This is a genomic window from Streptococcus parasanguinis, assembly GCF_901875555.1.
In the GTDB taxonomy this organism is placed as follows: Bacteria; Bacillota; Bacilli; order Lactobacillales; family Streptococcaceae; genus Streptococcus; species Streptococcus parasanguinis_H.
In genome coordinates this window covers 1-57,671 of sequence record NZ_CABFMD010000035.1, presented here as the reverse complement: position 1 = coordinate 57,671, position 57,671 = coordinate 1, and the positions used below count along the sequence as shown (strand labels likewise).

Annotated in this window: 48 protein-coding genes and 1 pseudogene (1 of these 49 running past the window's edge); 47 read left to right on the top strand and 2 right to left on the bottom strand. The window is 43.2% G+C overall.

Features of this window, described 5'->3' with window-relative positions; genetic code table 11:
* From JX304_RS09270 to glmS, 4 genes are all read left to right on the top strand, one after another.
* Positions 1–1,362, top strand: partial view of an ABC transporter permease/substrate-binding protein gene (locus JX304_RS09270; RefSeq protein ID WP_205012293.1) — the 3' portion only. Its footprint begins 159 nt before the window's first position; 1,362 of the gene's 1,521 nt are visible here — the last part of the coding sequence; the start codon falls outside the window, past its left edge; the stop codon is at positions 1,360–1,362.
* Positions 1,363–1,540: 178 nt separating this feature from the next.
* Positions 1,541–2,236 carry a gamma-glutamyl-gamma-aminobutyrate hydrolase family protein gene (locus JX304_RS09265; RefSeq protein ID WP_205012291.1) on the top strand — a complete coding sequence of 232 codons (696 nt, stop codon included), beginning with the start codon at positions 1,541–1,543 and terminating at the stop codon, positions 2,234–2,236.
* Positions 2,237–2,372: 136 nt separating this feature from the next.
* Positions 2,373–3,758 carry a glycoside hydrolase family 1 protein gene (locus JX304_RS09260; RefSeq protein ID WP_205012290.1) on the top strand — a complete coding sequence of 462 codons (1,386 nt, stop codon included), beginning with the start codon at positions 2,373–2,375 and terminating at the stop codon, positions 3,756–3,758.
* A gap of 330 nt (positions 3,759–4,088) precedes the next feature.
* Positions 4,089–5,897 (top strand): glutamine--fructose-6-phosphate transaminase (isomerizing), encoded by a 1,809-nt coding sequence (gene glmS / locus JX304_RS09255; protein ID WP_205012288.1) that lies wholly within the window; start codon positions 4,089–4,091, stop codon positions 5,895–5,897.
* Between the two features lie 57 nt (positions 5,898–5,954).
* Here the strand turns inward: glmS and JX304_RS09250 are convergent, their stop codons facing one another.
* On the bottom strand, positions 5,955–6,812 hold the full coding sequence (locus JX304_RS09250; protein WP_205012286.1) for a 5'-nucleotidase, lipoprotein e(P4) family: 858 nt from the start codon (positions 6,810–6,812) through the stop codon (positions 5,955–5,957).
* 443 nt (positions 6,813–7,255) lie between these two features.
* Between JX304_RS09250 and JX304_RS09245 the strand changes: the two genes are divergently transcribed.
* From JX304_RS09245 to JX304_RS09155, 19 genes are all read left to right on the top strand, one after another.
* Complete coding sequence (locus tag JX304_RS09245; RefSeq protein ID WP_205012285.1) at positions 7,256–8,257, top strand: uroporphyrinogen decarboxylase family protein; 1,002 nt, start codon at positions 7,256–7,258, stop codon at positions 8,255–8,257.
* Between the two features lie 17 nt (positions 8,258–8,274).
* Positions 8,275–8,475 (top strand): hypothetical protein, encoded by a 201-nt coding sequence (locus JX304_RS09240; RefSeq protein ID WP_200772915.1) that lies wholly within the window; start codon positions 8,275–8,277, stop codon positions 8,473–8,475.
* Positions 8,476–8,573: 98 nt separating this feature from the next.
* The gene (locus tag JX304_RS09235; RefSeq protein WP_205012283.1) at positions 8,574–9,575 is read left to right on the top strand and encodes a uroporphyrinogen decarboxylase family protein; all 1,002 of its coding nucleotides are present in this window, start codon (positions 8,574–8,576) and stop codon (positions 9,573–9,575) included.
* A 27-nt stretch (positions 9,576–9,602) separates the two neighbouring features.
* A complete protein-coding gene (locus tag JX304_RS09230; RefSeq protein WP_200772917.1) occupies positions 9,603–10,481 on the top strand; it encodes a transporter substrate-binding domain-containing protein in 879 nt (292 codons plus the stop codon).
* 66 nt (positions 10,482–10,547) lie between these two features.
* Positions 10,548–11,240 (top strand): amino acid ABC transporter permease, encoded by a 693-nt coding sequence (locus JX304_RS09225; protein ID WP_205012282.1) that lies wholly within the window; start codon positions 10,548–10,550, stop codon positions 11,238–11,240.
* A 3-nt stretch (positions 11,241–11,243) separates the two neighbouring features.
* On the top strand, positions 11,244–11,930 hold the full coding sequence (locus tag JX304_RS09220) for an amino acid ABC transporter permease (RefSeq protein WP_205012280.1): 687 nt from the start codon (positions 11,244–11,246) through the stop codon (positions 11,928–11,930).
* Between the two features lie 19 nt (positions 11,931–11,949).
* Positions 11,950–12,714, top strand: a complete 765-nt coding sequence (locus JX304_RS09215; RefSeq protein WP_205012278.1) for an amino acid ABC transporter ATP-binding protein — start codon at positions 11,950–11,952, stop codon at positions 12,712–12,714.
* Between the two features lie 108 nt (positions 12,715–12,822).
* Entirely contained in the window at positions 12,823–13,221 is a 399-nt protein-coding gene (locus JX304_RS09210) for a DUF1310 family protein (RefSeq protein WP_205012276.1), read from the top strand.
* Between the two features lie 167 nt (positions 13,222–13,388).
* Positions 13,389–13,784: a DUF1310 family protein gene (locus tag JX304_RS09205; RefSeq protein WP_205012274.1), complete on the top strand. Its 396-nt coding sequence runs from the start codon at positions 13,389–13,391 to the stop codon at positions 13,782–13,784.
* Positions 13,774–15,369, top strand: coding sequence for a hypothetical protein (locus tag JX304_RS09200; protein ID WP_205012272.1), 1,596 nt, complete (start codon positions 13,774–13,776; stop codon positions 15,367–15,369). The genes JX304_RS09205 and JX304_RS09200 overlap by 11 nt, the downstream gene beginning before the upstream one ends.
* On the top strand, positions 15,348–15,728 hold the full coding sequence (locus JX304_RS09195) for a type III secretion protein (RefSeq protein ID WP_205012270.1): 381 nt from the start codon (positions 15,348–15,350) through the stop codon (positions 15,726–15,728). The genes JX304_RS09200 and JX304_RS09195 overlap by 22 nt, the downstream gene beginning before the upstream one ends.
* An 18-nt stretch (positions 15,729–15,746) precedes the next feature.
* On the top strand, positions 15,747–16,046 hold the full coding sequence (locus tag JX304_RS09190) for a hypothetical protein (RefSeq protein ID WP_205012268.1): 300 nt from the start codon (positions 15,747–15,749) through the stop codon (positions 16,044–16,046).
* Between the two features lie 359 nt (positions 16,047–16,405).
* Complete coding sequence (locus JX304_RS09185) at positions 16,406–18,535, top strand: AAA family ATPase (RefSeq protein ID WP_205012266.1); 2,130 nt, start codon at positions 16,406–16,408, stop codon at positions 18,533–18,535.
* Between the two features lie 225 nt (positions 18,536–18,760).
* Positions 18,761–19,006 (top strand): hypothetical protein, encoded by a 246-nt coding sequence (locus JX304_RS09180; RefSeq protein ID WP_003009969.1) that lies wholly within the window; start codon positions 18,761–18,763, stop codon positions 19,004–19,006.
* A 156-nt stretch (positions 19,007–19,162) separates the two neighbouring features.
* On the top strand, positions 19,163–19,489 hold the full coding sequence (yajC, locus tag JX304_RS09175) for a preprotein translocase subunit YajC (protein ID WP_205012264.1): 327 nt from the start codon (positions 19,163–19,165) through the stop codon (positions 19,487–19,489).
* A 154-nt stretch (positions 19,490–19,643) separates the two neighbouring features.
* Complete coding sequence (locus JX304_RS09170; RefSeq protein ID WP_205012261.1) at positions 19,644–20,393, top strand: isoprenyl transferase; 750 nt, start codon at positions 19,644–19,646, stop codon at positions 20,391–20,393.
* Between the two features lie 9 nt (positions 20,394–20,402).
* Complete coding sequence (locus JX304_RS09165) at positions 20,403–21,206, top strand: phosphatidate cytidylyltransferase (RefSeq protein WP_205012259.1); 804 nt, start codon at positions 20,403–20,405, stop codon at positions 21,204–21,206.
* A gap of 36 nt (positions 21,207–21,242) precedes the next feature.
* Positions 21,243–22,502 carry an RIP metalloprotease RseP gene (rseP, locus tag JX304_RS09160; RefSeq protein ID WP_205012257.1) on the top strand — a complete coding sequence of 420 codons (1,260 nt, stop codon included), beginning with the start codon at positions 21,243–21,245 and terminating at the stop codon, positions 22,500–22,502.
* Between the two features lie 15 nt (positions 22,503–22,517).
* Positions 22,518–24,368 (top strand): proline--tRNA ligase, encoded by a 1,851-nt coding sequence (locus JX304_RS09155; RefSeq protein WP_205012256.1) that lies wholly within the window; start codon positions 22,518–22,520, stop codon positions 24,366–24,368.
* A gap of 54 nt (positions 24,369–24,422) precedes the next feature.
* Here the strand turns inward: JX304_RS09155 and JX304_RS09150 are convergent, their stop codons facing one another.
* Positions 24,423–24,974 carry a hypothetical protein gene (locus JX304_RS09150; protein WP_205012254.1) on the bottom strand — a complete coding sequence of 184 codons (552 nt, stop codon included), beginning with the start codon at positions 24,972–24,974 and terminating at the stop codon, positions 24,423–24,425.
* 477 nt (positions 24,975–25,451) lie between these two features.
* Between JX304_RS09150 and JX304_RS09145 the strand changes: the two genes are divergently transcribed.
* The 24 genes and pseudogenes from JX304_RS09145 (at position 25,452) to JX304_RS09030 (ending at position 57,599) form a co-directional block, all read left to right on the top strand.
* Positions 25,452–25,739: a WXG100 family type VII secretion target gene (locus JX304_RS09145; protein ID WP_003016069.1), complete on the top strand. Its 288-nt coding sequence runs from the start codon at positions 25,452–25,454 to the stop codon at positions 25,737–25,739.
* Between the two features lie 131 nt (positions 25,740–25,870).
* Positions 25,871–28,894 (top strand): type VII secretion protein EsaA, encoded by a 3,024-nt coding sequence (gene esaA / locus JX304_RS09140; protein WP_205012252.1) that lies wholly within the window; start codon positions 25,871–25,873, stop codon positions 28,892–28,894.
* A complete protein-coding gene (gene essA, locus JX304_RS09135; RefSeq protein ID WP_205012250.1) occupies positions 28,891–29,346 on the top strand; it encodes a type VII secretion protein EssA in 456 nt (151 codons plus the stop codon). Before esaA ends, essA begins: the two co-directional genes overlap by 4 nt.
* Complete coding sequence (locus JX304_RS09130) at positions 29,347–29,589, top strand: EsaB/YukD family protein (protein WP_205012248.1); 243 nt, start codon at positions 29,347–29,349, stop codon at positions 29,587–29,589.
* A 1-nt stretch (position 29,590) separates the two neighbouring features.
* Complete coding sequence (essB, locus tag JX304_RS09125; protein ID WP_205012245.1) at positions 29,591–30,892, top strand: type VII secretion protein EssB; 1,302 nt, start codon at positions 29,591–29,593, stop codon at positions 30,890–30,892.
* A 3-nt stretch (positions 30,893–30,895) separates the two neighbouring features.
* Positions 30,896–35,296 (top strand): type VII secretion protein EssC, encoded by a 4,401-nt coding sequence (essC, locus tag JX304_RS09120; RefSeq protein WP_205012243.1) that lies wholly within the window; start codon positions 30,896–30,898, stop codon positions 35,294–35,296.
* A 17-nt stretch (positions 35,297–35,313) separates the two neighbouring features.
* Positions 35,314–35,655 carry a hypothetical protein gene (locus tag JX304_RS09115; protein WP_205012241.1) on the top strand — a complete coding sequence of 114 codons (342 nt, stop codon included), beginning with the start codon at positions 35,314–35,316 and terminating at the stop codon, positions 35,653–35,655.
* A gap of 17 nt (positions 35,656–35,672) precedes the next feature.
* Positions 35,673–37,805, top strand: coding sequence for a hypothetical protein (locus JX304_RS09110; RefSeq protein WP_205012240.1), 2,133 nt, complete (start codon positions 35,673–35,675; stop codon positions 37,803–37,805).
* Positions 37,802–38,785 (top strand): hypothetical protein, encoded by a 984-nt coding sequence (locus JX304_RS09105; protein WP_205012238.1) that lies wholly within the window; start codon positions 37,802–37,804, stop codon positions 38,783–38,785. Before JX304_RS09110 ends, JX304_RS09105 begins: the two co-directional genes overlap by 4 nt.
* 18 nt (positions 38,786–38,803) lie before the next feature.
* Positions 38,804–39,202: a hypothetical protein gene (locus JX304_RS09100; protein ID WP_205012237.1), complete on the top strand. Its 399-nt coding sequence runs from the start codon at positions 38,804–38,806 to the stop codon at positions 39,200–39,202.
* A 129-nt stretch (positions 39,203–39,331) separates the two neighbouring features.
* Positions 39,332–42,040: pseudogene (essC, locus tag JX304_RS09095) on the top strand (type VII secretion protein EssC); the annotation flags it as partial.
* A 12-nt stretch (positions 42,041–42,052) separates the two neighbouring features.
* Positions 42,053–42,406, top strand: coding sequence for a TIGR04197 family type VII secretion effector (locus JX304_RS09090; protein ID WP_003004195.1), 354 nt, complete (start codon positions 42,053–42,055; stop codon positions 42,404–42,406).
* Positions 42,406–42,762: a DUF3958 family protein gene (locus JX304_RS09085; protein WP_003004384.1), complete on the top strand. Its 357-nt coding sequence runs from the start codon at positions 42,406–42,408 to the stop codon at positions 42,760–42,762. Before JX304_RS09090 ends, JX304_RS09085 begins: the two co-directional genes overlap by 1 nt.
* 1 nt (position 42,763) lies before the next feature.
* Positions 42,764–44,293, top strand: coding sequence for a hypothetical protein (locus tag JX304_RS10835; protein WP_239649431.1), 1,530 nt, complete (start codon positions 42,764–42,766; stop codon positions 44,291–44,293).
* Positions 44,294–44,318: 25 nt separating this feature from the next.
* The gene (locus JX304_RS09075; RefSeq protein ID WP_205012236.1) at positions 44,319–44,987 is read left to right on the top strand and encodes a DUF443 family protein; all 669 of its coding nucleotides are present in this window, start codon (positions 44,319–44,321) and stop codon (positions 44,985–44,987) included.
* 11 nt (positions 44,988–44,998) lie between these two features.
* Entirely contained in the window at positions 44,999–45,301 is a 303-nt protein-coding gene (locus tag JX304_RS09070; RefSeq protein ID WP_205012235.1) for a DUF4176 domain-containing protein, read from the top strand.
* A 612-nt stretch (positions 45,302–45,913) separates the two neighbouring features.
* Complete coding sequence (locus JX304_RS09065; RefSeq protein WP_205012233.1) at positions 45,914–46,453, top strand: DUF3592 domain-containing protein; 540 nt, start codon at positions 45,914–45,916, stop codon at positions 46,451–46,453.
* Positions 46,454–46,653: 200 nt separating this feature from the next.
* Positions 46,654–51,048 carry a PolC-type DNA polymerase III gene (locus tag JX304_RS09060; protein ID WP_205012231.1) on the top strand — a complete coding sequence of 1,465 codons (4,395 nt, stop codon included), beginning with the start codon at positions 46,654–46,656 and terminating at the stop codon, positions 51,046–51,048.
* A gap of 196 nt (positions 51,049–51,244) precedes the next feature.
* Positions 51,245–51,763 (top strand): hypothetical protein, encoded by a 519-nt coding sequence (locus JX304_RS09055; RefSeq protein WP_239649430.1) that lies wholly within the window; start codon positions 51,245–51,247, stop codon positions 51,761–51,763.
* Between the two features lie 14 nt (positions 51,764–51,777).
* Entirely contained in the window at positions 51,778–51,927 is a 150-nt protein-coding gene (locus tag JX304_RS09050; RefSeq protein ID WP_205012229.1) for a hypothetical protein, read from the top strand.
* 171 nt (positions 51,928–52,098) lie between these two features.
* Positions 52,099–54,951 (top strand): AAA family ATPase, encoded by a 2,853-nt coding sequence (locus JX304_RS09045; protein WP_205012227.1) that lies wholly within the window; start codon positions 52,099–52,101, stop codon positions 54,949–54,951.
* Between the two features lie 510 nt (positions 54,952–55,461).
* Complete coding sequence (locus JX304_RS09040; RefSeq protein ID WP_205012226.1) at positions 55,462–56,703, top strand: aminopeptidase; 1,242 nt, start codon at positions 55,462–55,464, stop codon at positions 56,701–56,703.
* Positions 56,704–56,712: 9 nt separating this feature from the next.
* The gene (locus JX304_RS09035) at positions 56,713–56,943 is read left to right on the top strand and encodes a GlsB/YeaQ/YmgE family stress response membrane protein (protein WP_003010011.1); all 231 of its coding nucleotides are present in this window, start codon (positions 56,713–56,715) and stop codon (positions 56,941–56,943) included.
* A 206-nt stretch (positions 56,944–57,149) separates the two neighbouring features.
* Positions 57,150–57,599, top strand: coding sequence for a DUF443 family protein (locus JX304_RS09030; RefSeq protein WP_205012225.1), 450 nt, complete (start codon positions 57,150–57,152; stop codon positions 57,597–57,599).
* Positions 57,600–57,671: the final 72 nt, after the last annotated feature.

The window sequence follows — 57,671 nt, the reverse complement described above, 5'->3', positions numbered from 1 at the left end:
GTCTTACAGATCGCAGGAATCTTTCAGACCATTCCTTCCTTGGCGCTTCTAGGACTGTTCATTCCCATCATGGGAATTGGAACGCTGCCTGCTTTAACCGCTCTGGTCATCTATGCATTATTCCCGATTTTACAAAATACCATTACCGGTTTACGTGGGGTTGATCCCAGTTTAGAAGAAGCGGGGGTCGCCTTTGGAATGACCAAGTGGGAGCGCCTCAAGAAGTTTGAGATTCATCTAGCCATGCCTGTCATCATGTCTGGAATTCGCACGGCAGCTGTGATGATTATAGGGACGGCTACCCTAGCTGCCTTGATTGGAGCTGGAGGACTTGGTTCCTTTATCCTTTTAGGGATTGACCGCAATAATGCCAGTTTGATTTTGATCGGTGCCCTGTCTTCTGCCTTCTTAGCCATCGCCTTTAACCTTCTTCTCAAATGGATGGAAAAGGCCAAATTGCGGACCATCTTTGCAGCCTTTGCTGTGATGGTTATTGGATTAGGAGCTTCTTATACACCAAGTCTTCTTCCCAAACCGAAAAAAGAAAACTTGGTCATTGCTGGGAAGTTGGGTCCTGAACCTGAAATTCTCGCCAATATGTATAAGATCTTGATCGAGAAAAATACGGATATGACAGTGACCGTCAAACCGAACTTTGGAAAGACTACCTTCCTCTATGAAGCTCTGAAAAAAGGGGATATTGCTATCTATCCAGAGTTTACAGGGACTGTGACCGAAAGTCTCCTCAAGCCGGCGCCACAAGTCGACCATGATCCAGAAGCAGTCTACAAAGCGGCCCGAGAGGGGATCAAGAAACAAGACAACCTTGCCTTGCTCAAACCCATGGCTTATCAAAATACTTATGCTGTCGCAGTGCCTAAGAAAATTGCCCAAGAATATGGACTCAAGACCATTTCAGATTTAAAAAAGGTAGAAGGGCAACTGAAGGCAGGCTTTACCTTGGAGTTTAACGATCGAGAGGACGGAAACAAAGGCTTGCAGAAGGTCTATGGTCTTCATCTACAAGTTTCCACTATGGAGCCCTCCCTTCGCTACCAGGCTATCCAGTCTGATGATGTCCAGATAACAGATGCCTACTCAACAGATGCTGAACTTGCTCGCTATGACCTGGTGGTCCTCAAAGATGACAAACAACTCTTCCCACCTTATCAAGGGGCGCCCCTCATGAAAGAAGCTCTTCTTAAGAAACACCCGGAATTAGAGGGCATTCTGAACAAGTTGGCGGGTAAAATTACGGAAGTCCAGATGAGCCAGATGAACTACCAAGTCGGAGTAAAAGGCAAGCCTGCTGCTCAAGTAGCGCGTGACTTTTTGGTAAAAGAAGGGTTGATGAAAAATTAATAAACCATTCTCAAGTCTTCGCACTTGAGAATTTTTTAATAGAAAGCAATTTTATATCCTTTCAGCATGCTTTTGGGTTAGAGGGGGAAATCTCCTCCTCAAAAATTCTCCATTGAGTCTGGCTTGAAATTGTGTTACAATAAGCCTTGAAAATGAATGAAAGTATATGGAAACAAGTATGAAAAAACAACCAGTGATTGGCATTACAGGAAATGAAAAACCCTTCCCAGATGATCCAGACGCGAACATGAGCTATGCGGCGACTGGTTTTGTCGAAGCGGTCAAAGAGGCAGGAGGAATTCCCTTGATCTTACCAATTGGAGATGCAGCCTTGGCTAAAGACTACATATCGATGATTGATAAGCTCATCATCACCGGTGGACAAAATGTCTTGCCCAAGTTTTACGGAGAAGAAATCACTATCGACAGTGATGATTACCTCTTGAAACGCGATCTCTTTGAGTTGGCCTTGATTGAAGAAGCGCGTGCTGCTAAAAAAGCTATCTTTACTGTCTGCCGCGGGACCCAGCTCTATAATGTCGCTCTAGGGGGAACTCTTCATCAAGACATTGAACACCACTGGCAGGACAATCCAGGTCAGTATACCAGCCAAGAGTTGGTGACCAAGGATCAGACGATCCTACAAGAAATCTATGGTGAAACCAGTCGCATCAATTCTTTCCATCATCAAAGTATTAAAGACTTGGCAGATGGCCTAGAAGTGATCGCTCGGGATCCTAAAGATGACATCATAGAAGCCGTTCAATCCACAGATGAGAGTCGTTTCCTCGGTGTTCAGTGGCATCCGGAATTGCTGTTTGACAAGAGCCCAGCAGATCGCAAGCTTTTTGAATATGTCGTGAATCAATTGTAAAGAGGACCAGCTCCCTTAGGAATTTTTCCTAAGGGGGGCTTTTTCTTTAATCTGCGTAAGAAAGACTGTAAATTGTGCCTAGGTTTTGAGGGAGGATTCGCTACAATAGAGCTAGTAGAATGAGGAGGATTAGGACATGTATCAATTTCCAAAGGAATTTTTATGGGGGAGTTCGACCTCGGGTCCTCAGACAGAAGGGCGTTTCGCTCAGGATGGAAAAGGAGACAATCTCTGGGATTACTGGTATAGGATCGAGCCCAACCGCTTTTATCAAGGCCAAGGACCGGAGAAAACATCGACTTTTTATGAACACTGGGAAGACGATCTGGACCTCTTGTTAGAAACTGGTCACACCGCCTTTCGGACCTCTATTCAGTGGTCCCGTATTTTCCCAGAAGGACGAGGGGAGATCAATCAAGCAGGCGTTGATTTCTACCGCTGTGTCTTTGAAAAGATTAAGGAAAAAGGGATTCACCTCTTGGTCAACCTCTATCATTTTGATTTACCGATGGCTCTTCAAGAGCAGGGCGATGGTTGGGAAAATAAAGAAACCGCCTATGCTTACCAAGAATATGCGCGTTTTTGTTTCAAGACCTATGGGGATCTGGTCGACCAGTGGATCACCTTTAATGAACCCATTGTCCCTGTGGAGTTTGGTTATTTTTATGATGCCCATTTTCCTCATAAGGTAGACGCAACAGCAGCAGTAAAAGTAGCCTACCACACCCAGCTAGCAAGCTCTCTAGCGGTCAAGGCCTGTCACGAGGTGGATCCTAACTATCGTATTGGGATTGTGCTCAATTTGACACCAGCCTATCCTCGTAGCCAGCATCCAGAAGATGTTAAAGCTGCGCGTATTGCCGAGCTCTTTCAAGCCAAATCCTTCCTGGATCCATCTGTTCTTGGTCATTATCCTCAAGAATTAGTAGAGATCCTGCGGGAGCGTGATCTCTTGCCGGATTATGAGCCCTTTGAGTTGCGCTTGATCGAGGAAAATACGGTGGATTACCTGGGTGTTAACTACTACCAACCGCTCCGTGTGGCAGCTCCTCGTTATGCTCCAAATCCAGTTTCTCCCCTACTCTTTGAACAATTTTATGAACCCTATGTCATGCCAGGCCGTAAGATCAATCCCCACCGTGGTTGGGAAATCTATGAGCAAGGCCTGTACGACATTGCCCAAAATATTAAGGAAAACTATGGAAATATCGAGTGGATCCTAACAGAAAATGGGATGGGGGTCGAAGGCGAGGAAAAATTCCGCAAGGATGGAGTGATCCAGGACGACTACCGGATTGACTTTGTCAAAGACCATCTTCGTGAACTCCACCGGGCTATTCAAGATGGTGCCAATTGTAAAGGCTATTTGATCTGGACCTTTATTGACTGCTGGTCATGGCTCAATGGCTACAAGAACCGCTATGGCTTGGTTGAATTGGATCTTGAGAGTCAAAAACGTACCATCAAAAAATCCGGCCATTGGTTCCGTGAGTTGAGCCAGCAGAATGGATTTGAGAAGTAGACAAACCGCTCTTTTATAAAAATAAAAAATGTTGTTCGTTAAAGTTATTCAACAGTGAGAAAAGTGTCTAAACTATCCAGTTTCAGGCACTTTTTTCACGGCAGAAAGTTTTTAAGATGATTTTTACTTCAATCTTAACTCTAACTTAACTAGACCAATTTTCTTGAATTTCCTAGTTGACAAACAGGAAGAAGCATTGTATACTGACTCCGCTGGTTATTTTTTAGGCAAATTAGACTAGACCAATTTTTAAAAAATAACTGAGAAATCGACCATGGGTCGTTTGACTAAGTAAAGGGGAAAGTATAGCAAGGCTATATCGTAAAAACTATGTGCGGAATCGTTGGTGTTGTAGGAAATACAAATGCTACTGATATTTTGATTCAAGGACTTGAAAAACTCGAATACCGAGGCTATGACTCTGCAGGTATTTTTCTGGCTAGTGAAGACCAGAGCCAATTGGTAAAGGCGGTTGGTCGCATTGCAGAATTGTCGTCTAAGGCAGCAGGTGTTGAAGGGACAGCCGGGATCGGACATACCCGCTGGGCAACTCACGGGAAACCAACTGAGGACAATGCTCACCCACACCGTTCTGAAACAGGTCGCTTTGTGTTGGTCCACAATGGGGTTATTGAAAACTACCTTGAAATCAAGGAAGAATACCTAGCAGGTCACCATTTCAAGGGGCAAACAGATACAGAAATCGCTGCCCACTTGATTGGAAAGTTTGCGGAAGAAGATGGCTTGTCTACGCTTGAAGCCTTCAAAAAAGCCCTCCACATCATCCGTGGAGCCTATGCCTTTGCTTTGATGGACGCGGAAGATCCAAGCACCATCTATGTGGCGAAAAATAAATCACCACTCTTGATTGGTCTTGGCGATGGTTACAATATGGTCTGCTCAGATGCCGTGGCCATGATCCGCGAAACCAACCAATACATGGAAATCCATGACCAAGAGTTGGTCATTGTCAAAGCTGATAGCGTTGAAGTCCAAGACTATGATGGACATGTCCATGAACGGGATAGCTACACGGCTGAACTCGACCTCTCGGATATTGGAAAAGGGACTTACCCTTACTACATGCTCAAGGAAATCGATGAGCAGCCAACTGTCATGCGTAAGTTGATCCAAGCCTATACAGATGAATCTGGTCAAGTAGTGGTAGATCCAGCTATTATCAAGGCAGTTCAAGAAGCAGACCGCATCTATATCCTTGCGGCCGGAACTTCTTATCATGCTGGATTTGCGTCTAAGAAGATGTTGGAAGAATTGACCGATACCCCAGTAGAGCTCGGTATTTCCTCTGAGTGGGGTTACGGTATGCCACTTCTCAGCAAAAAACCGCTCTTTATCTTTATCAGTCAATCTGGTGAAACAGCTGATAGCCGCCAAGTATTGGTCAAAGCAAATGAAATGGGCATTCCAAGCTTGACAGTGACCAATGTTCCAGGTTCCACTCTTTCACGGGAAGCGGACATGACTATGTTGCTCCATGCGGGTCCTGAAATTGCGGTTGCTTCCACTAAGGCTTATACAGCTCAAATCGCAGCCCTTGCCTTTCTTGCCAAAGCCGTTGGGGAAGCCAATGGCAATGAAAAAGCCAAAGCCTTTGATTTGGTGCACGAATTGTCGATCGTTGCCCAATCGATCGAATCCACTCTTTCAGAAAAAGAAGTGATCGATGAAAAGGTCCGTGGCTTGTTGGAAACAACCCGCAATGCTTTCTATATCGGACGTGGCCAAGATTACTATGTTGCCATGGAAGCCAGTCTGAAACTAAAAGAAATTTCTTACATCCAATGTGAAGGCTTCGCAGCGGGTGAGTTGAAACACGGGACCATTGCATTGATCGAAGACGGTACACCGGTCATCGCCCTCTTGTCTGATCCAGTCCTAGCCAGCCACACACGTGGGAACATCCAAGAAGTGGCAGCACGTGGGGCTCATGTCTTAACCATTGCTGAAGAAAATGTCGCGAAAGAGACAGATGATTTGGTCTTGACAGCAGTTCACCCTTACCTTTCTCCAATCTCAATGGTAGTGCCAACTCAATTGATTGCTTACTTTGCAACCCTTCATCGTGGACTCGATGTTGATAAACCACGGAACCTTGCTAAGTCTGTAACGGTTGAATAAACGTGTCTATATAGAAAAAACATCCTCGTTAGGTTTTTCCTAACGAGGATGTTTGCTTTATTTGTCAAAACCTTGCAAGGCTTTGAGACGTTCTTCTGTTTGTCCCTTGGCATCTAGTTTTTTACCTTGGTAAACAGCAGATTCCCATGATCCATACATTGGATTTGGGAAGATGATGAATTTTTCACCAAATTCTTTTTGCAATTCTTCTAATTTCTTGTCGCGATCAGCTTCAGAGGTCTTAGAGAAGTCTGCGAAGTCGACCAGGTTGTCCCCAAAGAGTAAGACAAGATTGGTTTTTTCTTGTACAGTTTGGCGACGGCCTTCTTTTGATTTGACCCCTTCTTCTAAGAACATGAGGTGGTCACGTCCTTGAACCGGAATGCCTTCTTTTTCAAGGTTCTTGATGGTATCATCTACTTGAGAGGTGGTACGGTCAGAAATGTAGTAGATTTGAACCCCATTTTGATCCGCATATTGAAGGAAATCTTTAGCACCTGGTACCGCTTTTGCGGCTGCTTTTTTCACCCAAACATCCCAATCTTTAGGATTGAAGGCCGTGCCATCTTTGACGTTTTGAACTTGGTAAGGGCTATTATCCAAGACAGTTTCGTCCAAGTCTAAAACGATCGAGTAAGGCTTATCAGAAGGCGTTTTTAGGATTTCCTTCAAACGGTCCGTAGCGACATTGTATCCTTGCAAATACAAGGCCTTTGTTTCAGCAGCCTTTTGGTACCAGAGAACAGACATGGTATTTTCTTGTGAGCGCTGTTGGTCATAGGTCAATGTGACCTGGTTTTTAGAGCTAGTTGAGCTCGCTTCTTTTGTTTTTGTTGTGTTGCTTCCACAACTGGTCAATAAAATGACAGAAGCAAGAGCAGAAACGATGGTAAAAGTGGTTTTTGTTGTTTTCATAAACCATAGACTCCTTAAAATGATTCTATAGAAATTATACTCCTTTCGATCTTGCATGACAAGAAAGAGACAGAGACAGTTTCCTCGATAATGAGGAGACTTGAGAACCAAAATGTGTTGATCTAAAAGGATTCGTTGCGCTAAAATACCTATTTATTTATACCAAAAGAAGGGGTATAGTTTTATATTATAACCGGATCAAGAAAACAGCAAAGCGATCCTTTTCTTCTAAAATGAAAAAATAGAAAACGGCACTCGCAAGCTCCTATTTTCAAGGCTTTGCGCGTTTTTGCTACTCGCTTCAATAAAGAAATTTTAAGGACTTGATAGGGAAAATATATTAGTCAGCAACCTTTCCAGGTGATATCATGGTTACAAATTTCAGAAGTGGCGAGGTAGAACAAAGGCGCTACTCGCCAAGAGTTGAAGGAGGTTGACACAGCATGAGTAAAAAAGAGTTGGTTCTTCGTGCCATTCGAGGTGAAAAAGTTGAGCGAATCCCTGTAGGATTTTGGCTCCATTATGTGACCCAAGAAGAAAAAGAGTTGGGTCTAGACAATCCGGCCGTAGTTGAAAAGAGTATTAAAGGACACCAAGAGTATGTTGAAAAAATATCCCCTGATTTTGTCAAGATTATGAGCGATGGCTTTTTCCGCTATCCGAGTGCTCTTTATTCGAGAGAGATCACATCGATCCAAGAATTGAAGGACATTCAACCGATTGGAGAGCACCATCCTTGGATCGAACAGCAGATTGAAGTCGTCAAGGAGATTCGTTCCCATTTTCATGAGGAGATTGCTTCTTTCTACAATATCTTCTCGCCTATTTCTTATTTGAAACGCTGGTTCCGTACGGATCAATCCCGTGGAGACCAAGTGATTGCGGACTTTCTCAAGGAAGATCCAGAAACCTTGGCCCATGTCCTTGACGTGATTGCAGGAGACATCGCCATTCTTAGTCGTCGCTTGATCCAAGAAGCAGGTGTGGAAGGGATTTACTTCTCCACCCAGCAGGTCCAAGATGAGCGTGTGACGGAGGAAGAATACCGTAAGTTCATTGAACCGAGCAACATCGCTGTCCTAGAGGCGGCTAATGAGGCAGGTGGCATCAATATCCTTCATATCTGTGGCTTTGAAGGAGCCAGCAATGAAGTGGACCTCTTCAAGGATTATCCAGCCCAAGTCATCAACTGGGCAACCCACCATGAAGGCCTCAGTCTAGCAGAGGGAAGAAAGCTCTTTGGGGATCGTGCCGTCTTGGGTGGCTTTGTCAATGGCAAGAACGGCTTGCTCTATCAAGGTGAAAAAGAAGCGATCGAGCAAGAAACGCGTCGCTTGGTGGCAGAAGCGGGAAGCCGTGGCTTAATCCTTGGAGCAGACTGCACGGTGCCAGACGATTTCCAATTGGAACGCTTAGATTGGGTACGCCAGGCAGCCGTCTTGTAAGAAGAAAGGAGAGGGAGATGAAAAAAATTCATGTGTGGTGTATCGTGATGACAGTCTTGTTTTTAGTCTTAGGGCTCGCAAAAGCTACTGCAGCAAGTACTCAGGACAAGGCGAAAAAAGATCCAGATATGGCAAGGCTGGAGAAAATCCCAGCCCATAGCCTCTCCCTTATTCGCCCGTCTGATGTGGCAGGCATTCTCCTACTAGATGGCCAGTGATAAAAAAAGATGAAGGCCTTGATAAAAAATATATATTAGTCAAAGCAGGATTGCCGTGTTAAGATAACAAGCAAGAAAAAAGAGAATGAGGTAAGAAGATGTCTACAAAAAGAGAATTAGTCTTAAAAGCTTTTAAAGGAGAAGTAGTTGACCGTGTGCCAGTTGGATTTTGGCATCATTTTACAACAGAAGAAGAATGGTTAAAAGGATTTTCCAATCCGGAAATTATTGAAAAAAACCTGAAGGGCCATCAAAACTTCCTTCACAAGGTCCAACCAGACTTTGTCAAACTCATGAGCGATGGGTACTTTGCTTATCCCAATCCAGCCATTCAGAAAGGCCTTGGAAACATCTCAGACTTAGCAGGGATTGAACCCCTCGGGGCCGATCATCCATGGATCACAGAACAGGTCGAATTGGTCAAAAAAATCCGTGCCGGTTTTGAAGAGGACATTGTCGCCATTTACAATATCTTTGCTCCGGTGACCTACTTCAAATGGTTGGTTGGAGAAGTTTCAGGCGGAGATGACTTGATCGCAAATTTTATCGATCAAGATGCAGCGACTCTTAAAAAAGTATTGGACACCATTGGCCAAGATATTGCCAGCCTGAGCCAACGGATCATTAAAGAAGCAGGAGCAGACGGGATCTACCTCAGTGTTCAAAGTATCCAAGATGCGCGCGTGAGCCAAGAAGTGTACAAACAAGTCATTGCGCCAAGTGAACTCCATGTCTTAGAAGCAGCCAATGAAGCAGGTGGGGTCAATATCCTTCATATCTGTGGCTATGAAGGAGCTCGCAATGATATCCACCTCTTCACAGACTACCCAGCCCAAGTCTTTAACTGGGCAGTCGGACCAGAAGGCATTAGTTTGGCAGAAGGACGTGAAATCTTCGGTGGTCGTACTGTCCTAGGTGGCTTTGAAAATGGGAAAAATGGTCTTCTCTACACAGGAGACAAGGCTGCGATTCAAGCAGAAACCAAACGCATCATCGCAGAAACTGGAACCACGGGCTTGGTCATCGGTGCCGATTGTACCATTCCAAGTGATATTGATGAAGAACGAATCGAATGGGTTCGTGAAGCTGCAGCGGAATAAGGAAAATAGAAAGAGGGAGAACAACATATGAGTAAAAAAACATGGATTATCGGTGGAGTGGCAGTTCTTGCCATTGCAGGTGCAACCATTCTTGGACGGAGCTTGAACCATGCAAACGACAGTAAAGGCTCAACAGGATCGAACAAGGTAACCACCTTGAAAGTAGCCCACACGCAAAACTATGTGCCTTACGATTTCGTCGATGAAAAAGGGCAATCAGATGGTTATGAAGTAGCTGTTTTGAAAGCCATTGATGAAAAACTGCCAGACTACAAGTTTGAATACACTGGGACGAGTGACGACGATCTCTTGATCGGCCTAGAATCTGGTAAATACGATATCGGAACCAAGGGAGCTTGGTATACCGAAGAACGTGCCAAGAAATTTATCATTCCAAAAGAGGCAATCGGAGCTAGTATTATTGGATTTACTGTGAGAAAAGAAGATGCCAAGAAATACAAGAGCATCGATGACTTTGCCAAAGAAAAAGGGAAATTGGTTCCGATCTCCCCACAAAATGCGCAATGGAATGTCATCAAAGAATACAATGAAAAGCATAAGGACCAACAAATCGAATTAACAGCTGCTGAATCGTTCAAAGTGGCAGATGCTTATGCTTGGGTTCTTGAGGGACGTTACGATGGCTTCTTTGACATCAAGCTTTCCTTTGAAAAAGCTGTCACAGATAAAGAAGGTTCCTACCACCAATATGCCGACAAACTAAGCTGGTTTGCCTATAAAGGAATTCCAACTTACCCATTGATTCATAAGGATAAGAAAAACGAAAAATTTGCGGAAGAATACAGCAAGGCCATCAAAGAATTGGAAAAAGATGGGACGCTTGCTAAATTGTCCAAAAAATATTTCGGTGAAGATGTCTTCAGTTATGTAGATAAAGAGAAATAAGATGGAACTGGGTGCGCATAGCCCCAGCTTCCTTATTTCTATCCGGATAAAGAAAGGAAAAGAAAGATGGTCTCATACGACATTTCCAAGGTCTGGTCATTTCTTCCAACCTTGGTCCAAGCCTTGCCAGCGACCCTAGCTTTGATGCTGTTAACGACGGTTCTTGGTTCTGCTTTTGGCTTGGTTTTGACCTGGGCACAGGTATCAGAAGATAAGGTAGGAGCAGGTCTTGCAAAAGGCTATGTCTTTACCTTGCGCTGTACCCCTCCGATTGTCTTGCTCTTTTTGGTCTTTTATGGACTCCCCCAATTTTTGAACTGGTGGTTAGGCATTGACATTGATCACTGGTCCAAGTTTGTCTTTGTCCTTGTAGCCATGTTTCTTCTCTTTGCTGCTATGATCTCTGAGGTCTTCAAGGCCGCTTATTTGGCCATTCCAAAAGGGCAGATGGAAGCAGGCTTGAGTATTGGCTTGACGCCAGCTCAAACCATTTGGCGGATTGTCCTTCCCCAAGCCTTTCGTGTAGCTCTTCCCAATATGACGACTGCCATCTTGAACCTTATGCGCGATGCCGCTTTGGCTTATACCATTGGCTTTATTGATATCATGGGAGCAGGAAACAACTTGATCAGCCGCAATCTTGGGAATTATTCCCTCGAGACCTATACAGCTGTAGCAGTGATCTACTGGGCGATTGCCCTTGTAATCTCCGTCTCCGCTCAACTCCTTGAGAAACGACTCAGTGTAACAGAAAGGTAGCTTATGGATTTTAATTTTATTAGTAAAACATTTCTAGCCACCTTGGGTGGTGTTCCAGTGACCCTTCTGATCATGGTCGTATCGATCCTCTTGAGTTTTTTTCCAGCCCTCTTTTTGGCACTCGGCCAGATCTATAAAGTCAAAGGGGTTCGCAGTTTCTCAGTGGTATACTTGGCCTTTATCCGTGCTACACCTCCGATTCTCTTGATCCTCTTCTTTTATAGTCTCTTTCCTAGCCTCTTAAATAGCTTTTTTAAGAGTATTGGCAGTCACTTTAATGTCTTTGAGATCAATCCCATTTACTATGCCTTTATCATCTTTAGCCTGATGACAACAGGAAGTCTGGCTGAAATTCTACGCTCAGCCATTCTGACGGTGGATAAGGGCCAGCTAGAAGCAGCGCAAGCCATCGGTTTGACCAACCGCCAAGCCTATATCCGCATTGTTTTTCCACAAGCCTTGCGTGCAGCCCTGCCCAATCTGTGTAACCTGGTCATCAACTTGGTCAAAGGAACCTCTCTTGTCTTTGTCATGACCATCAAGGATATCACCGCCATTGCCAAGGTCGAAGCCTCTTATGGTTATCAATATTTTGAATCCTATCTCGTGATTTTTATTCTTTATATTGTCATTTGTGGCCTGATTCAGTGGGGATTCAATCTCTTAGAAAAACGCCTGACACTCGCATAGAAGAAGGAGAAATAAGAAGATGTTAGAAGTAGAACACGTATCGAAAAAATTTAAGGACCATCAAGTCCTGGTAGATGTTAATCTCAAGGTTAACCAGGGGGACGTCGTCGTCATTTTGGGGCCATCTGGATCAGGAAAAACAACCTTCCTTCGCTGCCTCAATCACTTAGAAAAGGCAGATACCGGCCACTTAACCCTAGGTGGAAAAGAGTACGACCTCTCCAAACTCAGTAAAAAGGAAATTTTAGAAATTCGTCAAAAGACAGCCTTTGTTTTTCAGCATTACAATCTATTTGCCAACAAAACAGCACTTGAAAATATCTTGGAAGGATTGATTGTAGCTCGTAAGATTCCAAAAGAAGAGGCCATCCAACGGGCAGAATCCGCCCTTGAAAAAGTCGGGCTCCTCGCTTACAAGGATTACTATCCTTCTCAATTATCAGGTGGTCAGCAGCAACGGATAGGAATCGCACGTGCCATCGCAGTCAAGCCAGATGTTATCTTGCTGGATGAGCCGACTTCAGCGCTAGACCCAGAATTGGTTGGGGATGTCTTAGATGTCATGAAACAATTGGCCCAAGAAGGAGTGACCATGGTTGTCGTGACGCATGAGATGAGCTTTGCGCGTGATGTGGCCAACCATGTCATCTTTATGGATGGCGGGCACATCATCGAAGAAAATGAACCGCATGAATTTTTCAACAGTCCAAAAGAAGAACGAACCAAACAATTCCTATCACGGATTCTATCCGACGCCACTTATAGTGTCGAATACATGATTTAACAAGAGGCACACCCTAGTTGGGTGTGTTTTTTGATTCTGGAAAAAATTATTTTTAAAAAAAGAGCCATTTTCGAAAATAATTACGAATAATATAAGTGAGAGGGAAATATGACTGATAAAAAAAAACGATTTGTACTACTATTCTTACTGACTTTGTTTCTAGGAGGTTGCAGTTTTTTTACGGATAAAGCTGCTGAGAGAAGAGAAATGATTCAGATTGCAGAAAGCACGAAAATGGAGCGAGCGTTAAAACACTTGTTAATCAGTATCGATCCTAAAGCTTTCACTTCAGAAGGAGTCATTCACTCCTATACCCTGATAAAAGGTAAATTGGAATACAACCCAATGGGAGGCATGAATGTCTATCTCGTTATCAATGGCGATAAAAAGTTAACGATCGATACGACTGTTCAAATGGAAGATTCAGGACAGTTCGAAGCAGGTAGTTACGGTATTTCAGCAAAATTAGATGATCTGTTAAGTAAAGCAGAAGAGACTGGGAAATAAACTCATTTAGGTAAATAGAAATATTTCTGGATCAAAATCAATATGTTACATTAATAGCTAGTGCTTGTAACGATTTGGCAATATTTTTTAACAAAAGTAACATTTCAGGTATGGATGTAATTTTGTATAATAAATTTTAAGAAAGCTGAAGAAAGAATGGGAAGAAGATGAAAAAAAGTAAATTTATTGTGTTGATAATGGTAGTATTTAGCCTGAGCTTAGGGGGATGTAGCTATTTTAATGGACAATCTGCCAAGAAACAAGAAATGATTCAAATCGCAGAGAGCAAGAAGATGAAGGTAGCGATTGAAGAATATCTAAAAAACCTGGATTCGGAAGCACTGACTTCAAATGGGAAAATAAAGACTTATAGGATTTTAAAAGATAAATTAAAGTATAATCCAATGGAAGGGATTAATATTGAGATTGTTATTAATAATGATGATAAGTTGATTGTTGATATGGTAGTAATAGAAAAGGAATTAGGATCATATCATGTTGCGGCATCCAGTACACCTATGGAGCTGGATGAACTTTTAGAAGGGAAATATAATGGACAATAATTCTATAAATTCAGATTATTTACATAAGGAGGTCGCTTTATTAGAATATGTCCCATCAGAAATTGGGAAAAAGCAAACTATTGAAAAAGGAAAATATTATGTAGGCCATACCGCTCACATCTATGATAGTGTCAATGGCAATGAAGAGCAGGTATTCGTTCTTACTAACAATGGCCAAGGCGAGAACCAAAAAGCGGTCCCTTATTCTGCTTCTGATGAAGATCGCGCCCAAATCCATGATGTGACAGTTTTGATGAAGGGATCGGAAACAGAAACAAGTACACAGAAATTACTCCATGATACATTTACGGATTGGGTAGGGACAGATTTGCCGGCAGCTTCTAACATTCTTAATCCTGGTGGTGCGAGCGAGTATGCAACAGAATATGCGAAAAATTATGCACGAGATAAGGCTAAAGATGGTTTTAACAATGCTGTAGAAGCTTTTGAAGATGCAATTATTCCTACATCTGTTAATCTTCCACCGGAGGCCACTCCCTTAGGTAGATTCATACAAAAAGCGATGGACAATCCTGTCAGCAATTTCGTACAGGAAAAAGTATCAGATATGGTCGGATTTTTTGCAGAAAGGACAGCTGAAGAACAGGTTAGATTTCCTACTTTAATGGGAGCTGCTTTTTTAAAAAAATACAATGACGAAAACGGTACTTTCCCGCCTCCACAATTTAAAGATGTTGCAGCTCATTTGAAAGAGGTGATCAGAAAATACCCCAATGCCAAGATTGATCTATATGGTCACTCTCTGGGATCTATGGATATTCAGTATGCTCTTGCCTGCTTGACCGAAGAAGAAGCTTCTCACATTGGGATCGTCCATCTATACAATGGTCCTAATGCCTACTCCATCTTAACACCAGATCAAAAAGCACGTATAGATGCGCTGAAGTATAAGATCTACAACCACATTGACCATAAAGATCTAGTTAGTTTGGGATATCCAGATTCTGGAAGCAAGGGTGCCAGTGGGATTGTTAAGCACCTCAAAACAAAGAACCTGAAAGATATAGGCCGACAGCACATGATGCATGGTTATATCTATGATAAGAATGGAGATTTGGTTCTTGAAAAGGGAACGGAAGCCATCACTCGGAAGGAAATTATTGAAGAGCGGATGAAGGTTTACTATCGCCTAAAGGATAAATTACAAAAAACAGGTGGTGGGCTGAGTTCAAGTGAACAAATCTATCTCGATGCCTTGCAGGCGCGCTTGGCTTCTGATGAGCTGATTCGAGTAGTGGATGAAGGGCTGGAGCAAGCTCAGAAATCTAAGACACAACTGGATTCGGATTTAGAAGCTTTGGAGAAAGTATTACAGACCGTTCCGAAAGGATTCATTCTCCATCTTACAGAAGTAGAAGAGGCCTATGCGCTGGCTGGTGCAACAAAGCAGACAGTTGTCACTGAAGTAAGAGAAAGGTTCGACAACCGTTTGGCTGCGTATCAGTCCTTATCAAATGAATTCCATGCTTTAAACGAGCAAGTGAATGCAGGGATTGAGCTCTTAAAAACAAAAGATCAAGAAATAGCAGGAGAAATGAACCAGTGGGAACAACTAGCTTATTAATTTCATCTACTCTTTCGAAAAAGGAAAAGAAACTAGATCACTTGGAAAGAGAGTTCCAAAAAGCGCGCTTGGAGCTAGATGAAAAGCGTTGCTTAGTAGAAAGAAAACAGCAGCTCTTCACCCAGATGTTGGAAGAAGAGTATGCGGTGGCAGCTTCCTTCTTACAAGAGCAGGATGTAGATGTCAGTTGTGAATGGGATTCCCTCCATCGCTGTATGGAGGAGTATGATCTAGAAGCTAGAGATGCAGCACAAGTAGCATTAAAACAGATCGAAATCGAAGAAGAGAATTTATGGCAATCCTACCGGAAAGATAAATGCCAACTGGAAGAGGAGATTGCACAAGATAAAGTTTCATAGTATAGAAGAGGAGAAAGTATGGGTGATAGTCCAGTCAAAGATTTCTTTGATTTAGATATGAAAGATAAGATGAGACTCATCGAAAGTCGCAAGAAACTCGAAAAAGACTTAATCCGGGTCGTCTATGCTCCCGTTTTATTAATTAGAAAAGCAGGAGTCGAGATGCGTTACAATGATGGCTTGACTGCGAATACAACGGTAGCCAAAGAAGACGTCCAGGTAGTCGGAAAGCAACTGGATCAGTCCATGATGGGGCAATTTGCTAAAAATGTACAGACAGTTATTCAAGAAAAAGCTGGGAAATTTAAATTTATCTAGCCAAGAACTTCTATTAAATGTGGAATCTGGAGGGACATCCAGATTTTTTACATAATTTCAAAAAAATTATGTAAAAAAGTGTTGACAAAGAAATTTGTCTGTGTTACAATAATTTATGTAAACAAAGAGGGGTTGGAAAAACCTACTGGTTTACAAGATCAATAGTGTGAAAGGAGATTGTGCGATGCTATTTCCAAAACTAAGACAACTAATTGATAAAAGGAAGAATAGAAACGGATAGCCCTTGAGGCTATTATTAAATAAATGAATTTAAATTATGTAAACAATTAAATGGCAGCCATTTGGTCTGCTAATTTTTCAAGAATGAATTAAAATTATGTAAATTAGAGGTAACAAATATGAACAACAACTTTAACAATATGGATGATCTTTTCAATCAACTGATGGGAAACATGGGTGGTTTCCGTTCTGAAAGTCGTCGCTATATGATTAATGGTCGTGAAGTGACACCAGAAGAATTCGCCATTTACCGTCAAACAGGTCAACTTCCAAACGAAGGAAGTGAACAAGCTCAACACAGTCAAGCTAAAGGCATGAAACAAGATGGGATTCTTGCAAAACTTGGTCGCAACTTAACCGAAGAAGCCCGTGAAGGCAAATTGGATCCTGTCATCGGACGGAATGAAGAAATTCAAGAAGCTGCGGAAATTTTGTCTCGTCGTACCAAGAACAATCCGGTCCTTGTTGGGGATGCCGGTGTAGGTAAAACTGCAGTAGTAGAAGGTTTGGCTCAAGCTATTGTGAACGGTGATGTCCCAGCTGCCATCAAGAACAAAGAAATCATCTCGATCGATATTTCTGGTCTTGAGGCTGGTACGCAATACCGTGGTAGCTTCGAAGAAAATATCCAAAACTTGATCCAAGAAGTCAAGGCGATGGGAAATGTCATTCTCTTCTTTGATGAAATCCATCAAATCCTTGGTGCAGGGAGCACAGGAGATGGTCAAGGCTCGAAAGGCCTTGCAGATATTATCAAGCCTGCCCTTTCACGTGGGGAATTGTCCGTAATCGGGGCAACGACCCAAGACGAATACCGCAACACCATCTTGAAGAATGCGGCTTTGGCTCGTCGTTTCAACGAAGTCAAGGTCAATGCGCCGTCTGCAGAGGATACCTTTAAGATTCTCCAAGGAATCCGTGACCTTTACGAAAAACACCACAATGTCATCTTGCCGGATGAAGTCTTGAAGGCAGCAGTTGACTATTCTGTTCAATACATTCCACAACGGAGCTTGCCTGATAAGGCCATTGACTTGGTCGATGTGACAGCAGCTCACTTGGCAGCCCAACATCCAGTAACAGATGTGCACGCTGTAGAACATGAAATCGAAGCTGAAAAAACGAAACAAGAAGAAGCTGCGGCAAAAGAAGATTACGAAGCGGCTTTGAAGGCAAAAGTACGTATCGAAGAGTTGGAAAAGAAAATTGCCAACCATACAGAAGATCATAAGGTAACTGCAACAATCAACGATGTCGCAGAATCAGTAGAACGGATGACCGGTATTCCAGTATCACAAATGGGGGCAACGGATATCGAACGTTTGAAAGATATGGGTCACCGTTTGCAAACTAAGGTTATCGGTCAAGATAAGGCTGTAGAAGCAGTAGCGCGTGCCATCCGTCGGAACCGTGCAGGCTTTGACGAAGGGAACCGCCCAATCGGTAGCTTCCTCTTTGTAGGTCCTACTGGTGTCGGTAAGACTGAGTTGGCTAAGCAATTGGCTCTAGATATGTTTGGAACCAAAGATGCGATCATCCGTTTGGACATGTCAGAATACAGCGATCGCACAGCCGTTTCTAAATTGATTGGTACAACAGCTGGTTATGTTGGTTATGATGACAACAGCAATACCTTGACAGAACGTGTCCGTCGTAATCCATACTCTATCGTCCTTCTGGATGAAATCGAAAAGGCCGATCCTCAAGTGATCACCCTTCTCCTTCAAGTTTTGGATGATGGTCGTTTGACAGATGGTCAAGGAAATACCGTCAACTTCAAGAATACAGTGATTATCGCTACTTCAAACGCTGGCTTTGGTTACGAAGCGAATTTGACAGAAGATGCGGATAAACCAGAACTCATGGATCGTTTGAAACCATACTTCCGCCCAGAATTCCTCAACCGTTTCAACGCTGTGATTGAATTCTCACACTTGAGCAAGGAAGACCTTTCAAAGATTGTCGATTTGATGTTGGTAGATGTCAATAAGACCCTTTCTAAGAAAGAAATTGACTTGGCTGTGAGCGAAGCTGCCAAAGCTTATATGACTGAAGAAGGATATGATGAAGTCATGGGTGTGCGTCCACTCCGCCGTGTGGTTGAACAACAAATCCGTGACAAAGTTACCGACTTCCACTTGGATAACTTGGATGCTAAACACCTAGAAGCTGATATGGAAGATGGAGTGCTTGTGATCAGAGAAAAAGATACAAAAAAGGAAGAAAACGCTGATAAACAAGTGAAATAAGGTGAATTAGTTTGTGAAAAATAGAGACTGCTATCATATAGTGGTCTTTATTTTTTCTTCCCACCTGGGGGAAATTATTCGCTGTATAAGGCCTAAAACCCCTTATTTGGGCTAAAAAAACATTAATAATTAGTGAAATCTTCCCAATTTGAGCAAAATTATTAATAAATAAAGAAAATAAGTATATAATCTATACAAGAAAAAAATATGAGGAATGGAAGTAAGATGAGCAATACAATTGATATCTACTCAACTCCCGAATATAGAAAAGTAGAAGCCGTTGTTCAACTGATGGTTGATGGTCGCTTGACGAGCTATCGTGTCGCAACTGAAACAAACATCAGCAAAATGAGCCTAGCGACTTTGACTAAGGGAACGAGTAAAATCAAAAATATTACCTATCAAACAGCTTTGGCCTTGATTGATTGGTATGATGAGAATCATGAAAAGTATGGCATTACGATTGATTAGTCAGTAGCCCACTTTTCGTGGTTTTTTTCTTTTTCATCAAAACTTGCTTCCTCTCTGAGACTAGAGTCTGATTTTGTTTGATGAGGATGGGAAAACTTGAAAAAACAGGCGAAATTTGATATAGTATAGCATATATGAAAATTAAAGGAGAAAGATATGCCAAACGCAAGTTTTCTGATTGTTCTCATTGCCATGTTTGCTTTGATGTTTTTCATGAGTCGTAGCCAAAAGAAACAATATCAAAAACGGATGGAAAGTTTGAATAAACTTCAAAAAGGAAATGAAGTCATCACCATTGGTGGTTTGTATGGAACGATCGATGAAGTCGACACAGACCGCAAGACCGTTGTCTTGGATGTTGATGGTGTCTACCTGACCTTTGAATTGGGAGCGATCAAAACAGTTCTTCCTGTATCAGAAGGAATCTCAGCCACTGCTACAGAAGGTGCTAGCTCAGATGCTGATTCAGCCATCGAAGAATAATCATTAAAGAAGAGGCAGGAGCCTCTTTTTTGGTGGGCAAATGGGACTGTGTGATGAAGGACAGCCCTACTCGCCCAAAATAGAGGCCAGAGTCCCTATTTTATGGGGATTTATGGTATAATGAAGCGATCAATATTGAAATAGGTAGAAAAACATGTTTCGTTTTAAGAAAAAAGAAAAAATCGAGATACCTTTAGAGGTCCCGAAACACATTGGCATCATCATGGATGGCAATGGTCGTTGGGCGAAAAAGCGGATGCAACCGCGTGTTTTTGGCCATAAGGCAGGAATGGAAGCCCTCCAAGAAGTGACCATTGCGGCGAAAAACATGGGAGTTCAGGTCTTGACGGTCTATGCATTTTCTACGGAAAACTGGACGCGTCCGGAAGAGGAAGTCAAGTTCATCATGCACTTACCGGTGGAATTTTACGATCGCTTCGTTCCTGAATTGCATCGCAACAATGTCAAAATTCAAATGATCGGCGATACCAAGAAATTGCCAAAAGAAACCCTAGAAGCCTTGGAAAGAGCTGAAGAAAAGACCAAGGACAACACAGGATTGATTCTGAATTTCGCACTCAATTATGGTGGACGTGCAGAGATCACTCAGGCTATGAAGCAAATCGCTCAAGAAGTGCGAGATGGCAACCTGAGCCCAGAAGAGATCACGGAAGATCGTATTGCAGATTGCCTCTATACGCAAAGTTTGCCTCGTGATTTGAGAGATCCAGATTTGATTATCCGGACCAGTGGAGAGGTCCGTTTGAGTAATTTCCTTCCTTGGCAGGCTGCATACAGTGAGTTGTATTTCACAGATGTGATGTGGCCAGACTTTGGAGAGGAAGCACTACGAAGTGCCATAGTAGAATATAGCCATCGCCATCGGAGATTTGGTGGTGTTTAGGAGAAGATGATGACGAAAGATTTACAAAAACGTGTGATTTTTGGAGGAATTGCCCTACTCTTTTTTATTCCAACAGTAATGGTTGGAGGGATGTTTTTCCAGATTGTAATTGGCTTGATCGCCATGCTAGGGGTTCATGAATTGCTCAAAATGAAGGGGCTTGAGACCGCGACCTTTGAAGGGGCGCTCGCTATGTTGGCGGCCTTTGTCTTGACCTTACCGATTGAGGACTACCTTCCTTATCTTCCAGCAGATGGCAATATGATTGCCTATGGTCTGGTTGTCTTGCTTCTCATGGGAACAACTGTTCTTGCTCAGAATTACAATTATGAGGATGTAGTTTACCCCATTGCGTCCAGCTTTTATGTTGGACTTGGTTTCCATTCTTTAGTGGATGCCCGAATCGCTGGCATTGATAAGGTCCTATTGGCACTCTTTATTGTTTGGGCTACAGATTCCGGTGCTTATCTGGTAGGAAGTCGCTTTGGGAAACGCAAGCTCATGCCTGCGGTTTCTCCTAATAAAACGATTGAAGGTAGTCTTGGGGGAATCTTGTCTGCAGTTGCGGTAACCGTGATCTATATGATCGTGGATCGCTCTGTGGCGGGTGGACATGGTTTTCTTGCTATGATCTTCTTTACCATTCTCTTTAGTATTGCAGGTCAGTTTGGAGATCTGGTAGAGAGTGCGATTAAACGCCACTTCGGTGTGAAAGATTCTGGGAAATTTATTCCAGGTCACGGCGGTGTCCTAGACCGCTTTGATAGTTTGATTTTTGTCTTTCCCTTGATGCATTTCTTGGGCTTGTTCTAAGACAGAAGAGATAGAAAGGAAACCACGTATAGAACGATGCAGTTTATTGCCTTTATTGTTATTTTTGGAGTGATCGTTCTCGTTCACGAGTTTGGTCATTTCTATTTTGCGAAAAAATCGGGCATCCTGGTACGAGAATTCTCGATCGGGATGGGGCCCAAGATCTTTGCCCATATTGGTCAGGACGGGACAGCCTATACCATTCGGATCCTACCTTTAGGTGGCTATGTTCGTATGGCTGGCTGGGGGGAGGACACCACGGAGATTAAGACCGGTACTCCTGTCAGCTTGACGCTAAATGAAGCTGGTAAGGTCGTCCGGATCAATCTTTCTGGAAAGAATCTGGATCAGACAGCTCTTCCTATGAATGTCACTCAGTTTGACTTTGAAGATAAATTAGAAATCACAGGTTTGGTTCTCGATGAGACCAAGACCTATAGTGTTGATCATGATGCGACCATCGTTGAGGAAGATGGGACGGAAGTGCGGATTGCACCGAGAGATGTTCAGTATCAGAATGCCAGCATTTGGGGACGATTGATCACCAACTTTGCGGGTCCTATGAACAACTTTATCCTCAGTATTGTCGTCTACTCACTTCTAGCTTTTATGCGCGGTGGTGCGATTGACTACTACAGCAACAATGTTCAGGTAGCACCCGATGGGGCGCTGGCCAAGGTCGGTGTCAAAAGCGATGTTCAGATCCTTCAGGTAAACAACGATACCGTGAGCAACTGGGATGAATTGACAGATGCTGTTGAAAAGGCGACCAAGGACAGCAAGACTACTCCGGAGTTAACCCTGAAAATTAAGACAGATGGCAAAGAAAAAGAAGTCAAAGTGAAGCCAACCAAGTCAGGGAATCGTTACTATCTGGGTGTGACAAACGGCCTCAAGACAGGATTTGTGGATAAACTCTTGTCTGGTTTTACAGATACCTGGAATACAGCGACTCGGATTTTGGGAGCTTTGAAAGATATCATTTTCCACTTTAGTCTCAATAAACTAGGTGGCCCGGTTGCTATCTACAATGCCAGCTCGCAAGCTGCTCAATTAGGGATTCCGGCAGTCTTATCCCTCATGGCTATGCTCTCGATTAATATTGGGATTTTCAATCTAATCCCGATTCCAGCCTTGGATGGTGGAAAAATCTTGATCAACCTGATCGAAGTGGTCCGTAGAAAACCGCTCAAGCAAGAAGTAGAAACCTATATGACGCTCGCAGGTGTAGCTCTGATGGTGATCTTGATGATTGCTGTCACCTGGAATGATATTATGAAATTATTTTTGAAATAGAAAAGGATGTTGTCCATGAAACAAAGTAAAATGTTGATTCCAACGCTTCGCGAAATGCCAAGCGATGCCCAAGTCATTAGTCACGCTCTGATGCTACGTGCGGGGTATGTTCGCCAAGTCTCAGCTGGTGTCTATTCTTATCTGCCACTAGCTAATCGTGTAATTGAAAAAGCCAAGGGCATCATGCGCCAAGAATTCGAAAAAATTGGAGCAGTAGAAATGCTGGCTCCTGCCCTTTTGAGTGCGGATCTCTGGCGTGAATCTGGTCGTTACGAAACTTACGGGGAAGACCTCTATAAGTTGAAAAACCGTGAAGGCTCTGACTTTATCTTGGGTCCAACCCATGAAGAAACCTTTACCGCAATTGTGCGCGACTCTGTGAAATCTTACAAACAATTGCCATTGAATCTCTATCAAATCCAACCAAAATACCGCGATGAAAAACGCCCACGGAACGGTCTTCTTCGGACCCGTGAGTTCATCATGAAAGATGGTTACAGTTTCCATGCTAACTATGATAGCTTGGATGTGACTTATGATGAGTACAAGGCAGCTTATGAGCGGATCTTCACCCGCAGTGGCATCGACTACAAGGCCATCATTGGCGATGGTGGCGCTATGGGCGGAAAAGATAGCCAAGAGTTTATGGCTGTTACACCTGCTCGTACAGACTTGGATCGTTGGGTTGTTTTAGACAAATCGGTGGCTTCCTTTGATGAGATCCCAGCAGAAGTCCAAGAAGAAATCAAAGCAGAATTGCTCAAATGGATGGTCTCTGGTGAAGATACCATTGCCTATTCAAGTGAATCGACCTATGCAGCAAACTTGGAAATGGCGACCAATGAATACAAGCCAAGTAACCGTGTCGTAGCAGAAGAAGAAGTGAAACGCGTGGAAACACCAGGTGTCAAATCTATTGATGAAGTGGCAGCCTTCTTAGATGTTCCAGAAGAAGCAACGATCAAGACCTTGGTTTATGTTGCGGATGGTGAGCCAGTTGTGGCTCTTCTTGTCGGCAATGACCAGCTTAATGAAGTGAAGTTGAAAAACCACCTCGGAGCAGACTTCTTTGAACCTGCAACCGAAGTGGAAGTGAAAGAATTGTTAGGAGCTGATTTTGGATCTCTCGGTCCAGTTGATCTTCCTGAAAATGTTAAGATCATCGCAGATCGCAAGGTCCAAGACAGTCGCAATGCTGTCGTAGGAGCCAATGAAAATGGCTACCACTTGACAGGAGTCAATCCAGGACGTGACTTTACTGCAGAATACGTCGATATCCGTGAAGTTCGTGAAGGCGAAATCTCACCAGATGGGAAAGGAGTCTTGAACTTCGCACGTGGGATCGAAATCGGTCACATTTTTAAACTTGGCACACGTTACTCAGCTAGCATGGGAGCAGATGTTTTGGATGAAAACGGCCGTGCAGTTCCAATCATCATGGGCTGCTACGGTATCGGTGTCAGTCGTCTTCTTTCAGCTGTTATGGAGCAACATGCACGCCTCTTTGTCAATAAGACTCCAAAAGGGGAATACCGTTACGCTTGGGGGATTAACTTCCCTAAAGAATTGGCGCCATTTGATGTGCATTTGATTCCAGTCAATGTCAAGGATGAAGCGAGTCTTGCTTTGACTGATCGGATCGAAGAAGCCTTGGTTCATAAAGGCTACGAAGTCTTAGTGGATGACCGAAATGAACGCGCTGGTGTTAAATTCAGCGATAGCGATTTGATTGGTCTTCCAATTCGCGTAACAGTTGGTAAAAAAGCAGCTGAAGGTATCGTTGAAGTGAAAATCAAAGCGACAGGAGATACCATCGAAGTTCATGCGGACAATCTCCTTGAAACCCTTTCAATCTTGAACAAATAAGAAAAAGCTTTCTGAGCTCTCACCAGGGTGGTGATGAAACTCAGGAAGCTCTTTTTATTTTTCTTCTTTTAGGCCTTGATCTTTGAAATAGGTAAAGAGATCTTGAGGTTTACCGTTGAGATATTTCAACATGGTAGTGTTGGATTCTTCCCCTTGATCAGCTAATAACTTCACAAAGTCTTCTTTTTTCATTTGAGTAAAATCAACATGCATGACGTTTGTATAGGTCTTTTTGTCATCAGCGATTTTGATGCTTGTTTTAATTCCAGCTTGTCCGTTAACGCCGTGTTTAGCATTTGCTTTATCAGCTTCTTCTTGATAGATTTCCTTCAATTCAGCGACATCTGATTTTTGCATATCTTCTGATATTGGTGCAACACCCATGATGGTCATGGAAACAATCTCATCTTTCTTGTAGCCAATTTGAATTTTGTTTTGATAGTGATCACCGAGGTCGCTAACAAAAGTCTTGGTTTGGACTTGCTCCTTTTTAGTTTGAGCTGCCTCTTGCTTGGAAGCGACAGTAGTAGTTCCTTTTCCTTGTTGGCCTTGGCTACAAGCGGTAAGGGTTAGTAGACAGACAGAGGCAAGTAGAAATTTTTTCATATATACTCCTTATAGGTTAATGGTGTTCGATCTTGTAAGAAACAAGTTCTAAACAGTTCTTATTATACCATAAAAATTTTAAAAATGAAAAAATATACAAAAATGATCAAAAATTGCTTTTAAAACCAGCTAAAATCAACAATTTTTATCTATGTGTCGAGTTAATATAAAAGGACAAAGTGTCTTCTTTTCTTCCCAGAAATAATACTAGTTGGAGACTGCTGGGGCAAGGAATTTGGGAAATATATTACAATTTTGTGACAAAATGTTACATAATCGTAACAAAGTTACAATGTTTTATCAGTTAGCCCTCTAAACTTGACATTCTGACAATATTTCATTAAGATATTTTTAAGTAAATGATACAAACAGGGAGAAAAAGGTAAAATATACAGTTATCTGGCATTTTACTAATTCGTACTAAAATGTATTGTTTATGAAAATAATATAAGGGTATCAGCCCAAAAGGAGAAACATATGGCTCAAATTAAATTAACTCCAGAAGATCTACGTGCTTCAGCACAACGCTATGCACAAGGTTCTCAAGAAATTGATCAAATCCTTACTACTTTGACTCATGAACAACAAGTCATCGATGCAAACTGGGATGGATCTGCATTTGATAGCTTTGAAGCACAATTCAACGAATTGTCTCCAAAAATCAAACAATTCGCTCAATTGTTGGAAGACATCAACGGTCAATTGATCAAAGTTGCTGATATCGTTGAACAAACTGACCAAGATATCGCAGCACAAATCCACTAAGATAGTCTTGGAGGTGATCTTACTTCTTGTAGGTAGATCACCCTTTTGTCTTTTGATATATAGAAAATAGGGGTTAGATTCTTAATTCCTAACCCCTATTTTGTATCTATGAATTAGAAAAAGGAAAAGGTATGGAATTTAAAAATAAAAAATGGTTAAAATACATCGGTCAGAGCGCGGTTGTGCTCCTTTTGATGGGATCTATAGTGGGTCTTTATACGACGGTTCAAAAGGATCAAAAGCAAAACGAAGCCAAGACTGTACAAACGACAGAAAACACCAAGCTCAATATTGCGGTGGTCAATGAAGACAAGGCGGTCAAACTGAATGACAAAGAATACAACCTTGGGGCTAGCTATGTAAAGAATATCGAGCGGGATAATTCACAAAACTGGTCTGTACTCCCTCGTGGCGCTGCTGAGTCAGGGCTTGCAGATGGCAAGTACCAGTTGATGATCGTCATTCCAAGTGACTTCTCAGAGAAGGTCTTGGAAGTGAATGCGGTTAATGCAGAGAAGACCACGGTGACATATAAGGTCAATGCAGCTGGGAATTCTCAGGTTGAGAACGAGGCCAATAAAGTCGCTAAAGATATCGTTTCAGACTTAAATAGCCAATTGGTTGATATGTATATGGTCAGCATTTTGAGCAACCTTTATACAGCTCAGAAAAACGTGGAGACAAGTAACAAGATTCAATCGACCAACATTGGTTCTTACCGAAGTAACCTGCTGGATTCAGCTTTAGATTCGAAGAATATTTTCCCGAGTCTCTATAGCTTGTCTGCGTCTTCTGTCGAGTCGAACAATGCCTTGAAGACAGTCCTTGAGTCTTATACCCAGGCTTTTGATCAGTTGACCCAATCTCAGGATCAGTATGGTCAAAACTTCGACACATTGATTAAGCAACGCTCCGAGGACAAGATCAGCCATGAAGAGTTCATGAACCAGCTGATGTCTATGAACCAGTCTGTTGTCAGTGAAAAGACGCAAGAGTTGTATAAGAATCTACAACTAAACCAAGAAGCAATTACCAAGCAATTGAGTCAACCAACTGAAACAGCAGGAGATTCTTCAGGTACCAAGACCTATGCAGGCTTGACAAAAGATGTGAATGATCGTGTGGCAGACCTCGAAAAAGGGATCAAGGCAGAACGCGACAAATTAGATGAGCACGAAAAGAACATCGAGACTTCTGTAAAAGCGAAAATCCTTGACTACTATGGTCTAAAAGAAGGAGAAAAAGTAACCCTTCGTACCTTGATTGGGAAGACAAAAATCGAAACTATCAGCAAAGCTCGTAATAAAGCGGATGATGACATTCGTCAAGCAATTGAAAAACTTCCGTCTTTAGATCCAGCTAGTCTTAATCTGAATAAATATGGCAACCTCAATACAGCAATTAATTTTGATAGTACTTTTGCTGGGACGATGGCGAAAGCAAATGGAAATGCTGATGAATTAAAAACTTTGGCTGCAGAAGTAGATGCCAAAACAACTGCAGTTGCCGATGTCCTCAATGCTAAATCTGGAAAACAGAAGGTTAGCATCCAAGTACCAGCAGGAGTCAAGGTGGATACTTGGGCCTATGATGGACATACTTATGCAGGTAGCGGCGAACAGGAAGTCGAACTGAAAGATGGCAAACAAATCCAAATTCACCTCGCTGAAGATGGAGGGGCCATGCCAAGCTCGATTGATGTTGAAGTTCTTGTGAATGGGGTTTCTTCAACCAGTGTGACGGTATCTGCAGAAGATTTGAAAACAGCAGTTGCTAACTATGCATCGAAAGCCAGTGAAATCGCTTTGAATTATCAACGCGCAGGAGCATTGATCGATGCCTACTATCCAAAAGATGAAAAGGGAGATCGTCATTCGCTCTATGATCCGATCGAAGATATGGATTTGACGGGGGCCTTGATCGATGTCGTGAAATCCGCGGTTGCAAGCAATATCAAGGACTATCGGACAAGTATTGAAACAGATGAAAAAGGCGATGCAACGAATAGTGTGAAAGCCCAGTTAGATGGTACCCTTAAACAGTTGCAAGACTTAGGCCCACAATTGCAGGCCAACCTTACAGCGATCGAAAACACCAACAAGGATCTAACTCAAAATATCAACGATCAATTGACGCAGTATGCAGACCTTCAAAAACGCCTAGAAGAGATCTCAAAAGCGCAAGAAACAGTGACACAGGCTCAAACCAAGACCGATGCAGATTTGTCAGCCCTTGGGTCTGAATACACGTCATTATTGAGCTCGACAGAAGGCGTTAAGAGCTCATCTCGTAGCAATGTAGAAGCTGCTAACTCTACCAATGAAATCTTTAGCCAATTGAACAAAGAATTGGAAAGAGCCCAAGGCAATACAGAGAAATTATCTAGCAATGCGGAAAGCTTGATGGGTGAATTCGATAAAGAATTGTCTGAAAATGGAAACTTCGTTGAAGCCTTCCGTAAAGTCTTCAACAATGCCTATGAAAATGGTGTGCCAAATGAAGTCTTGCTCGACTTCTTGTCAAATCCAGTAGCAGAGAAATCTTCTTCTGTGAAAGCGACCATCAACGTCTACCGTCCATTTATCTGGATCTTTATGCTAGAAATCTTGAGCCTCTTTACAGCTTATCTCTTTGCGACGCAGCCAATCATCCGCAAGGTGAAAGATCGTTTCAAATTAAATCGCTTGCAAGAATCAGATCTCTTGTCTGTCGGTGTCCTTGTAGGACTTTCTCTCATCCTTGGACTGGTGATCGGAATGATTTCAAGTATTCAACTCTCTGTTGGTCGTGAATATGTACCTTCATGGGTATTCTTAGCGGTTCTAGCAAGCTTTGTCTTGGTACAACTGCAATACCTCCTCTTGAAACACTTCCGTGTGATTGGAATGGGACTGGCCTTCTTCATGTTGATCAGTTATGTCTACCTATCAAGCGCGATCGGAACGACCGCGACCTTGTCAGGCCTTCCAGCACTGGTAAAAAATGTCAACCTCCTTTCTATTTTAGAAGGACAGTTTGCGGGTTACTTTGATGGACAAACAGCCGGTATCGACGTCTTCTTCGGATTGTTAGTCTTCTTCGGACTTTTGGCGGTTGCCAATATCTTTATTCCAAAGAAGTTTACTCAAACAAAGGAAATTGAATCAAGCTTATGAAAAAAATGATGTATCTTCTCTTTGTCTTTAGTCTCATTCCAGTAGTTGCTGTTTCTGCAGATGATTTTATTGATAATCGTCTGCAGGTCAACAACTCACGTTTGGAGACAGAGCAGGAAAAGACACTCGGGGGCCAATTGGATGCGACGGAGTCTCTTTTCAATGAGAAGGATCAGAAAAAATTAGCAGATGAAAAACGCAAGCAAGAGAAACAATTGACCGATTCAGACGGCCAGTTGTTTTCTGCTATAAAGGCAAAGAAAAAAACAGGGCCTGAAGCGGACCTGTTTCAGCCAGGAAATCAGAAATTATCTAAATTTGAGTCCCACGAGGAGGACAATTCGGCTAGTTTGTCGGATTTTATTCCGGCTTTGCAAATGCTGGCTTGGAGCGCTCTTCTCTTTGGGATTGCTGGCTATATTTCTTATCGAATCTATAGAAAAGAGGCCTAAATGGACCAACATATCAATGTCACCTTCCGTATGAATGGTGCAAGTCATGACCTAAGAATCCCGACGCGGGTGGAGGTGCGACGCTTGATTCGGGAATTGGATCAGATCTTTGGGTATGCCATGGAGCCTAGAAGCAAGTATCAGTTGCGCGTGGTAAATAAAGGCATCTTGCTGGATGAAGGCAAGGTGGTACAAGAGTATCCGATCACGAGTGGTGATCTGATCGAGATTGAGGAGTGGTAAGGTGAAAGAAGAACAATTTACACTGGAAGAACAAGTCTTCCGTTTTGAAAAAGAAGAAACCAGCTGGCGACTGGACCTCAAGCGTTCAGAAGTGGATAGCCAGGATTTACGCAATTTATGGATTTTGGATCTCCATCATCCTTTGTTTTTGGAGCAAAGCATGACGGCCGATCAAGACCAGATTCATCTGACCTATCAGACAGATGCGCTGGGCTTGACTGCAGAAGAAATCAAGGAATTACCGGTATCAGACCGTCTGCGTCTAGCCATCAATGTCTTGGATTTAGCTCCGGCCTTGGAGCTTCCGGTGACCTTTATGGTCCATCCCATCAATTTGTTTGTGACCAAGGACGCCCAAGTCAAGATTGCTTACCGCGGGGTTCCGGGAATGATGGTGCCACACAAGTGGGATCAGGTGGAATTCTTGCGCCAGGCTAAGTGCTATGCCGTCACGCTTTTTGGGGATTGGGATTTCATGGAGCTCTATCAAGGGACACTTGAATTAGAAGATCTCCCTGATTTCTTGGTGGAAATCCGTGATGCCGCTAGTCTAGAAGAGATGAAAGTGCTCTTAGAGAAGGCCTACCAAGAGCGCAAGGAAGAAGAAGAAAAGACCTTGACCTTGGTATCCAGTCGTCAACACCGAATCTTTAAGTTGGCAACGGTTTGGCTCTCAGCTGTAGTGGCTCTCTTACTTTTGCCCTTAATTTACTTGGTCTTTTTCCAAGCGCCCTTTAAAGAAAAGTTGCTTCAAGCAGACACAGCCTACCTCAAGGTGGACTATACTGGGGTGATCGATGAGTTGGAAGGCGTGGCTCCAAGCAGTCTGCCAATGACACAGAAATATGAGTTAGCAACGTCTTACTTGCAAGGCTTGAATTTCTCAGATGACCAAAAGAAGGTCATCCTCAACAACGTCACGCTGAAGTCCGATAGCCTCTATCTCCACTACTGGATCTATATCGGCCGTCATGACTTTACCCAAGCCCTTGATGCTGCTAAGCGGATCGATGATTCAGACTTGATCATCTATGCCCTTCGTAAGGAAATCAAGGCGACACGTGATAGTGAAAAACTCTCTGGTGAACAGCGTGAGAAGAAACTCTCTGAACTAGAGGGCGAATACAAGAAGTACTGGGATGCCCGCTCCAAACTCTTGGAAGCAGAGACAGATGAAACCAAAGCTTCCACCAGTGGCTCAACAGCGGCGTCCTCCACAGCTTCCTCTACAGAAGGTTCCTCAACAGAAAGCTCGTCTTCGACCGCCGCAAGCTCTAGTGCCTCTAGCGAACACAAGGAGTAGTCTATGAAAAAACGTATCATACTCTATAAAAAAGGTTTTCGCTATGAGTTAGCGCTAGAAGAGGGAAAAACAGCCACCGTATCGAATCAAGAAACGGCTCAGTTGACCCTTGCTTCGCAAGAAAATCCCCTTCATTTCCAATGGGATCAAGAAGAAGTCTTCTACCAGTATGGTGAAGACAAAGGTCTACTTAAAAACAGCAAGATCCTTGGGGATGTGGTCTGCTACTTGGCGACAGGGGAAGTCCATACCTATGAGCTGCTAGACAAGGAAGAAATCCTCGTAGCAGATGAAGAGGGTGCGGATGTGCGCGTGCATTATCCCGTGCGCTTTCTCCTTGTGAAAAAAGACCGGGCCTGGACTTGTCAGCTCTTATCTGGAAAACTCTACCATAACCACAAACTCGTTACTGAAGCGATTGTTCCACTGGCCTTTGGAGATGAGCTTGCCATTGGAGATGTGAGCTTTAAGCTCTATCCGGAAGAATTTTGCGTGGAAGGATCGGTTGAAGTGAGTCCTTATCTGGTGCCGCGTTTGCATTCGCGCTACGACTTTTACAAGGACTATCCAGAGTACAACCGGTCTCCTCGGATCATCTACCGGAGTTCGGAAGACAAGATCCTGATCAATCCTCCAGGTGCGGAGCCTCAAAAGCCATCCGATGAACTCTTGAAGTTGATCATGCCACCCCTCATCATGGTTGGGGTGACCCTCTTGATTACCATTTTCCAACCGCGGGGGCTCTATATCATCGCGACGGTCTCCATGTCTGTGGTCAGTGTGATCTTTTCGGTCCAAAGTTTCTTCAAAAATCGTAAGAAATACAAAGAAGACAAGAAAGAGCGCGTGGAGCTCTATCATCTCTATCTCAAGGACAAGGCCAAGGACTTGGAACAGCTCTCTCGCAAGCAACGAGAAGGCATGTTTTACCATTTCCCAGCCATCGAAGACTTGACCAAGATGGTCAAACGCTATGACTCGCGGATCTACGAAAAAACACCGCTGCATTTTGACTTTTTGGCCTATCGTTTAGGATTGGGCAAGGTCCCAACCAGCTATGAGCTCAAATATGGTCAGGAAGAGCGCAGTGGGAAGAAAGATGCCTTGGAAGAAGAAGGCTATGCCCTTTTCAAGGCCCATCAAAAGATCGACAATCTTCCGATTGTAGCTAGCCTTAATCGGGGACCGGTCGGCTATGTCGGTCCTCGTCCTATCGTGCTCGAGCAGTTGCAACTTCTGGTTGCTCAATTGGCAGTCTTTCACTCTTACCATGATCTGACCATTATTCCGATCATTCCAGAAGAGGAAAAAGAAAGCTGGGATTGGATGCGCTGGTTGCCTCATGCGACCTTGCAAGATATGAATGTCCGTAGCTTTGTCTACAATCAGCGGACACGCGATCAGGTCTTGAACAGTCTCAACCAAATCCTCAAGCTCCGTAAGGCGCAAAAAGAGGAAGAAAAAGCCAATGACACCAAGATCTTCCACCCTCACTATGTGGTGCTCATCACCGATGAGACTTTGATTTTGGACCATGTCATCATGGAGTTCTTCCGTGAGGATCCGACAGAGCTAGGCTGCTCTATCATCTATGTAGCAGACGTGCTCTCATCTCTTTCTGAAAATATCCAAACGGTTATCTCCATCAAGGACCGCAACCAAGGGCAATTGCTCTTGCAAGAAGGGGTTCTTCGGGAGCTCGACTTCCAATTGGACCACTTCCCAGAAGGTTATGACAAGGAAGCCATCTCGCGTGGCCTTGCGCCTCTCAAGCATATCCAACAGCTCAAGAGCTCGATTCCAGACTCGGTGACCTTCCTTGAAATGTACCAGGCAGAAACGTTCAATGATCTCAAGGTCTTGAGTCGTTGGGAGAGCCATGCCCCTTACCAAAGTTTGGCCGTGCCGATCGGTCTGCGCGGGAAGGACGATTTGGTCTACCTCAATCTCCATGAAAAAGCCCATGGACCACACGGTTTGATCGCAGGGACGACCGGTTCTGGTAAGTCTGAAACCATTCAGTCTTATATCCTGAGCCTTGCTGTCAACTTCCACCCACACGATGTGGCTTTCCTCCTCATCGACTACAAGGGTGGGGGAATGGCCAACCTCTTCAAGGATCTGCCTCACTTGCTGGGGACCATCACCAACTTGGATGGTGCCCAGTCTATGCGGGCCCTAGCCTCTATCAATGCGGAGATCCATCGTCGGGAGCGCCTCTTTGGTCAATATGGGGTCAACCATATCAACCAATACCAAAAGAAATTTAAACTGGGTGAAGCGACTGAACCGCTGCCTCACCTCTTCTTGATCAGTGATGAGTTCGCCGAACTCAAGGTCAACCAACCAGACTTCATCAAGGAATTGGTCTCTATCGCGCGTGTCGGGCGTTCCCTTGGGGTACATTTGATCCTTGCGACACAAAAACCTTCTGGGGTCGTGGACGACCAGATCTGGTCCAACTCCCGCTTCAAGCTAGCCCTCAAGGTGGCTGACCGTGGCGACTCCATGGAGATGCTGCGGACGGCAGATGCGGCTGAGATCACGCAGACCGGTCGTGCCTACCTCCAAGTCGGGAATAACGAAGTCTATGAACTCTTCCAAACCGCTTGGTCTGGAGCAGACTACCAGCCTGAGAAAGATCATCTAGGGATCGAAGACCATACCATCTACTTGATCAATGAATTGGGCCAATACGAAGTCCTCAACCAGGACCTCTCGGGTCTGGATATGGCAGAGGAAATCAAGGAAGTGCCGACAGAGCTGGATGTCATTGTGCAAGGAATCAATCACTTGCACCAAGAAGAAGGCATCGCAGCTGTGGCTCAACCATGGTTGCCTCCCCTCAAAGAGCGGATCACGCTGGATGAGTTAGACAAGGTCGTACCAATCGAGGCTTGGCAAAAGCGGACAGCTCCAAGCGTCCTAATCGGGGTCGCCGATATCCCGCAAGCGCAAAAGCAAGAAGCTGTCACTATCGATCTGTCAAAAGATGGGAATATCCTCCTTTACGGAAGTCCAGGTACAGGAAAGACCACTTTCCTTCAGACAGTCGCAATGGATCTGGCTCGCAAGCAGAGTCCAGAAAATCTGACCATGTACCTACTCGATTTCGGAACCAATGGTCTAGCACCCTTGACTCAACTGCCACATGTGGCCGATAGCCTTTTACTAGATCAGACAGAGAAAATCCAGAAATTCATCCGGATCATCAACCGCGAGTTGGATCGCCGCAAGAAGCTCCTCTCTGAGCATGGGGTCGGCACCATCGCCCTCTACCGTGAAGTGACCGGCAAGCAAGAGCCTACTATGGTTATCCTCATGGATAGCTATGAGTCGATGAAGGACGAGCCTTATGAGACAGACCTCTTCAAGCTCTTCATGCGGATCTCCCGTGAAGGTCTCAGCATCGGTGTGCACCTGATCATCACAGCCAGCCGTCAGAACAACCTACGGGCTCAGCTCTATTCAAACTTCAAGCACCAGCTGACCTTGCCACAAAATGATATCTCTGAGATCCGCGGTATCGTGGGAGCAACCCCACTAGCAGCTACGATGGAAGACATCAAGGGCCGTGCCCTCATGAAGCGTGACGAAGTCGATGTCGTCCAGTTCGCCCTACCCGTCGCAGGGGACAATGATATCCAAATCATCAACAACCTCCGCGACCAAGTCCAAAGCCTCAAAGAAATGTGGACAGGCCGCACCCCAGCAGGCATCCCAATGGTGCCAGATGAGTTGACAGAAGCAGCCTTCTATGGACGTGAGGATGTAGCAGCCTTGCTGGATGGAGGCAAAGTACCTCTCGGACTGGATCTGGAAACAGTTGAACCGGTAACATGGGATCTCAAGAAAGGCAACCTTCTCTATCTGACAGACAAGGAAGAGCAGATGACACAATTCGTCAAACAAATTGCTCGTAGCAAGCAAAAGGTGATTGTGTTGGCGCCACGTTTTCACTCATTAGAAAACTTAGACGATTTGACTTTGATTAATCAAATAAGTGAAATTGAAGAGATCGTGAACGTCTTAGAAGCTAAAATTCAGGAACGTTTGGTACATCGGGTTTCTGAACATGAAGTAACTGTTGTCTTATTCAATATTAATGAACTTGTTGATAAGATGGATGCTACTTTATTAGAAAAAATAGCATTTATCCTTACTAAGGGAATTGGTGCTGGATATGGTACTGTAGTGATCGGTCGACCTAATATGAATAGAAATATTGATGTGGTGTCACAAAATGCTAAAAACATTAAACAGGCAATACTCGGAATTAGAATGAATGATCAGACGGTTGTTAATATAAATAATAAACCGTATAGAGAAGCTGTATTGGAAGAACAAATCCATTATTATATAACTGATGGAATTTCAAGAACTGTAAAAGTATTAATGAAATAAAATTGAGAGGTTAAGGAATGGGGAAAAAAGACAATAGTGCTAAAATAAGAGAATTAAAAACAAAAGCAGCAGGCTTAAGTTCACAGATATCAGAACTGGAGACTTTACTTAAAGAATTAAATGCCGCGTATACCTCAATTAAATATGAATTAGTAAGCCATAGTAGTATAAAAGAAAATTATACTTTAGCTGGAACTAAATATTTAGAAGAAACTCAGGCAGAGCAAGATCTGTTAAAAAATGAGCAACGTAACTTGAAAACCCATAAAGAAAATGCAGCTTCGGCAGTAGAAAAAAAGATAAAATCGCTCAGCACGCAACTTGAAAGTATTAATAGTCAGATAGAAAAATTACAATAAAGGAAGGGTTGTAAATTATGTCAGATAGAATTAAAATTCATGATTTGCCAGGTTTGTTGCAGTATGGAACTGCATTGAATAGCTATGGAGATAATGTCGAAGCAGCTGCGAAGGATACTGAAAGAATTTTTAAAGATAAATCAGATGGAGCAGAATCAACGGCTGTGCTTGCTTTTTTTGAAAGATTAAATATCTTGCAACAACAAGTGTTTTATAGTGCCCCAGCTATCATAAAACTATATGGGTCAAATGTTACTACATTTAGTAATGATGTGACAGGTGCAGGTTTTAATAAGAAAGCTTGGACATGGGGTGATGGGAAAGATAGTGTTAAAACTATATTAACAGGTAAGCAGGTATCCACTATACAAACACGATTTCAGGCAATTCAACCATTATTAGATCAAGCAACAGAAAAAGCAGATTTTCCTGAGGTGAATTTAGAAAAACGTCATTTAGCCACTGCAACAGAAAATTTATCTACTATGGCTTCTAACCGTGAATCAACACATACCTCAGTTGAAAATGCCCATACAACATTTAATACGAGTTTAAGCACCAGAATCTCAGAGTTGGAATCATTGAATACAATTATTGAGAGAGCAAAAGCTGTAACCGCAATTAGCCCAACCGTAATTTTTGCAGCAATCAAAGACCAATTGTTAACCGAAGAAACAATGTTTTATATAGACAATATTGCAAACGAAACAGATGCACAAGCAGTTGAGGCAGTATTAGGTGGCCACCCAGAAATATTGATGCAACTAGATCAAAACGCAATCTCGGAAGGGACCTACCCGTCTCTGGCTAGTGTAATGTCCGTTTGGTATCGTAGAGCAGCTGATGGAAACAAGGAAGCTATAGAAATAATGAATCACTATATGGATTCATTTAATGGAGTAGATTCAACAAGAGTCGGAGATTTTGTACAAAAAATGATGATAGGTGGGATAGAGGCAAGCTCGATGCTTGAAGGTAAAATGACGAGCCTATTTGATGCCGGATATGCATTAAATTCTCCAGAGTTAGTTGAGTATCAAAAACAGTTGGATTATTTTAATCTGTTTAATGGACTAATGAAATCAGTTCAATACCTGGAGGTTGGCATAAGTGTAAAAAGTGAAAAAATTGCGGAAAATCCTTATACTACATATTATAGGGATATAAACTATGATAAAAATATTAAAATAAAGTTTGAAAATGGTATAGCTGTGTTAACCTTGACAACTTACTCCTATCAATCGGGTGTAGCTCAAAGTGATGCTCAAAAACATCAGATGTTTGAATATATCAAAAAAACACCTAAAAAAGATTTACAGATTGGATTTGAAAAAACCACAGAAACCTGGCGATCAAGCACAGAGTCAAATACTTTTGGAGTCCGTGGATTAGAGTATAGTGAAAAAATGGAAGCATATGAGGAAGAACGAAAGGAGGCAAAGAAAAAATTTCTTAAAGATATGGCTACGGCCTTTGCGGATGCGGCCACAACAGCGATAGCTCCAGAAGCATATTTTGCTAATAAGGTTGTTCAAGCTGCATTAACAGTTGATGCCTCTAAAGCAGTGAATAATAGTTTTAAACTCTATAAAAAATTAGATGGTTCGGATCCAAAGAATAGGATAGAAAAAATAAAAATGGGAGGCGTCGGCTTAGTATCAGATAGTTTATCATCCATATTTGAGAACCTGGAAAAATTAAGTGAAATTGATGTAAAAGAAGATAAAGCTAAGTTTGATCGAATTCAAGACTACACTAATCAAGGAGCGTGGTACTTGAAAAAAGGAAGTGTGAAGGATAAAGATTCCAGTATTTATACAGATTTCAATGCAGATCTACGCAAAAGGGAGCTCGATAACAATGGCTTAAAAGGATACATTAATTCATCGGATATCGATTTGGGAGGCCAGAGTGTAGAAAATTACATTGATAAAAAAATTGATGATATGAATGCTAATTTTGACAAAGAAGATCAAATATCTGATAAAGTTAAAAAATATGCAAAAGGTGAAGGTGGATTGACATTAGAAGAAATGTCTGCAGAAGAGTTGAAACAGTTAGATAGTATAGCTATAGATATACAGAATGCTGGAGGTAGTAAGCTAGGAGAATATTTAAACTCCACTTTTGAAATAGGAGATAAAAAATGAAAAAAAATAGTAAAGTCATCGTCACTTTATTTGTAATAATGGCTCTTTTAGGAGCTGTTCTGTTCTTTTTTCATACATATAATAAAAAATATTATAGTCAATTTGGTCAGTACAATGGAAAAGCCAAAATTGATGATTATGAGATGATTGCGGATGGTGCTGGCCTAATTGCTCACTGGAAATCAACGACACCTGAGGAAGATCGGTTAATAAAGAAGTATGGAAGTTATAGAAATTTCAACCAGATTCGTGCGGGGAAATATCACATTCTGCGTTCTAATATGAAATTAAAAGATAATCCCTATTATTATAAGGAAAGACCATCTAAGGATGAATATTGGACGTTGAGCGTGTATAGCATCGAAGGAAAGAAATTAAAAGAAGAGAAAGAGATTGATTTATATAAGATCGTGGAGAACTTTGATTCTAACTGGATTCCATCAGAATTAGGTGCTATATATAGATTAAATGGAAGTGAACTAGTTGAATTATATATCAGAAGTTTAAAGGAACCTTATGTTCGAAAGAAGATGTTTCTTAATTTGGATACCCATAAACTGGAACAACATGATCAAATTGCAATAAATAACAAGAGAAAACCTTCAGTACAGTTCAAGATTGTTCTAGATCCAGATAGCAGTGGTTTGAAAGATATCTTTTTAGACGATGGAAGTTTCTTTTTTGATCCTAAAAACTTATCAAAAACGCAATTCAAAAAATCTTCCAAGGCTTACCAATTGCTTGAACAAAAGGATACAAAAGTTATGATTTTAAATCCTAAGAACAGTGCCGATCGATATTCAAGAGCCATGTCTGTATATGAACTCTTTATGAAGAAGGGTGTAAATCTCTATAGAGATGCTACGATTCCGGCTGAGCTATCAATAGACGGACAAGAACATACCATTCAGACAAAAGAAGAATTTGATCAAATTTACGATATTGAAAAGGCCCAGAAAGTCTTCAATGCAACAGATTGATATTGGAAAGGAAATAATATGACTGGAGAAACTAAACGGATAAATCCTGGAAAAATAACAAATATCACAGCTTCATTTAATGCTTCTGAATCAGCAATTCCTGATAATGTGCAAAATGATATGCTTGATGCACCAGCTAGGGAAAATTTTGAAACAGCTACTAATTTAGTCAAGACTGCTATGACGAATCTGACTACAACAGTTCAATCGTTAGATCAATATTTAAATTCAGTTGCTCATGCATTTCAAAATACTGATGAAACGATTGCTGCTACAATTAATCAAAGTAGTGGCTCCAATATACATCCCATAGGTGATAAAATGTATGTTCAAGAACCGAAAGAACCAGAAAAACAAGTTCCACAAAAGGATGTAAAAAATAGTCAATATTACGAGCAATTGCCAGGAGCTCAATAAATATTTGTTAGTTTTTAGAGAGAACCAACCGGTTCTCTTTTTTTATCTTCTCAACTCTCTCCACTTAGTAACGAACTTGCTCTTCAATCTAATTTTCGGTATGATAGTAGTATTTAATGGAGTTATTGTCACTTCCCAGAAGGCTATGACAAGGAAGCCATCTCGCGTGGCCTTGCGCCTCTCAAGCATATCCAACAGCTCAAGAGCTCGATTCCGGACTCAGTAACCTTCCTTGAAATGTACCAGGCGGAAACGTTCAATGATCACAAGGTCTTGAGTCGTTGGGAGAACCATGCTCCTTACCAAAGTTTGGCCGTGCCGATCGGGTTGCGCGGGAAGGACGATTTGGTCTACCTCAATCTTCATGAAAAAGCTCACGGACCACACGGGTTGATCGCAGGGACGACCGGTTCTGGTAAGTCTGAAACCATTCAGTCTTATATCCTGAGCCTGGCTGTCAACTTCCACCCACACGATGTGGCTTTCCTCCTCATCGACTACAAGGGTGGGGGAATGGCCAACCTCTTCAAGGATCTGCCTCACTTGCTGGGGACCATCACCAACTTGGATGGTGCCCAGTCTATGCGGGCCCTAGCCTCTATCAATGCGGAGATCCATCGTCGGGAGCGCCTCTTTGGTCAATATGGGGTCAACCATATCAACCAATACCAAAAGAAATTTAAACTCGGTGAAGCGACCGAACCGCTGCCTCACCTCTTCTTGATCAGTGATGAGTTTGCCGAACTCAAGGTCAACCAACCAGACTTCATCAAGGAGCTGGTCTCTATCGCGCGTGTCGGGCGTTCCCTCGGGGTGCACTTGATCCTTGCGACGCAAAAACCTTCTGGGGTCGTGGATGACCAGATCTGGTCTAACTCCCGCTTCAAGCTGGCCCTCAAGGTGGCAGACCGTGGCGACTCCATGGAGATGCTGCGGACGGCAGATGCGGCTGAAATCACCCAGACCGGTCGTGCCTACCTCCAAGTCGGAAATAACGAAGTCTATGAACTCTTCCAAACCGCTTGGTCAGGAGCAGACTACCAGCCTGAGAAAGATCACCTAGGGATCGAAGACCACACCATCTACTTGATCAATGAACTGGGCCAATACGAAGTCCTCAACCAAGACCTCTCGGGTCTCGATATGGCAGAAGAAATCAAGGAAGTGCCGACAGAGTTGGAGGTCATCGTGCAAGAAATCAACCACTTGCACCAAGAAGAAGGCATCGCAGCTGTAGCCCAACCATGGTTGCCTCCCCTCAAAGAGCGGATCACGCTGGATGAGTTGGACAAGGTCGTGCCGATCGAGGCTTGGCAAAAACGGACAGCTCCAAGCGTCCTGATCGGGGTCGCCGATATTCCGCAAGCGCAAAAGCAAGAAGCGGTCGCCATCGATTTGTCAAAAGATGGGAATATCCTCCTCTACGGAAGTCCAGGGACAGGAAAGACCACTTTCCTACAGACAGTCGCTATGGATCTGGCTCGCAAGCAGAGCCCAGAAAATCTGACCATGTACCTGCTCGATTTCGGAACCAATGGTCTAGCACCCTTGACTCAATTGCCACATGTGGCCGATAGCCTGCTACTGGATCAGACGGAAAAAATCCAGAAATTCATTCGGATCATCAACCGCGAGTTGGATCGTAGGAAGAAGCTCCTCTCTGAGCATGGTGTCGGCACCATCGCCCTCTACCGTGAAGTGACCGGCAAGCAAGAGCCTACTATGGTCATCCTCATGGATAGCTATGAGTCTATGAAGGACGAACCTTATGAGACTGACCTCTTCAAGCTCTTTATGCGGATTTCCCGTGAAGGTCTCAGCATCGGTGTGCACCTAATCATCACAGCTAGCCGTCAGAACAACCTACGGGCTCAGCTCTATTCAAACTTCAAGCACCAGCTGACCTTGCCACAAAATGATATCTCTGAGATCCGCGGTATCGTGGGAGCAACCCCACTAGCAGCTACGATGGAAGACATCAAGGGCCGTGCCCTCATGAAGCGTGACGAAGTCGATGTCGTCCAGTTCGCCCTACCCGTCGCAGGGGACAATGATATCCAAATCATCAACAACCTCCGCGACCAAGTCCAAAGCCTCAAAGAAATGTGGACAGGCCGTACCCCAGCAGGTATCCCAATGGTGCCAGATGAGTTGACAGAAGCATCCTTCTACGGACGTGAGGATGTGAAAGCATCTATGGAAAATCTAGAATTTCCAATTGGACTTGACTTTGAAATGGTCAAAACGATCAAGATTCCATTTGATCGCTTGAAAAATCTGGTATTTATGGCGGACTCTCCAGAATCACTGGAAAATCAGCAAAAACATTTGTTAAATACAGCACTTCAATTTGGATCAAAATTACATATTATGCTGGTGGATCCTTTAGAAGAATGTGTTGCTTATAAGGATAAAGTTTCTACTTATATTAGTAGCAGTCAAGAAATTTCTGAAATTGCTAAACAATTAATATATGAGGTTGATCGACGTCTTGAAAAAGATCTGTATTCAGATTGGCTGATCATGATGCCAACTATTAAGGCAATTGTTGATCAAGGACTCACGGAAAAAGATCTACGCTATCTATTTGATAATGGACCACGAGTAGGTATGCATTTTGTAATAGGAAGTGAGTATTCCTATCTTGGAAATAACATCAATGAGGTACCGAAATATCTCAAAGGGAATGCTCAATGGTTTATGATCGGTATGAGATTGATGGATCAAATGTTCCTTGATAAGCCTTATAATAATCGAGAAGCACGTCTTGCTTCAGATGAAATTTACTTGCATGATCGCAAGCAAGCTATTAAACTTAAAATCACCAAGAACGGATAGGGAGGTAACTATATGACGCCAATACAGAGTAGAGAAGAAGTCGCAAGTACAATCGCGACAGACATAGCGGGTGCGGCAGCAGAAATTACAGCACCTGCACCAGTCACACTAGATGGATCGAGTGAGTATCCAGGAAACAGTACAGCTGCAGAAAAAATTCCAGAGGAAGCCAATTATGCAGCCTCAATTAGTGGTGTGCTAAATGATTTTGTAGAATTGATTCATGGGGTTGCGGCAGAATTTGTAGCCATGGATAGTAATATCGCGTCTAACATCGATGCCAATACATCTAATTTACCAGAAACCAGTGCAGCTCCTGGTGAGAGTGGAGAGTTTGTACCAAATTCAGGATATTTTGCGGAATAATGAAACCAATCACCTTAGAAGAGATCGATAAAAAGAAGAAAAACATTGCCCAATCGCTCGATCAACTGAACTTAGAAAAAAGGAAAGTGGAGCGAGCAGAGAAGGAAATGTTTGAACTTCATCGACAAAGCTTAAAACCTCTTCGTCAGATCTTAACGCTTCCTATATCTTCCAAAGACTACCAAGTCTATGAAAATCTAATCGTGAGTGTAGAAGGCATCGGAGCTATGGTTGAAGAATGGTCTGAAGGACGAAGAGCGGATATTAAGAAGCGAGAAAATCAGCTGGATGAGCAATTAAATGAACTCTACCACGCTAGAAAGAAACTATTAATAGAACAGGAGTCGAAAAAGTAATATGGTCAAAATGGTATTAAGTTCATCGGATGCACAAGGACAGACCATGTCTTCCGTTGGAAAGGCTAGGGTAACCGCCTATAACTCAGCAGTCACAGCTCTCTCTAACTTTAATGGAGCAGGTGACTTGCAAGGGAGTGCTTATGACTCCGGGAAACAATATGGAGTGAGTGTGATTACGCCATTAATTAAAGGGGCAATCATGTATTCTGAGTACCTCAGTGAAGCCGTACCCAAACTCCCCTCAAAATATCGGTCAGAAGTTGGGGGAGAAGATCTGGATTCAGCCGTACTTGAAAGTGAAATCCAAAGCCTTGAAAGTAGCATTAGTAGCCTTAGAGGTACTTTTCGTGCTATGGAAAGTAGTGATCATGCGGATAAGAGTCTCCTGCAAAATATATCTTCTCGTATGGATGGTTTAACATCCCAAAAAAATGAGAAGATGGATAAATTGCGTAAGTTGAATCTATTTGCAGGAAGTTCCAATGAAGTTTTCTCAGGAGAAGGTGCTAAGAGCATAGACACTGTGGTGAAAAACTTGGCTTCCGGATTGAATATGATACAGGGAGATTTTGCAAGTTTCGGTGGGACCTTCCCCAAACATTCTGGAAAAACATTGAACTGGGCTAAGAGCATTGAAGGAGAATGGGATAAGAAAGCCAAGATTGATGAAGACTATCAAAAGGTTCTTGAAAAGGCAAATCAAGGTAAGGAATTATCTGACGATGATGTGAAGAAGATCAATGCATACAAGAGTCGATATTCTAATAGAGAATTACCAGAAAATATTCAACAGAAAATAGATGCATATAATGAAAAAAAGAAAAAAGAAATTGAGAGAAAAAATAAAGAAGAAGAAATTAGTAAAATTATAGATGGAATATCTAATCAAGGTTTTAATGCCATGAAGAAAACTGGAGGTTTTTATAACTCCTTCAGTGAATATTTAGAAAATGGAATGGAAGCTGTAGGAAAAATTGGTGAAGCGATGATACATGCTGCAAATGGGAAACTATCAGATCTGACGAATCGTTTTGCTACTGCTGTTCAGGGTGGCAGAGATGGATTTATTATGGTAAATAGTAATAGTAGAGTGTATCGAAACACACTTTCTGAAGCATCAAAACTATCAAAAAATGGTGGCTTTTTAAAAACTGTAGGAAAAATTGTTGACAATCCTTATTTTAAAACCGTTTCATTTGTACTTGGAGTATCTGGTGATTTAAATGATGGGAAAACCTTTGGACAAGCATTGGTACATACCGGAGTAGGTACAGCAGCTGGTTATGGTGGAATGCTATTATTTGGTTCTAATCCAGTTGGCTGGGCTGGGGTAGCTTCGGTTGCTACAGGTTATGCGATATATAAAGGATTTGAGTGGGCTTATGATGCAAATTTCTTAGGTCTTCGAGATGGTCTAGACTGGGTTGGTAATAGATTAGACGATGGAATGAAATGGGCAGGTGAGAGAATGGATGATGTAGGTCAAGCATTTTCGGACACCGTATCATTTATAAATCCCTTCGATTAATTAATACAAACAGAAAGGTTAATCTATGTTTAAAAAAACAAAAATTGAGTATTTGCCGAAAATGAATTTTCGCTATCGTTTGTTAAAAGTAGAGAATGAGTGGTATTTAATGGAAGTCGATCGGCCAATTATGACAAGTTATTTTCTCCCATGGTTTGTCTATTTTGTCCCTCATAATGCTTTTCAGCTGACAGAGGATGAAGTACAAACAGTAGCTCCAAAAGTGCTTGAAAGAGATAAGAACATACTTTCAACTCAGTCTAAAGCAGGGATATCAGCTTCTGGTGCAGCTTTCTTAGCAGTTTTACTAGGCAGAGCTTTTCCGATAGAGGATTATTTATATTTTACTTCTCATCTACTTAATCTAGTGCTAATGATACTTGTTCTAATCATTGCTTTTGGGATTCGCATTTGGATCAGCATTGGAAAAAAAGAGACGATAATAAAGCCTTCTAAGGAAGTTAAAAGAATGTATTGTCGCCCAGTAAAATTTAGGATAGTACTAAGAAATCTTTTATTGGTTACAATGATTTTGTTTTTGTTAAGTGCAATGATTTACTCAATTTTGAGTAAAAGTAAACCAAATCTAATTGTTCATATGGTCCTATTTGTTACTTCATTTATTTATTTAGCATCAGGTACTTTAGGATTATATGCTTCTGGCGATGATTATAAGGCAAAAATTAAAAAATAAGGAGAATTCATATGTTGAGTATCGGTTCAGTTGTTCGTTTAAAAGACGGAAGTCAGGAATTAATGATTTTAAGTAGAGCACCTCTAATTGAGGAAACGGATAGCCAGTTCTGGTTTGATTACAGTGCATGTAAGTTTCCAGTTGGCTTGGATTTAAATGAGGTCTTCTATTTTAATGAAGAAAATATATCCGAGGTACTTTTTGAAGGATATATCAATGAAAGTGAGGAAAAATTCAGAGAATTTTACAATATTTGGGTAAAGGAAAATGGGGATTCAATACCAAAAGGGAGAATAGAAGGTCCGATTGAATAATTGAGAAAATAAGCCTTAGTCTACACCAATATTATCTTTCTGGAAAAAATTAATGATAATGGTTAGTTAAGATATCTTGTACTAACTCTAAAAAGTTTTAAGGAAAGGATTTATGGCTCCTTGCCAACTGTAGTTAGTTGATGAAAAGATCCAAATGGAGAGTGGGACAGAAATCGGTAATTCGTTAGCATTCGATTTCGTCGTCCCACCTCCGCACAGTTGAGTAGGGCTGTAAAAGCTGATGAAATTAGCGTAGTAGAGCCCACTCAACCACTGCGTCTTGCTCGACAATCCAAAAACAATTGAGAGGCTAGGACTTTTGTCCCAGCCTCTTTTTCAACCCTCAACCCTCTCCACCTAGTGACGAACTTGCTCTTCAAATTAATTTTCGGTATGATAGTAGAAACTGTTTTTTAAATCTAACTCAATCACATAAGAAGGGAAATAATCTATGAAAAAATGATGGTACTGCTGGCAAGTGTGCTTGTTTTTACAGCCTGCACTCAGCAGAAAAAAGAGGTAAAGGAGCAACAATCAATTGTCGAAAGTATAACAGATGGAACGAAGATGAATCTGAGTATGTCAGATCTGATGATGAAGTAGGTGATAGGGATGCCCGATATCAGAATACTTCTAGTCATTGCTGTGGCTGTTATTGGATTTCCTTTGTTTGAAGTACTCTTTTTTAGACATTTTTATAGAAGAGAAGTTAGGATTAAGACTCTCTCTTCAAAGAGCATTGAGGGAGTGGTAGTTGGCTATAAGCGGACACAGATTGTAGCGGCTCCAATTGTCGAATATATAGTGGATGGTCAGACCTATCGAAATAGCTTGAAATATTATCGGGTAGTGCGGGTAACCCTCCCTTGGAAAACGAATCAAGCGGCTAGCGATATCGATTTGATGGCGCAAAGGATAACCATCTACACCAATTCTACAGTCTCAAAGGGCAATCTTTTTCAAGATGCTTTTCCACTGGGATCGAGCATGACGGTTTGGTATAATCCAGCCTGTCCAAAAGAATCGTACGTTGAACGCTATGGTGGATTAGACAGGCTTTTTAAACGGCAGATGTGGATTGGAATCTGGCTGTTAATTTTATTTCCTATTTTGGCAGTTGTGGCCATTGTAATGGGGATGCATTATAAATGATGGGTCAGGTCTAACTGAATAAATACAAGATGAAGAAAAATCACCGATCTAGCGGTGATTTTTTCGTCTTCACTTCCCCCTCGAATTAATCCTTAAATTGTGATAAAATAAGGGTTACGAATGTTTTTGAATGGTCTGTTTTTGCTTAGAAAGTAGGCTACTCAAAAGCGAGCAAAAGAATCAAGATCAAGGGAGAAACAATGTCCAACACCTTTGAAATTTTAATGGATCAGCTGGATATGCCGCTGGAGATGCGATCTTCCAGTGCCTTTTTGCATGCGGAGATTCAAGAAGTCGTGGTGCACAAGGTTAGTCGGGTATGGGAGTTCCGCTTTGCCTTTGCGGAAGTCTTGCCGATTGCTTTGTTTAAGGAATTGCGCCAGCGCTTGAGAGACGAATTTTCAAAGACAGGAAACCAGGCAACCTTTACTATCCAAGTGGCCAATCCGGATTTTTCTGATGATTTATTGCAGGCCTACTACCGGGAAGTCTTTGAGGATGGCCCTTGCGCGAGTCAAGGCTTTAAGGGGCTTTATCAAGACTTGCAGGTGCGCGCGAAAGGGCAGGAATTGATCATCTCAGGGCCTTCTTCGGTTGATACAGAGCATTTCCGTAAGAACCATTTGCCAAATCTTGCCAAGCAGTTGGAATCCTTTGGTTTTCCACATTTCACCTGTCGGGTGGAGTCTGATGATACGCTGACAGAGCAAGAAGTGGCGCGCTTTGAGCAGGAAAATGAAAAGATCTTCCAAGCGGCCAATGAAGAGACTTTGCGAGCCATGGAATCCTTGGCTCAGATGGCTCCGCCACCAGCTGTTGAAGAAAAGCCAGTCTTTGATTTCAAGGCTAAGAAGGCTGTGGCTAAACCTAAGCTAGACAAGGCTGAGATCACTCCGATGATCGAGATCACAACGGAAGAGAACCGGATTGTTTTTGAGGGTGTGGTCTTTGACGTGGAGCACAAGGTGACGCGGACTGGTCGAGTCTTGATCAGCTTTAAGATGACCGACTATACCTCGAGTTTTTCCCTTCAGAAATGGGTCAAAAATGAGGAAGAAGCCCAGAAGTTTGACATGATCAAGAAGAACAGCTGGCTACGGGTGCGGGGAAATATCGAAATGAACAATTTCACGCGCGACTTGACTATGAATGTTCAAGACATCCAGGAAGTCGTGCATTATACCCGCAAGGACCTGATGCCAGAAGGCGAGCGCCGGGTGGAATTCCACGCGCATACCAATATGTCGACCATGGATGCCCTGCCGGAAGTCGAAGAGCTGGTTGCCAAGGCAGCCGAGTGGGGGCACAAGGCGGTGGCGATCACTGACCATGGCAATGTGCAGAGCTTCCCACATGGCTTTAAAGCAGCCAAGAAAGCTGGGATCCAGCTGATCTATGGGATGGAAGCCAATATTGTAGAGGACAAGGTACCCATCACCTATAACGAGGTGGATCTGGACCTCAATGAAGCGACTTATGTGGTCTTTGACGTGGAAACGACGGGACTTTCAGCCATATACAATGACTTGATCCAGGTCGCTGCTTCTAAGATGTACAAGGGCAATGTCATTGAGGAGTTTGACGAGTTTATTGACCCGGGCCATCCTCTGTCGGCCTTTACGACCCAATTGACAGGGATCACCAACGAGCATGTCCGTGGGGCCAAACCCTTGGTGCAGGTCTTGAAGGAATTTCAGGCCTTTTGTGAAGGGACGGTTCTCGTTGCCCACAATGCCACCTTTGACGTGGGCTTCATGAATGCTAACTATGAGCGTCATGGCTTACCAAAGATTACCCAGCCAGTCATCGATACCCTGGAATTTGCCCGTAACCTCTATCCAGATTTTAAACGGCATGGCTTGGGGCCATTGACCAAGCGCTTTGGAGTAGGCTTGGAGCACCACCACATGGCCAACTACGATGCGGAAGCGACGGGGCGTCTGCTCTTTATCTTTATCAAGGAAGTCGCTGAAAAGCATGGGGTGACCAATCTCAAGGATCTGAATATCGATTTGATCGATGAAAATTCTTATAAGAAGGCGCGGGTCAAGCATGCGACTCTCTATGTCAAGAACCAGACCGGCCTTAAGAATATGTTTAAACTGGTCTCGCTTTCTGGGACCAAGTATTTCGAAGGAGTCCCACGGATTCCCAAGACTGTGCTGGATGCCCACCGCGAGGGCTTGATCCTCGGATCGGCCTGCTCAGAAGGGGAAGTCTTTGATGCAGTCATGTCCCAAGGGGTGGATGCGGCGGTCGAAGTGGCCAAGTACTATGACTTTATCGAGGTCATGCCACCGGCTATCTATGCGCCTCTCATTGCCAAGGAGCAGGTCAAGGACATGGACGAGCTCCAGACCATTATCAAGAGTTTGATCGAAGTGGGAGATCGCCTTGGCAAGCCCGTTCTTGCCACAGGGAATGTCCACTATCTGGAACCGGAAGATGAGATCTATCGGGAGATCATTGTCCGTAGTCTCGGTCAAGGGGCCATGATCAACCGGACCATCGGGCATGGAGAAGATGCCCAGCCAGCGCCGCTTCCTAAAGCGCATTTCAGAACCACCAATGAAATGCTGGATGAATTTGCCTTTTTAGGGGAAGACTTGGCGCGCAAGATTGTTATTGAAAATACCAATGCGCTCGCAGAGACCTTTGAGCCGGTCGAAGTGGTTAAGGGCGACCTCTATACACCCTTTATCGACAAGGCCGAAGAGACAGTTGCGGAATTGACCTATAAGAAAGCTTTTGAGATCTATGGCAATCCCCTCCCAGATATTGTGGATTTACGGATCGAAAAGGAATTGACCTCTATCTTGGGGAATGGCTTTGCCGTGATTTATCTGGCTTCGCAAATGCTGGTGCATCGCTCCAATAAGCGGGGCTACCTGGTTGGTTCGCGTGGATCCGTCGGATCTAGTTTCGTTGCGACCATGATCGGGATTACGGAGGTTAATCCGCTTTCCCCTCACTATGTGTGTAGCCAGTGCCAATACAGTGAGTTCATCACAGATGGGACGTATGGATCTGGTTTTGATATGCCGGACAAGGATTGTCCAAACTGTGGCCACAAACTCAGCAAAAATGGGCAGGATATTCCTTTTGAAACCTTCCTTGGGTTTGATGGGGACAAGGTACCCGATATCGATTTGAACTTCTCTGGGGAAGACCAGCCCAGTGCCCACTTGGACGTTCGTGATATCTTTGGCGAGCAGTATGCCTTTCGGGCAGGGACGGTTGGTACCGTCGCAGCTAAGACAGCCTACGGTTTTGTCAAGGGCTATGAGCGTGATTTTGGCAAGTACTACCGAGATGCCGAGGTCGAGCGCCTCGCTCTAGGTGCAGCTGGTGTCAAGCGGACGACCGGTCAGCATCCAGGCGGGATCGTTGTTATTCCAAACTACATGGATGTCTATGACTTTACTCCGGTCCAGTATCCAGCAGATGATGTGACAGCTGAATGGCAGACCACTCACTTTAACTTCCACGATATCGATGAGAACGTCCTCAAGCTCGATGTACTGGGACACGATGACCCGACTATGATTCGCAAGCTTCAAGATTTATCAGGCATTGACCCCAATGAAATTCCTATGGATGATCCAGATGTCATGGCTCTCTTTTCTGGGACAGACGTTCTAGGAGTGACTCCTGAGCAGATTGGGACTTCTACGGGTATGCTGGGAATTCCAGAGTTTGGGACCAATTTCGTACGTGGCATGGTCGATGAAACCCATCCGACGACCTTTGCGGAGTTGCTTCAGCTCTCTGGTCTGTCTCACGGTACCGACGTATGGTTAGGAAATGCCCAAGACTTGATCAAGGAGGGCATTGCCGACCTATCAACCGTTATCGGGTGTCGGGATGACATCATGGTTTACCTCATGCACGCGGGGCTCAAGCCTAAGATGGCCTTTACCATCATGGAGCGTGTGCGGAAAGGCATGTGGCTCAAGATCTCAGAAGAAGAGCGCAATGGCTACATCCAAGCCATGAAGGAAAACAATGTTCCTGAGTGGTACATCGAGTCCTGTGGGAAGATCAAGTACATGTTCCCCAAAGCCCATGCGGCGGCCTACGTTATGATGGCCCTTCGTGTGGCCTACTTTAAGGTGCATTATCCACTTTATTACTACTGTGCTTACTTCTCGATTCGGGCCAAGGCCTTTGATATCAAAACCATGGGAGCTGGCCTTGAGGCCGTGAAAGCTCGGATGAAAGAAATCGCTGAGAAACGCAAGAACAACGAAGCTTCCAACGTAGAGATCGACCTCTACACCACCCTTGAGATTGTCAATGAGATGTGGGAGCGTGGCTTCAAGTTTGGCAAGCTCGACCTCTATCGCAGTCAGGCAACAGAATTCTTGATTGATGGGGACACCCTCATTCCGCCATTTGTTGCGATGGATGGTCTGGGAGAAAACGTTGCCAAGCAGATCGTGCGGGCGCGTGAAGAAGGAGAATTCCTTTCTAAGACCGAGCTCCGTAAGCGTGGCGGTGTCTCCTCAACCCTGGTTGAAAAGATGGATGAAATGGGCATTCTTGGCAATATGCCAGAGGATAACCAGTTGAGTTTGTTTGATGATTTGTTTTGATGGATTCAACAATCCTCGCTCAGTTTGAGGTTGGCTAATGATAGAAAAGAAAAAAAGAGCAATACCCTGGAAGTCAGGGAAAGTCATTTCCATTCGCCTACGAAACGGCGTCTATGTCTTAGCATAAATGGTGCGAGAGCCCTATCTGGTATTTTTTAACCATTTCAAGGAGGAAAATAGCTGGAAGGGAGTGACCTTGAAAGAGGAGAATATTCTCTTTTGTAAAGCAGTCACTCGTCAGTTTCTACGCTCTAGTCCTGTAACGATTGTCAAAGACCTTGAGCCTCTCTTAGATTATCGGCTGCCTAAAGAATGGATTTATAGCCATATGGGTGGGCACCCGATTACGGTTTCGGTGAAGGGACGGAAGCGCCAAGTAGCTGGTTTTGGCCAACGGCTTTCCTTGGTTCAGGCGGATAAGGATAGTGGCCTACCAGAGGATAATCCTCTAATGGGCCTCTTCCAAGCCTATATCCTACCAGACATCCAAGAGCAAGATTGGGAGCGGGTCGGTCAGGTTGAGCTCATGTCACTTGAAGTCTTTCCTACGCTCAATGAACGTCTCTATCTCTGCTTACTCCATGGGAAAAATGTGAATCCAGAGCTAGATATCTCATTAGGAAAGTCCCTGCCCGATGAGTATGAAACCTATCTCGATATTCTTAGCAACAGCCCAGAGGCACGACGTCTCTATCTGGGTGAGGAGGATGACTAAGAAAGGAATAGAACATGAAGATTGACATTTTTGCGGAAGACAAACCTGCTGAAAAAGTCTTTGATTATAAGTTAGAAGTGGCAGACAATGTCCTGCTCCTTTCCACCGCCATGCTCTCAGGAGCGATTACTCTAGCCAGCTTATGTTCAGCCTTGAAAGATTAGATGATAGCCTCTATTTTCTTTTTGAAAATAGAGGTTTTTAAGTCCGTTCAGACCGGATAAGTGTTTTCTTTGGATCTGGTTTGTGTTACAATTTTTAGTAATAAGTGTTTGTGAGAAGCAACCCGAAAGAAAGGGATTTTCTTCAAAAAAGATGAAAGAGAGGACAGGAGTGTGGCGAGATATTTAGTAGGCCCTTACAACAATAGTTGGAACTTTATGGATGCGATTGAAAAAGCGCAGGATGGGGATACCATCGAGTTTGAAAATGGGTATGTCTTTCAATGGCCGACAAATAAAGTGATCGAGATCGACAAAAACCTTCATTTCGTGGGGCATGTGGTCCCAAATCCAAATGGCAATGGGCGCATGTTTAACAACACGATTGAGGCTTGTTTCCGATTTGTAGAGGGAGCTCAGGTGACATTTGAAGATCTGTGGTTTAAAGTTGGTGGGGATTATACGGCCTTGCTCTTATGGAATGGCTCAGACATCACTTGTAAACAGGTCTATTTTGAAGCAACCACTCCAACAAATAATGAATTTTTTATTTATATGGATACGCATTCGAAAATGACTTTGGAAGGAGTCGGAATGAAGGTTCCGGAAAAACACCAAAGTGCCATCGGTATGTCTGCTTCGGAATTGTCCATTCGCAATTCAACGATTTTTTCTAAAATAAAGCTGAATGAAGGCTCTAAGTTGACCTTAGAAAATGTCCAAATTGAAAAATTTGGGAATAATACGATCCATGCCAAGGACTCAGAAGTGATCGCAAAAAATTCAACAATTACAGGCGGGGATCTGGAAAACGATTTTCCACCAGTTTGGTTGAGAAATGTCATCTGGGAGTCTGAAAACTGTAAAATTGAGCTACCTACCGGAACTGGAATCTGTCTTGACAACAATGTTCAATTCAATTCGGATTCGGATCGTATCACCTCCATCAATTCATACAATAGTATGATCCGAGCTCACCAGGCTACATTTACAGAATTTTTCTGCGTCTATGAAGAGTCCTTTGCTTCTTTGACTGGAGAAACGACTTTCTTGAATGAGAATGCCCAAACCATTTCATTTGGAGTTTTTGATGAGAGTGTGCTGATGGCTGAGCATATGATTTGTCATAAGATTGCGGATCCCAATATCCGGCTTCAAAGTGGGGCCTTTGTGAAGGCAGGCACCATAACCTATAGGCAGGGCGATGCGCGTGATCTGACCAAGGAAATCGAGGATGGTTGTGACTATCTCATTGGCAGAGAAGTGGCCAAGGGCAATGCGCAAGTCGTTGCTACGGGACAGGCAATGGATGCAACGGTGGCATCAACCCCTGCAACGGGCTCTGGACCAGAGAAGAAACAAGATGCTCTTCAAGAGCTCAATAGCCTGATCGGTCTTGAAAAAGTCAAACATGAGATCAAGAAAATGATCAACATGGTGGAATTTAACAAGAAACGAATCGCCAGTGGCAAGGCTCCTGAAAAGCAAACCTTGCATGCTGCTTTTATGGGAAATCCTGGAACAGGGAAAACCACGGTGGCCCGGCTGCTGGGACAAGTGCTCTTTGATGCGGGTGTTCTCTCAGGAGAAGAATTCCGTTTTGTGGAAGCAACGGAGTCCGATCTGATCTCTTCGAATATTGGAGGAACCGCTGAACAGACCCAGGCTCTGCTTGAAAAAGCGCGTGGGGGTATCCTCTTTATTGATGAAGCCTATAGCTTGGATAAAAAGGACAGCGGTGCGGATTTTGGGATCGAGGCGATCAATACCATCCTCAAGTTTATGGAGGACAATCGCGATGACATTATGATCATCTTTGCCGGCTATACCAAGGAAATGGAAGAGTTCTTAAAGACCAATCCAGGCCTTCGTTCTCGGGTGCCAAATAATTTCATCTTTGAAGATTTCACAGGAGATGAGATTGTCCAACTAGGTGAAATGATTTTAAGCAAAGGGGACTACAAGCTCGAAGACCGGGACTACTATGCGCGGCATATTAAGCGGGCTTATGATGCCTCACTAGATAAGAGCAATGGTCGTTGGATCCGTAACCTCGATGAGCAATTGACCAAGACCATGGCAGATCGGGTGGTGGCCCAAGGTTCCGATGATATTGAGACTATTTTGAACAGCGATATTGATGCTGTCCTGAACCAAGGCAAGTACCAGGCAGGAGCCGACAAGGAAGAAGATGGAATGGCCGCCCTCAACCGTTTGGTTGGCATTGCCAAGGTGAAAGAGCAAGTGGAACAGTTCGTAGCCATGGCTGAGTTCAACCAAAAACGGGCTGAACAAGGCGGTATCGTCGAAGATACGACCTTGCACTCCCTCTTTCTTGGAAATCCCGGTACAGGGAAGACTACCGTTGCCCGCATTTTAGGTAATATCCTCTTCCAAAAAGGGGTGATCAATCAGAAGAAATTCATCGAAGTGTCGCGGAGCAATCTGGTTGGAGGCTACCAAGGTCAAACAGCCTTAAAGACGCGCGAAGTTTTAGAGAGTGCACTGGGTGGTGTCCTCTTTATCGATGAGGCCTACACGCTCTATACCGGCGTAAATGATGATTTTGGGAAGGAAGCCTTGGATGAAGTCCTCAAATTTATGGAGGACCACCGTCGCGATATCGTTATAATCTTTGCCGGTTACACGAAAGAGATGCACGACTTCTTGCAGGTCAATTCAGGTCTGCAAAGTCGGATCCCGACTACATTTGACTTTGAAGACTATAGCCCAGATGAGATCGTCGAGATCGGTTTGTTGGGACTGCGCAAGCAAGGCTACCAAGTCAACGAAGTCCTTTATGGAGAAATTGTGAGAGAAAATTATATGCGGGCCAATGACCATAGTAATGGTCGCTGGGTTCGTAATCTCAATGAAAAACTCTTGCGCCAAGTATCGACTCGGGTAACCCGTGAAGGTAGTACGGATTACAATTCAATTTTAGATCAAGATTTGGAAGCTTTGAGAGGGAATGGCAATTCTGGGCATCCCCATACAGTAGATGATCAAGGCTATGTTCTTCCTTGATCGAGAAAGAAGAATTAGGATTCTGCAGGAGCGGAATCCTTTCAGTTGAAGACAAAATCTTTTTAGAAACTTTCCTTAGGTGAATACGGACGTCAGCGAACTTCTATGAAGTTCCATGACTAATTATTGAGCCTAAGGTCTCAATAATTCCGAGTGAGGCTGGGACAAAAGTCCTAGCCTCTCAATTGTCTTTGGATTGTCGAGCAAGACGCAGTGGTTGAGTGGGCTCTACTACGCTGATTTCATCAGCTTTTATAGCCCTACTCAACTGTGCGGAGGTGGGACGACGAAATCGAATTCTAACGAATTACCGATTTCTGTCCCACTCTCACTTTTTTCACGGCGGAAAGTTTCGGTATTTCTTGATTCATTCTAAAAAGAACTCATTTTTATTTCTTTTCAGAATCACTTAACCTATCTTATATTAAAAAAGGTTGTTTACGTTCTAAAAGAATTCTACATGGACTTATGGTATACTAGGTAGAGATCATCACTTATGAAGGAGAAAAAATGGTTTTACCAAATTTTAAAGAAAACCTCGAAAAATACGCCAAATTGTTGGTGGCGAACGGCATCAACGTGCAACCTGGCCATACCTTGGTCTTGAACATCGATGTGGAACAAAGAGAATTGGCCCACTTGATCGTGAAGGAAGCCTATGCCTTGGGGGCGCACGAAGTCATTGTCCAATGGGGAGATGACTTCACTACTCGGGAGAAGTTCCTCCATGCACCGATGGATCGCTTGGACAACGTGCCTGGCTATAAGATTGCAGAGATGAACTACCTTCTTGAAAACAAAGCGAGTCGTCTTGGTGTCCGTTCTTCTGATCCAGGTGCCTTGAATGGCGTCGATGCAGAGAAACTTTCTGCTTCTGCCAAGGCTTTGGGAATGGCTATGAAACCAATGCGCATCGCTACTCAATCCAACAAGGTTAGCTGGACAGTTGCTGCTGCAGCTGGTTTAGAATGGGCGAAAAAAGTCTTCCCAAATGCGACGAGTGATGAAGAAGCAGTGGATCTCCTTTGGGATCAAATCTTCAAGACCTGCCGGGTGTACGAAGAAGATCCAGTTAAGGCTTGGGAAGAGCATGCTGCTATTCTCAAGAGCAAGGCAGAGATGCTCAATAAGGAACAATTCTCAGCTCTTCACTACACAGCACCAGGAACTGATTTGACCCTTGGCTTGCCGAAAAATCATGTTTGGGAATCTGCCGGAGCTATCAATGCCCAAGGCGAAAACTTCTTGCCAAATATGCCGACAGAAGAGGTCTTCACAGCTCCTGACTTCCGTCGTGCAGAAGGTTATGTCACTTCCACAAAACCGCTTAGCTACAATGGGAATATCATCGAAGGGATCAAAGTAACCTTTGAAAACGGAGAAATCGTAGATATCACAGCTGAAAAAGGCGATCAAGTCATGAAAGATTTAGTCTTCAAAAACAAGGGAGCGCGTGCCTTGGGGGAGTGTGCCCTCGTACCAGACCCAAGCCCAATTTCTCAATCAGGGATTACTTTCTTTAATACCCTCTTTGATGAAAATGCCTCTAACCACTTGGCCATCGGGGCAGCCTATGCAACCAGCGTAGAAGGCGGCGCAGCGTTCACAGAAGAAGAACTCGAAGCAGCTGGGCTCAACCGCTCAGATGTCCACGTCGACTTCATGATCGGCTCAAGCCAAATGGATATCGACGGCATCCGTGAGGATGGAACACGCGTACCACTCTTCCGTAATGGAGATTGGGCAATATAAGGAGAAACTATGATTGGAAGTATGTTTGTCGGTCTTTTGATCGGACTTCTAGCTGGAGCTATCACCAATCGTGGCGAACGCATGGGATGTTTTGGGAAAATGTTCCTGGGCTGGATTGGTGCCTTTTTAGGACAATTACTCTTTGGTGCTTGGGGACCAAGCCTAAACGGTACAGCCATTATCCCATCGATTCTTGGTGCCATGATTTTATTAGCCATCTTCTGGGAAAGAGGAAGCTAGGTTTAACTTGCTAAAACAGATAGAGTGGTTGGAAATCTTCCAACCTCTTTTTTAGTCAAAACTTGATCATCAAAGTAAAATCAGGTATCATGGAAGGTATGTTTTGTTATGAATAAATAAGATAATTATGGCTGTGGTAGACTGGTGAAAAGTTAGTTCAGATTCTCCGTCTAAGAATGAAACAGTATAGAAAGTAAGATCAATCTATGTTTAAACCAGCAAAAATCGATCGTTTGCCGAAAATGAATTTTCGCTATCGTTTGTTAAAAGTAGAGAATGAGTGGTATTTAATGGAAGCCGATCGTCCAATTATCATCACCTATTTTCTTCCGTGGCTTGTTTATTTCATCCCTCATAAAGCTTATCAACTGACAGAGGATGAAGTAGAAGTCCTAGCTCCAAAAGTATTTGAAAGAGACAAGAAGCATCAGAGTTTAGTGAATAACAAAATTGGGAAGACCTCGCTTGGTCTAGGTGTAACCTCCATGTTATTAGCAAGGGCATTTCCAATAGAAAAATACCTCAATTTTACCTCTCACTTGCTTAATCTATCCTTGATGATGTTGATTTTAATTTTTGTAGTGGGACTTCGGATTTGGATGGGTAGAGGGGAAGGGATGCAGGAAATAGTGGCAGATAAAACACCTCGGAAATGAACTGCACCCCAAAAGTTAGACAGAAAAAATCTAACTTTTGGGGTGTTTTATAATGAAATTAACTTATGAAGA

Bases quoted from the DNA above. Each gene is read 5' to 3' on its own strand.
- JX304_RS09265 (WP_205012291.1), top strand. From the start codon at position 1,541: ATGAAAAAACAACCAGTGATTGGCATTACAGGAAATGAAAAACCCTTC.
- JX304_RS09260 (WP_205012290.1), top strand. From the start codon at position 2,373: ATGTATCAATTTCCAAAGGAATTTTTATGGGGGAGTTCGACCTCGGGT.
- glmS (WP_205012288.1), top strand. From the start codon at position 4,089: ATGTGCGGAATCGTTGGTGTTGTAGGAAATACAAATGCTACTGATATT.
- JX304_RS09250 (WP_205012286.1), bottom strand. From the start codon at position 6,812: ATGAAAACAACAAAAACCACTTTTACCATCGTTTCTGCTCTTGCTTCT.
- JX304_RS09245 (WP_205012285.1), top strand. From the start codon at position 7,256: ATGAGTAAAAAAGAGTTGGTTCTTCGTGCCATTCGAGGTGAAAAAGTT.
- JX304_RS09240 (WP_200772915.1), top strand. From the start codon at position 8,275: ATGAAAAAAATTCATGTGTGGTGTATCGTGATGACAGTCTTGTTTTTA.
- JX304_RS09235 (WP_205012283.1), top strand. From the start codon at position 8,574: ATGTCTACAAAAAGAGAATTAGTCTTAAAAGCTTTTAAAGGAGAAGTA.
- JX304_RS09230 (WP_200772917.1), top strand. From the start codon at position 9,603: ATGAGTAAAAAAACATGGATTATCGGTGGAGTGGCAGTTCTTGCCATT.
- JX304_RS09225 (WP_205012282.1), top strand. From the start codon at position 10,548: ATGGTCTCATACGACATTTCCAAGGTCTGGTCATTTCTTCCAACCTTG.
- JX304_RS09220 (WP_205012280.1), top strand. From the start codon at position 11,244: ATGGATTTTAATTTTATTAGTAAAACATTTCTAGCCACCTTGGGTGGT.
- JX304_RS09215 (WP_205012278.1), top strand. From the start codon at position 11,950: ATGTTAGAAGTAGAACACGTATCGAAAAAATTTAAGGACCATCAAGTC.
- JX304_RS09210 (WP_205012276.1), top strand. From the start codon at position 12,823: ATGACTGATAAAAAAAAACGATTTGTACTACTATTCTTACTGACTTTG.
- JX304_RS09205 (WP_205012274.1), top strand. From the start codon at position 13,389: ATGAAAAAAAGTAAATTTATTGTGTTGATAATGGTAGTATTTAGCCTG.
- JX304_RS09200 (WP_205012272.1), top strand. From the start codon at position 13,774: ATGGACAATAATTCTATAAATTCAGATTATTTACATAAGGAGGTCGCT.
- JX304_RS09190 (WP_205012268.1), top strand. From the start codon at position 15,747: ATGGGTGATAGTCCAGTCAAAGATTTCTTTGATTTAGATATGAAAGAT.
- JX304_RS09185 (WP_205012266.1), top strand. From the start codon at position 16,406: ATGAACAACAACTTTAACAATATGGATGATCTTTTCAATCAACTGATG.
- JX304_RS09180 (WP_003009969.1), top strand. From the start codon at position 18,761: ATGAGCAATACAATTGATATCTACTCAACTCCCGAATATAGAAAAGTA.
- yajC (WP_205012264.1), top strand. From the start codon at position 19,163: ATGCCAAACGCAAGTTTTCTGATTGTTCTCATTGCCATGTTTGCTTTG.
- JX304_RS09170 (WP_205012261.1), top strand. From the start codon at position 19,644: ATGTTTCGTTTTAAGAAAAAAGAAAAAATCGAGATACCTTTAGAGGTC.
- JX304_RS09165 (WP_205012259.1), top strand. From the start codon at position 20,403: ATGACGAAAGATTTACAAAAACGTGTGATTTTTGGAGGAATTGCCCTA.
- rseP (WP_205012257.1), top strand. From the start codon at position 21,243: ATGCAGTTTATTGCCTTTATTGTTATTTTTGGAGTGATCGTTCTCGTT.
- JX304_RS09155 (WP_205012256.1), top strand. From the start codon at position 22,518: ATGAAACAAAGTAAAATGTTGATTCCAACGCTTCGCGAAATGCCAAGC.
- JX304_RS09150 (WP_205012254.1), bottom strand. From the start codon at position 24,974: ATGAAAAAATTTCTACTTGCCTCTGTCTGTCTACTAACCCTTACCGCT.
- JX304_RS09145 (WP_003016069.1), top strand. From the start codon at position 25,452: ATGGCTCAAATTAAATTAACTCCAGAAGATCTACGTGCTTCAGCACAA.
- esaA (WP_205012252.1), top strand. From the start codon at position 25,871: ATGGAATTTAAAAATAAAAAATGGTTAAAATACATCGGTCAGAGCGCG.
- essA (WP_205012250.1), top strand. From the start codon at position 28,891: ATGAAAAAAATGATGTATCTTCTCTTTGTCTTTAGTCTCATTCCAGTA.
- JX304_RS09130 (WP_205012248.1), top strand. From the start codon at position 29,347: ATGGACCAACATATCAATGTCACCTTCCGTATGAATGGTGCAAGTCAT.
- essC (WP_205012243.1), top strand. From the start codon at position 30,896: ATGAAAAAACGTATCATACTCTATAAAAAAGGTTTTCGCTATGAGTTA.
- JX304_RS09115 (WP_205012241.1), top strand. From the start codon at position 35,314: ATGGGGAAAAAAGACAATAGTGCTAAAATAAGAGAATTAAAAACAAAA.
- JX304_RS09110 (WP_205012240.1), top strand. From the start codon at position 35,673: ATGTCAGATAGAATTAAAATTCATGATTTGCCAGGTTTGTTGCAGTAT.
- JX304_RS09105 (WP_205012238.1), top strand. From the start codon at position 37,802: ATGAAAAAAAATAGTAAAGTCATCGTCACTTTATTTGTAATAATGGCT.
- JX304_RS09100 (WP_205012237.1), top strand. From the start codon at position 38,804: ATGACTGGAGAAACTAAACGGATAAATCCTGGAAAAATAACAAATATC.
- JX304_RS09090 (WP_003004195.1), top strand. From the start codon at position 42,053: ATGACGCCAATACAGAGTAGAGAAGAAGTCGCAAGTACAATCGCGACA.
- JX304_RS09085 (WP_003004384.1), top strand. From the start codon at position 42,406: ATGAAACCAATCACCTTAGAAGAGATCGATAAAAAGAAGAAAAACATT.
- JX304_RS10835 (WP_239649431.1), top strand. From the start codon at position 42,764: ATGGTCAAAATGGTATTAAGTTCATCGGATGCACAAGGACAGACCATG.
- JX304_RS09075 (WP_205012236.1), top strand. From the start codon at position 44,319: ATGTTTAAAAAAACAAAAATTGAGTATTTGCCGAAAATGAATTTTCGC.
- JX304_RS09070 (WP_205012235.1), top strand. From the start codon at position 44,999: ATGTTGAGTATCGGTTCAGTTGTTCGTTTAAAAGACGGAAGTCAGGAA.
- JX304_RS09065 (WP_205012233.1), top strand. From the start codon at position 45,914: ATGCCCGATATCAGAATACTTCTAGTCATTGCTGTGGCTGTTATTGGA.
- JX304_RS09060 (WP_205012231.1), top strand. From the start codon at position 46,654: ATGTCCAACACCTTTGAAATTTTAATGGATCAGCTGGATATGCCGCTG.
- JX304_RS09050 (WP_205012229.1), top strand. From the start codon at position 51,778: ATGAAGATTGACATTTTTGCGGAAGACAAACCTGCTGAAAAAGTCTTT.
- JX304_RS09040 (WP_205012226.1), top strand. From the start codon at position 55,462: ATGGTTTTACCAAATTTTAAAGAAAACCTCGAAAAATACGCCAAATTG.
- JX304_RS09035 (WP_003010011.1), top strand. From the start codon at position 56,713: ATGATTGGAAGTATGTTTGTCGGTCTTTTGATCGGACTTCTAGCTGGA.
- JX304_RS09030 (WP_205012225.1), top strand. From the start codon at position 57,150: ATGTTTAAACCAGCAAAAATCGATCGTTTGCCGAAAATGAATTTTCGC.